At 60.4% G+C, this 56,262-nt stretch carries 56 protein-coding genes and 1 tRNA gene (2 of these 57 running past the window's edge); 25 read left to right on the top strand and 32 right to left on the bottom strand.

Translation table 11 applies throughout. The annotated features are described in order from the left end of the window. The 7 genes from RS75_RS18965 to RS75_RS18995 all read left to right on the top strand — a co-directional run. Positions 1 to 768 carry the end of an ABC transporter substrate-binding protein gene (locus tag RS75_RS18965; protein WP_045023352.1) on the top strand. It extends 828 nt beyond the left edge of the window, so 768 of the gene's 1,596 nt are visible here — the last part of the coding sequence; its start codon lies beyond the left edge, outside the window; it ends in the stop codon at positions 766 to 768. 2 nt (positions 769 to 770) lie between these two features. Then, a complete protein-coding gene (locus tag RS75_RS18970) occupies positions 771 to 1,784 on the top strand; it encodes an ABC transporter permease (protein ID WP_045023354.1) in 1,014 nt (337 codons plus the stop codon). Next, a complete protein-coding gene (nikC, locus tag RS75_RS18975; protein ID WP_045023356.1) occupies positions 1,781 to 2,683 on the top strand; it encodes a nickel transporter permease in 903 nt (300 codons plus the stop codon). The genes RS75_RS18970 and nikC overlap by 4 nt, the downstream gene beginning before the upstream one ends. A gap of 3 nt (positions 2,684 to 2,686) precedes the next feature. Next, positions 2,687 to 3,517: an ABC transporter ATP-binding protein gene (locus RS75_RS18980; protein WP_045023358.1), complete on the top strand. Its 831-nt coding sequence runs from the start codon at positions 2,687 to 2,689 to the stop codon at positions 3,515 to 3,517. Beyond that, the gene (locus RS75_RS18985; protein WP_045023360.1) at positions 3,514 to 4,254 is read left to right on the top strand and encodes an ABC transporter ATP-binding protein; all 741 of its coding nucleotides are present in this window, start codon (positions 3,514 to 3,516) and stop codon (positions 4,252 to 4,254) included. The genes RS75_RS18980 and RS75_RS18985 overlap by 4 nt, the downstream gene beginning before the upstream one ends. A 229-nt stretch (positions 4,255 to 4,483) precedes the next feature. After that, positions 4,484 to 5,995: a serine hydrolase domain-containing protein gene (locus RS75_RS18990; protein ID WP_045023362.1), complete on the top strand. Its 1,512-nt coding sequence runs from the start codon at positions 4,484 to 4,486 to the stop codon at positions 5,993 to 5,995. Between the two features lie 89 nt (positions 5,996 to 6,084). Beyond that, complete coding sequence (locus tag RS75_RS18995; protein ID WP_045023365.1) at positions 6,085 to 6,981, top strand: LysR substrate-binding domain-containing protein; 897 nt, start codon at positions 6,085 to 6,087, stop codon at positions 6,979 to 6,981. Positions 6,982 to 6,988: 7 nt separating this feature from the next. Here RS75_RS18995 and RS75_RS19000 read toward each other — a convergent pair whose 3' ends face one another. From RS75_RS19000 to RS75_RS19040, 9 genes are all read right to left on the bottom strand, one after another. Beyond that, entirely contained in the window at positions 6,989 to 7,855 is an 867-nt protein-coding gene (locus RS75_RS19000) for a D-amino-acid transaminase (RefSeq protein ID WP_045023367.1), read from the bottom strand. 19 nt (positions 7,856 to 7,874) lie between these two features. Further along, positions 7,875 to 8,933, bottom strand: coding sequence for a P1 family peptidase (locus RS75_RS19005; RefSeq protein WP_045023369.1), 1,059 nt, complete (start codon positions 8,931 to 8,933; stop codon positions 7,875 to 7,877). Between the two features lie 144 nt (positions 8,934 to 9,077). After that, a complete protein-coding gene (locus tag RS75_RS19010; RefSeq protein ID WP_045023372.1) occupies positions 9,078 to 10,040 on the bottom strand; it encodes a sugar kinase in 963 nt (320 codons plus the stop codon). Positions 10,041 to 10,079: 39 nt separating this feature from the next. Next, the gene (locus RS75_RS19015) at positions 10,080 to 11,138 is read right to left on the bottom strand and encodes an ABC transporter ATP-binding protein (protein ID WP_045023374.1); all 1,059 of its coding nucleotides are present in this window, start codon (positions 11,136 to 11,138) and stop codon (positions 10,080 to 10,082) included. Positions 11,139 to 11,167: 29 nt separating this feature from the next. Then, the gene (locus RS75_RS19020; protein WP_003504003.1) at positions 11,168 to 12,004 is read right to left on the bottom strand and encodes a carbohydrate ABC transporter permease; all 837 of its coding nucleotides are present in this window, start codon (positions 12,002 to 12,004) and stop codon (positions 11,168 to 11,170) included. Further along, positions 12,004 to 12,942, bottom strand: a complete 939-nt coding sequence (locus RS75_RS19025) for a carbohydrate ABC transporter permease (RefSeq protein WP_045023386.1) — start codon at positions 12,940 to 12,942, stop codon at positions 12,004 to 12,006. The genes RS75_RS19020 and RS75_RS19025 overlap by 1 nt, the downstream gene beginning before the upstream one ends. Further along, on the bottom strand, positions 12,942 to 14,273 hold the full coding sequence (locus tag RS75_RS19030) for an ABC transporter substrate-binding protein (RefSeq protein ID WP_045023387.1): 1,332 nt from the start codon (positions 14,271 to 14,273) through the stop codon (positions 12,942 to 12,944). Before RS75_RS19030 ends, RS75_RS19025 begins: the two co-directional genes overlap by 1 nt. Positions 14,274 to 14,374: 101 nt before the next feature. Then, entirely contained in the window at positions 14,375 to 15,031 is a 657-nt protein-coding gene (locus RS75_RS19035; protein ID WP_045023389.1) for a GntR family transcriptional regulator, read from the bottom strand. 21 nt (positions 15,032 to 15,052) lie between these two features. After that, positions 15,053 to 15,937 carry a dihydrodipicolinate synthase family protein gene (locus RS75_RS19040; RefSeq protein WP_045023391.1) on the bottom strand — a complete coding sequence of 295 codons (885 nt, stop codon included), beginning with the start codon at positions 15,935 to 15,937 and terminating at the stop codon, positions 15,053 to 15,055. Positions 15,938 to 16,219: 282 nt separating this feature from the next. Between RS75_RS19040 and RS75_RS19045 the strand changes: the two genes are divergently transcribed. The 7 genes from RS75_RS19045 (at position 16,220) to rutF (ending at position 21,521) form a co-directional block, all read left to right on the top strand. Further along, positions 16,220 to 16,831 carry a biliverdin-producing heme oxygenase gene (locus RS75_RS19045; RefSeq protein WP_045023393.1) on the top strand — a complete coding sequence of 204 codons (612 nt, stop codon included), beginning with the start codon at positions 16,220 to 16,222 and terminating at the stop codon, positions 16,829 to 16,831. A gap of 464 nt (positions 16,832 to 17,295) precedes the next feature. Continuing rightward, complete coding sequence (gene rutA, locus RS75_RS19050) at positions 17,296 to 18,387, top strand: pyrimidine utilization protein A (RefSeq protein ID WP_045023395.1); 1,092 nt, start codon at positions 17,296 to 17,298, stop codon at positions 18,385 to 18,387. Beyond that, the gene (gene rutB, locus RS75_RS19055; RefSeq protein WP_045023398.1) at positions 18,384 to 19,124 is read left to right on the top strand and encodes a pyrimidine utilization protein B; all 741 of its coding nucleotides are present in this window, start codon (positions 18,384 to 18,386) and stop codon (positions 19,122 to 19,124) included. The genes rutA and rutB overlap by 4 nt, the downstream gene beginning before the upstream one ends. Before the next feature lie 26 nt (positions 19,125 to 19,150). Next, positions 19,151 to 19,537 carry a pyrimidine utilization protein C gene (gene rutC, locus RS75_RS19060; RefSeq protein ID WP_045023399.1) on the top strand — a complete coding sequence of 129 codons (387 nt, stop codon included), beginning with the start codon at positions 19,151 to 19,153 and terminating at the stop codon, positions 19,535 to 19,537. A gap of 15 nt (positions 19,538 to 19,552) precedes the next feature. Next, on the top strand, positions 19,553 to 20,344 hold the full coding sequence (rutD, locus tag RS75_RS19065; protein ID WP_045023401.1) for a pyrimidine utilization protein D: 792 nt from the start codon (positions 19,553 to 19,555) through the stop codon (positions 20,342 to 20,344). A gap of 17 nt (positions 20,345 to 20,361) precedes the next feature. Then, positions 20,362 to 20,970 carry a malonic semialdehyde reductase gene (locus RS75_RS19070; RefSeq protein WP_045023402.1) on the top strand — a complete coding sequence of 203 codons (609 nt, stop codon included), beginning with the start codon at positions 20,362 to 20,364 and terminating at the stop codon, positions 20,968 to 20,970. A 26-nt stretch (positions 20,971 to 20,996) separates the two neighbouring features. Continuing rightward, the gene (gene rutF / locus RS75_RS19075; protein WP_045023404.1) at positions 20,997 to 21,521 is read left to right on the top strand and encodes an NADH-dependent FMN reductase RutF; all 525 of its coding nucleotides are present in this window, start codon (positions 20,997 to 20,999) and stop codon (positions 21,519 to 21,521) included. A gap of 133 nt (positions 21,522 to 21,654) precedes the next feature. Here the strand turns inward: rutF and RS75_RS19080 are convergent, their stop codons facing one another. The 3 genes from RS75_RS19080 to RS75_RS19090 all read right to left on the bottom strand — a co-directional run bounded on the left by RS75_RS19080 (position 21,655) and on the right by RS75_RS19090 (position 26,765). After that, positions 21,655 to 23,100: an NAD(P)(+) transhydrogenase (Re/Si-specific) subunit beta gene (locus tag RS75_RS19080; protein ID WP_045023406.1), complete on the bottom strand. Its 1,446-nt coding sequence runs from the start codon at positions 23,098 to 23,100 to the stop codon at positions 21,655 to 21,657. A gap of 19 nt (positions 23,101 to 23,119) precedes the next feature. Continuing rightward, positions 23,120 to 24,694: a Re/Si-specific NAD(P)(+) transhydrogenase subunit alpha gene (locus tag RS75_RS19085; protein WP_045023408.1), complete on the bottom strand. Its 1,575-nt coding sequence runs from the start codon at positions 24,692 to 24,694 to the stop codon at positions 23,120 to 23,122. 187 nt (positions 24,695 to 24,881) lie between these two features. Next, positions 24,882 to 26,765, bottom strand: coding sequence for an MFS transporter (locus tag RS75_RS19090; RefSeq protein WP_045023410.1), 1,884 nt, complete (start codon positions 26,763 to 26,765; stop codon positions 24,882 to 24,884). Between the two features lie 508 nt (positions 26,766 to 27,273). On the opposite strand from RS75_RS19090, the gene RS75_RS19100 reads away from it, so the two are divergent. After that, entirely contained in the window at positions 27,274 to 28,308 is a 1,035-nt protein-coding gene (locus tag RS75_RS19100) for an aspartate-semialdehyde dehydrogenase (protein ID WP_045023414.1), read from the top strand. 216 nt (positions 28,309 to 28,524) lie between these two features. Next, a complete protein-coding gene (locus RS75_RS19105; protein ID WP_045023416.1) occupies positions 28,525 to 29,340 on the top strand; it encodes a lytic murein transglycosylase in 816 nt (271 codons plus the stop codon). Between the two features lie 163 nt (positions 29,341 to 29,503). On the opposite strand, the gene RS75_RS19110 is transcribed toward RS75_RS19105, so the two are convergent. Together RS75_RS19110 and pdxY are read right to left on the bottom strand one after the other, a co-directional pair. Then, positions 29,504 to 30,145: a carbonic anhydrase gene (locus RS75_RS19110; protein ID WP_045023418.1), complete on the bottom strand. Its 642-nt coding sequence runs from the start codon at positions 30,143 to 30,145 to the stop codon at positions 29,504 to 29,506. A gap of 76 nt (positions 30,146 to 30,221) precedes the next feature. Then, positions 30,222 to 31,097: a pyridoxal kinase PdxY gene (gene pdxY / locus RS75_RS19115; protein ID WP_045023419.1), complete on the bottom strand. Its 876-nt coding sequence runs from the start codon at positions 31,095 to 31,097 to the stop codon at positions 30,222 to 30,224. Positions 31,098 to 31,365: 268 nt separating this feature from the next. Between pdxY and RS75_RS19120 the strand changes: the two genes are divergently transcribed. Both RS75_RS19120 and RS75_RS19125 read left to right on the top strand, forming a co-directional pair. Further along, a complete protein-coding gene (locus RS75_RS19120) occupies positions 31,366 to 32,826 on the top strand; it encodes a phospholipase D-like domain-containing protein (RefSeq protein ID WP_045023622.1) in 1,461 nt (486 codons plus the stop codon). A 70-nt stretch (positions 32,827 to 32,896) separates the two neighbouring features. Then, positions 32,897 to 33,742: an endonuclease/exonuclease/phosphatase family protein gene (locus tag RS75_RS19125; RefSeq protein ID WP_045023421.1), complete on the top strand. Its 846-nt coding sequence runs from the start codon at positions 32,897 to 32,899 to the stop codon at positions 33,740 to 33,742. A 42-nt stretch (positions 33,743 to 33,784) separates the two neighbouring features. On the opposite strand, the gene RS75_RS19130 is transcribed toward RS75_RS19125, so the two are convergent. The 4 genes from RS75_RS19130 to RS75_RS19145 all read right to left on the bottom strand — a co-directional run bounded on the left by RS75_RS19130 (position 33,785) and on the right by RS75_RS19145 (position 39,623). Further along, the gene (locus RS75_RS19130; RefSeq protein ID WP_045023423.1) at positions 33,785 to 33,976 is read right to left on the bottom strand and encodes a hypothetical protein; all 192 of its coding nucleotides are present in this window, start codon (positions 33,974 to 33,976) and stop codon (positions 33,785 to 33,787) included. A gap of 292 nt (positions 33,977 to 34,268) precedes the next feature. Continuing rightward, on the bottom strand, positions 34,269 to 37,463 hold the full coding sequence (locus RS75_RS19135) for an efflux RND transporter permease subunit (RefSeq protein ID WP_045023425.1): 3,195 nt from the start codon (positions 37,461 to 37,463) through the stop codon (positions 34,269 to 34,271). Between the two features lie 114 nt (positions 37,464 to 37,577). Beyond that, complete coding sequence (locus RS75_RS19140; protein WP_045023427.1) at positions 37,578 to 38,768, bottom strand: efflux RND transporter periplasmic adaptor subunit; 1,191 nt, start codon at positions 38,766 to 38,768, stop codon at positions 37,578 to 37,580. 57 nt (positions 38,769 to 38,825) lie between these two features. Beyond that, positions 38,826 to 39,623, bottom strand: coding sequence for an alpha/beta hydrolase fold domain-containing protein (locus RS75_RS19145; RefSeq protein ID WP_045023429.1), 798 nt, complete (start codon positions 39,621 to 39,623; stop codon positions 38,826 to 38,828). Positions 39,624 to 39,758: 135 nt separating this feature from the next. Between RS75_RS19145 and RS75_RS19150 the strand changes: the two genes are divergently transcribed. Then, on the top strand, positions 39,759 to 40,658 hold the full coding sequence (locus RS75_RS19150; protein WP_045023431.1) for a LysR family transcriptional regulator: 900 nt from the start codon (positions 39,759 to 39,761) through the stop codon (positions 40,656 to 40,658). Between the two features lie 22 nt (positions 40,659 to 40,680). Here the strand turns inward: RS75_RS19150 and RS75_RS19155 are convergent, their stop codons facing one another. Continuing rightward, entirely contained in the window at positions 40,681 to 41,580 is a 900-nt protein-coding gene (locus tag RS75_RS19155; RefSeq protein WP_045023623.1) for a LysR family transcriptional regulator, read from the bottom strand. A 163-nt stretch (positions 41,581 to 41,743) separates the two neighbouring features. On the opposite strand from RS75_RS19155, the gene RS75_RS19160 reads away from it, so the two are divergent. Together RS75_RS19160 and RS75_RS19165 are read left to right on the top strand one after the other, a co-directional pair. After that, the gene (locus RS75_RS19160) at positions 41,744 to 42,925 is read left to right on the top strand and encodes an MFS transporter (RefSeq protein WP_045023432.1); all 1,182 of its coding nucleotides are present in this window, start codon (positions 41,744 to 41,746) and stop codon (positions 42,923 to 42,925) included. Positions 42,926 to 42,992: 67 nt separating this feature from the next. Beyond that, entirely contained in the window at positions 42,993 to 43,826 is an 834-nt protein-coding gene (locus RS75_RS19165) for an aldo/keto reductase (RefSeq protein ID WP_045023433.1), read from the top strand. A gap of 156 nt (positions 43,827 to 43,982) precedes the next feature. Here RS75_RS19165 and RS75_RS19170 read toward each other — a convergent pair. Continuing rightward, positions 43,983 to 44,057 (bottom strand) — tRNA-Gly (locus tag RS75_RS19170). Positions 44,058 to 44,434: 377 nt separating this feature from the next. Here RS75_RS19170 and RS75_RS19175 point away from each other — a divergent pair. Further along, positions 44,435 to 44,656, top strand: coding sequence for a hypothetical protein (locus tag RS75_RS19175; RefSeq protein WP_045023434.1), 222 nt, complete (start codon positions 44,435 to 44,437; stop codon positions 44,654 to 44,656). A gap of 74 nt (positions 44,657 to 44,730) precedes the next feature. Here the strand turns inward: RS75_RS19175 and dps are convergent, their stop codons facing one another. The 6 genes from dps to RS75_RS19205 all read right to left on the bottom strand — a co-directional run bounded on the left by dps (position 44,731) and on the right by RS75_RS19205 (position 50,229). Next, positions 44,731 to 45,219, bottom strand: coding sequence for a DNA starvation/stationary phase protection protein Dps (gene dps / locus RS75_RS19180; RefSeq protein ID WP_045023435.1), 489 nt, complete (start codon positions 45,217 to 45,219; stop codon positions 44,731 to 44,733). Between the two features lie 235 nt (positions 45,220 to 45,454). Further along, positions 45,455 to 45,715 carry a hypothetical protein gene (locus RS75_RS19185; RefSeq protein ID WP_045023437.1) on the bottom strand — a complete coding sequence of 87 codons (261 nt, stop codon included), beginning with the start codon at positions 45,713 to 45,715 and terminating at the stop codon, positions 45,455 to 45,457. 130 nt (positions 45,716 to 45,845) lie between these two features. Then, positions 45,846 to 47,363, bottom strand: coding sequence for a tripartite tricarboxylate transporter permease (locus tag RS75_RS19190; protein WP_045023438.1), 1,518 nt, complete (start codon positions 47,361 to 47,363; stop codon positions 45,846 to 45,848). 92 nt (positions 47,364 to 47,455) lie between these two features. Then, a complete protein-coding gene (locus RS75_RS19195; RefSeq protein WP_045023440.1) occupies positions 47,456 to 47,950 on the bottom strand; it encodes a tripartite tricarboxylate transporter TctB family protein in 495 nt (164 codons plus the stop codon). Beyond that, positions 47,947 to 48,891: a Bug family tripartite tricarboxylate transporter substrate binding protein gene (locus RS75_RS19200; protein ID WP_045023441.1), complete on the bottom strand. Its 945-nt coding sequence runs from the start codon at positions 48,889 to 48,891 to the stop codon at positions 47,947 to 47,949. Before RS75_RS19200 ends, RS75_RS19195 begins: the two co-directional genes overlap by 4 nt. Positions 48,892 to 49,149: 258 nt before the next feature. Then, positions 49,150 to 50,229, bottom strand: a complete 1,080-nt coding sequence (locus RS75_RS19205) for an ABC transporter substrate-binding protein (protein ID WP_084687090.1) — start codon at positions 50,227 to 50,229, stop codon at positions 49,150 to 49,152. A gap of 69 nt (positions 50,230 to 50,298) precedes the next feature. Between RS75_RS19205 and RS75_RS19210 the strand changes: the two genes are divergently transcribed. Next, on the top strand, positions 50,299 to 50,979 hold the full coding sequence (locus tag RS75_RS19210; protein ID WP_045023627.1) for a response regulator: 681 nt from the start codon (positions 50,299 to 50,301) through the stop codon (positions 50,977 to 50,979). Further along, positions 50,976 to 52,373, top strand: a complete 1,398-nt coding sequence (locus tag RS75_RS19215) for a sensor histidine kinase (RefSeq protein WP_045023442.1) — start codon at positions 50,976 to 50,978, stop codon at positions 52,371 to 52,373. The genes RS75_RS19210 and RS75_RS19215 overlap by 4 nt, the downstream gene beginning before the upstream one ends. A 12-nt stretch (positions 52,374 to 52,385) precedes the next feature. Here the strand turns inward: RS75_RS19215 and RS75_RS19220 are convergent, their stop codons facing one another. The 6 genes from RS75_RS19220 to RS75_RS19245 all read right to left on the bottom strand — a co-directional run bounded on the left by RS75_RS19220 (position 52,386) and on the right by RS75_RS19245 (position 55,958). After that, the gene (locus RS75_RS19220; protein ID WP_045023443.1) at positions 52,386 to 52,691 is read right to left on the bottom strand and encodes an addiction module antidote protein; all 306 of its coding nucleotides are present in this window, start codon (positions 52,689 to 52,691) and stop codon (positions 52,386 to 52,388) included. Further along, complete coding sequence (locus tag RS75_RS25800) at positions 52,645 to 52,992, bottom strand: type II toxin-antitoxin system RelE/ParE family toxin (RefSeq protein WP_084687091.1); 348 nt, start codon at positions 52,990 to 52,992, stop codon at positions 52,645 to 52,647. Before RS75_RS25800 ends, RS75_RS19220 begins: the two co-directional genes overlap by 47 nt. Positions 52,993 to 53,037: 45 nt before the next feature. Beyond that, positions 53,038 to 53,922 (bottom strand): formyltetrahydrofolate deformylase, encoded by an 885-nt coding sequence (purU, locus tag RS75_RS19230; protein ID WP_045023447.1) that lies wholly within the window; start codon positions 53,920 to 53,922, stop codon positions 53,038 to 53,040. A gap of 205 nt (positions 53,923 to 54,127) precedes the next feature. Beyond that, a complete protein-coding gene (locus tag RS75_RS19235; RefSeq protein ID WP_045023629.1) occupies positions 54,128 to 54,904 on the bottom strand; it encodes a YbaY family lipoprotein in 777 nt (258 codons plus the stop codon). A 174-nt stretch (positions 54,905 to 55,078) separates the two neighbouring features. Beyond that, entirely contained in the window at positions 55,079 to 55,600 is a 522-nt protein-coding gene (hutX, locus tag RS75_RS19240; protein WP_045023449.1) for a heme utilization cystosolic carrier protein HutX, read from the bottom strand. Between the two features lie 10 nt (positions 55,601 to 55,610). Beyond that, entirely contained in the window at positions 55,611 to 55,958 is a 348-nt protein-coding gene (locus RS75_RS19245) for an antibiotic biosynthesis monooxygenase family protein (protein ID WP_045017746.1), read from the bottom strand. Positions 55,959 to 56,143: 185 nt separating this feature from the next. Here RS75_RS19245 and RS75_RS19250 point away from each other — a divergent pair, with 185 nt between their 5' ends. Further along, positions 56,144 to 56,262 carry the beginning of a heme/hemin ABC transporter substrate-binding protein gene (locus tag RS75_RS19250; RefSeq protein WP_045023630.1) on the top strand. Its footprint extends 775 nt past the window's final position, so only the first 119 of its 894 coding nucleotides appear in the window; its start codon is at positions 56,144 to 56,146; its stop codon lies off the right edge, out of view.

The raw sequence follows: 56,262 nt of genomic DNA on the forward strand, positions 1-56,262 counted from the left end.
ATCGAGCTGGAGCGCAAGAGCATCGCCTCGCTGGTGCTGATCTCGCTCAATCAGGGCAATGAGAACCTTGCCAAGCCGCAGGTCTGGCAGGCCATCAAATGGGCGCTGGACTATAAGGGCATGCAGGAAAACATCGTGCCGCTGACCCACAAGATCCACCAGAGCTTCGAGCCTGAGGGTTTCCCCGGCGCCGTCAACGACACGCCGTACCAGCGCGATGTCGCAAAGGCCAAGGCCCTGATGGCGGAAGCCGGTCTTGCCGACGGTTTCGAAATCACCATGGACCACTATTCCGCCCAGCCTTACCCTGACCTGGCGCAGGCAATCCAGGCCAACCTTGCCGATATCGGCATCAAGGTGCGTCTGCAATCGGCCGAGAACCGTCAGGTTCTGACCAAGATGCGCGGCCGCGAACACCAGATGGCGCTTTCCGCCTGGGGTACGGATTATTTCGATCCGCATTCCAATGCCGATGTCTTCAACATCAACAAGGACAATGGCGACGATGTGAAGTCCAAGCCGTTCCTGTGGCGTTCGCGTTTCAAGAACGACGATTTCGCCGCCAAGGCGGAAGCGGCCCGCGACGAGCAGGATCCGGCAAAGCGTATCGAGCTTTATGAAGCCCTGCAGCGCGAGCATATGGAAAACAGCCCGTTCGTCTTCATGTTCCAGACGACCAAGACGGCCGCCTTCCGCAAGGGCGTCTCCGGTTTCGAACTCGGCGTTCTCTCCGAGGGCAATTCCTACCACGATGCGAAGAAAGCGTGACATTGAACAAGCGCGTTAAAAGCATATCGTCGACACTGAGCAGCGTCATTCTGACGCTGTTCGGGTTGATGGTCGTCACCTTCCTGATCGGGCGTGTCATGCCCGTCGATCCCGTCATCGCGGCGGTCGGCGATAATGCGCCCGAAGACGTCATCGTGCGGGTGCGGGCCGAAATGGGTCTCGATCAGCCGCTGGTCGTACAGTTCTTCCATTATGTCTCGCAGGTGCTGCACGGTGATTTCGGCAACTCCATCCTGACCCGCAATCCGGTCTGGATCGATATCAAGCGCGTTTTCCCTGCCACCTTCGAGCTTGCCACGGCCGCGCTCATTCTCGCCGCCCTCATCGGCATTCCGCTCGGCGTCTGGGCCGCCGTGAAGCAGGGCAAGGTGACCGATCAGGTCATCCGCGTCGTCTGCCTTGCCGGCCATTCCGTGCCGGTCTTCATGTTGGCGCTGATTTCGCTGCTGGTGTTTTACGCCACGCTCGGCGTCGCACCCGGACCGGGCCGGCAGGACATCATCTATGACGGCATGATCACGCAGGTTACCGGCCTGATGACTGTCGACACGTTGCTCGCCGGTGACTGGGGCGCCTTTTACGATGCGCTTGCCCATATGGTGCAGCCCGTCTGCATCCTTGCCTATTTCAGCATGGCCTATGTCACCCGCATGACGCGCGCCTTCATGATCGATGCGCTGAAGGGCGAATATGTCATTACCGCCCGCGCCAAGGGGCTTTCGGCGATGACCGTCATCTGGGGGCATGCCTTCCCGACGGTCGCCGTGCAGCTCGTCACGGTTATCGCGCTCACCTATGCCGGCCTTCTCGAAGGTGCGGTGGTGACGGAAACCGTCTTCAGCTGGCCGGGCCTTGGCCAATATCTCACCGTCTCGCTCATGAACGCGGACATGAACCCCGTCGTCGGAGCAACCCTGTTGATCGGCCTGATCTATGTCGGCCTCAACCTGCTCGCAGACGTACTTTACCGAGTAATGGATCCCCGCGTTCGATGATGTTAGCTAATTTCAGAAACTGGGCTCTGGATGAGACGCCGCATTCCCGCAGCCAGGCTGCCTGGGGAAACCGGTACCGCATCTGGCTGAACCTCAAGTCCAATCCGCTGGCGGTGGTCGGTCTCACGATCATCATCGTCTTCATCGCGCTGTCGCTGCTGGCGCCGTTCATCGCGCCTTACGATCCCGCCGCGCAGAACCTCGGCAACCGCCTTGCCTTTCCGAGTGCCGAGCACTGGTTCGGCACGGATGAGCTGGGCCGCGACATTCTTTCGCGCATCCTTTACGGCGGCCGCGTCACGCTCGGCATGGTCATCGCCGTTGTTGTTCTGGTCGCACCGATCGGTCTCGCCATCGGCTGCATCGCCGGATATTTCGGCGGTATCGTCGATACCATCCTGATGCGGGTGACGGACGTATTTTTGGCGTTTCCGCGTCTCATTCTGGCGCTGGCCTTCGTCGCGGCGCTGAAGCCGGGCGTCGAAAGTGCCATTCTCGCCATCGCGCTCACCGCATGGCCGCCCTATGCGCGGCTTGCTCGTGCCGAAACCATGACGGTTCGCGGCAGCGATTTCGTCGCTGCCTATCGGCTGACGGGGGCCTCCGCCTGGCGGATCATCGCCCGCCACATCGCGCCGCTTTGCGTGCCGAGCCTTATCGTGCGCATCACGCTCGACATGAGCTCGATCATCATCACGGCAGCCAGCCTCGGCTTCCTCGGCATGGGCGCGCAGCCGCCGTCGCCGGAATGGGGCGCGATGATTGCTACCGCCAAGCGCTTCATCTTCGAACAATGGTGGGTCGCCACCATTCCGGGCATCGCCATCTTCCTCGTTTCGCTCGCCTTCAACTTCCTTGGCGATGGTCTGCGCGACGTGCTCGACCCGAAGGGACATTGAGCCATGCTGGTCGAAATCGAAAATCTGAAGATCGCATTTCAAACCCGTACCAGCCGTTTCGAGGCGGTGCGCGGTGTTTCCATGAAGCTCGGAACCGAAAAGCTCGGCATCGTCGGTGAATCCGGTTCCGGCAAGAGTCTCACGGCCCGCGCGCTGATGAAGCTTCTGCCCTCCAATGCCGATATCAGGGCCGACAAGCTCTCCTTCGACGGTATCGACGTGCTTTCCGCCAGCGAAAAGCAGATGCGCCAGATCCGCGGCAAGCGGGCGGGTTTCATCCTTCAGGACCCGAAATATTCGCTGAACCCGGTCAAGACCATGGGCGCGCAGATTGCGGAAGCCTGGCGCGCCCATAAGGGCGGCGGCAAGCGCGCAGCCATGGAGGCAGCGATTGCGCTGCTCGATCAGGTGAAAATCCGCAATCCGCGCCAGGTCGCTTCGTCCTACGCGCATGAGGTTTCCGGCGGCATGGGCCAGCGCGTGATGATCGCCATGATGCTGGCGCCCGATCCCGAGCTGTTGATCGCTGACGAGCCGACCAGCGCTCTCGACGCCACGGTGCAGGCGGAAATCCTGCGGCTGATCGAGGAGCTGGTGTCGGAACGCGGCATGGGTCTCATCCTCATCAGCCACGATCTGCCGCTCGTCTCGCATTTTTGCGACCGCGTCGCGGTGATGTATTCCGGCCGGGTGATGGAGGAGCTGAAGGCTTCCGAACTCCTGAAAGCCCAGCATCCTTACACGCAGGGTCTCCTGAACTGCATTCCGTCGCTGACGCATCCGCGCGAGCGTCTTCCCGTCCTCAACCGTGATGCAGCGTGGTCCAGCCAATGATCGACGTCGAAAACCTCCGTATCAAGTTCGGCGACCGTGAAGTGGTGAAGGGTGTGTCCTTTTCGGTGGAAAAGGGCGGCAGCTTTGGCATCGTCGGCGAAAGCGGCTCGGGCAAGTCCACCATTCTGCGCGCCATGGCCGGTCTCAACGAAAGCTGGGAAGGCCGCATCGCCTTTGCCGGCAAGGACGCACCGCTGAAGCGCACGCCTGACTTCTTCCGGCAGGTGCAGATGGTGTTTCAGGACCCTTACGGCTCGCTGCACCCGCGCCAGACCATAGACCGCATTCTCAGCGAATTGCCGCTGGTTCACGGCATGGACAATATCGAAAAACGCATCCAGCAGGCTCTGTCGGATGTGGCCCTGCCGCAGGCGGTGCGCTTCCGCTACCCGCACCAGCTCTCCGGCGGCCAGCGCCAGCGCGTGGCGATTGCGCGTGCGTTGATTGCCGATCCGCAGGTTCTTCTGCTCGATGAACCGACCTCGGCGCTCGATGTTTCGGTGCAGGCGGAAATCCTGAACCTGTTGCAGGATCTGCGTGCTGCCCGCAATCTCACCTATATTCTCGTCAGCCACAATCTGGCGGTCATCGCGCATCTGTGCCCACAGGTGGGCGTGATGCTGAACGGCGACATGGTGGAGCAGCTGAGCGCGGGCGATCTGCGCGAGGGCCGCATCAAACATCCGCATACGGAAGAGTTGCGCAGCCTGAGCATCAAGCTGGAAGAGCCAGCCTGAGTGCTGGCCGCGTAGCCTACGTTGCGCATAGATCGAGCGGGTGTGCTCGCTTCTTCTCCCCGCCGGGGAGAAGGTCGCGGCAGCGGGATGAGGGGGCAAGCTCTCAGTTTACCCTCTGACCTCGCCCCCTCATCCGACCCTTCGGGCCACCTTCTCCCCGGCGGGGAGAAGAAACGAGCCGCGATGCCGAGGCTTCCTGCAAAGACCCACAAAAATACGAGACCGAACAATGTCACAGCAATTCGACTGGAACGCCGCTTCAACGCTCGCCCAAAGCTTCGTCTCGCAATGGGCGGGCAATGAGCCGGGCGGGGCGGTTATCGGTTTCGATCTCAGCGGCATCCGGTTTGCCCATGCGGGCGGCGTTGAAAGTCTTTCGACCTTTGCGCCGTTTACGCCGAAAAGCGTGGTGCGTTATGCCTCCGTCACCAAACATGCCTTTTGCGCCATGGTGCTTGCCCATTCCGATCTGATCGGGCTTGACGATCCGCTTGGCAAGCATTTGGCCGAGCTGCAATCGCCCCTGCGCGACGTCACGGTCGGGCAGGCGTTGGATATGAGCGGCGGCCTTCCGGACACCCGCGAATGCCTCTCCTTACTTGGCCTTTCCGTTTACACCGAAACGAAGGTCGGTCCGCTTCTCGACTATCTGTCGCGGCTGACCCGGCTGAACTTTCCGGCGGGCAGCGAGGTTTCCTATTCGAATACCGGCTATCGTCTGGTGGAGGCGGCGCTGGAGCGCCACGGCTTCCGTTTCGACGATTTCGTGCAGGGGAAAATTGCCGGTCCGTTCGGCGTTTTCCTGAAGGCGCCGGATGTCTGGAACGATCCGGTCGATGGATTGGTGCCCGGCTACTGGAAGGCGGAAAGCAACTGGCAGCTTTCGGCGGCGGGCCTCCATATTTCCGCTTCGGGCAGTCTTGCCGGCAGTGCCGAAGCGCTTACCCGCTGGTTGCAGGGCCTGATGCGTGGGGAAGGCAACTTCGCGGGCGTTCTGGGCGGAATTTCCGCCGAGCGCACCCTGGCGGATGGCCGGATGAGCGAATATGGCCTTGGCCTGCGCTGGTCGCACCTTGGCGACAGGCGTTTCGTCGGCCACGGCGGCTCACATCCGGGATACAAGACGTACTTCCTGCTCGATCCCGAAAACGGCACGGGTTTCGTCGTGGTGTCGAACCGCGAGGATACCAACGGCTTCAAGATCGCGCTGGAAAGCATGGCCGCCCTGACCCGTCTGCCTTTGCCCAAACCCGCCGCCAGCCTGCCGGAAGGTCTCTATGTCACCGAAAGCGGACCGTGGTGGCTGGAGATCAAGGGCAGCACATCCACCTTCATCGATGGCGACGACACGCTTTATGAAGATGCCGACGGCTGGGTGTCATCACGCTCCGCGTCTTCGCCAATGCGTCTCAGGCTCGAAGGCGATGCGATTGTCGGCGAGGCAGGCCACGCCGCCCGCCGGTTCCTGCCGGTTGGGGAGCATGTCGTGCCGGACCAGCTTTCCGGGTCGTGGCGCTCGGATGAGGGGGCGGAATTTACGATTTCCGGTTCGTCGCTGACGATGGGCATCGGCCCCACGCGCCGCTCCATGCCGCTGACGGCGCTTGGCAATGGCCGTTTCCTGTTCACGCTCTCGGATGGGCCGTGGACAAAACGCATCTGCCTCAATCAATTGAGCGACAGCCGGATAGAGCTTGTGGCGAGCCGGGCGCGGATGATCGAATATTCCAGAAGCCGTTAAGAGGGTTTCAATCAGCTCCTATTGCTCCTAATAAAGGCCCATGTTCCAGCTGAAGGCCGGTTCAATATCTTTGTGGGGAGAGCAGGCCCTTGGAAGTCAAATGGCTCGAGGATTTTCTGGCGCTGGCCGGAACGCTCAATTTCTCGAAGGCGGCGGAAGAGCGGCACGTCACGCAATCCGCCTTCAGCCGAAGGATCAAGCAGCTGGAGGCCTGGGTGGGCGCCACGCTGGTTGACCGCGCTTCCTATCCTTCCCGGCTGACTGAGGCGGGCGTCAAGTTCGTTCCGGTGGCGCAGGAAACGCTGAAACAGCTTTACCATGCCCGGCGCACATTGTTGCAGGAAGACGGCGCGGATGCGAAAACGGTGCGGTTGACTGCGTTGCACACGCTGTCCTTCACCTTCTTTCCGGACTGGCTGAAACGGGTAAACGAGACGGCGGGGCCGCTGTTTTCCGTGTTGCGGCCCGATTCCGGCAGCATGGAGGAAAACCTCAATTCGCTGGTGGACGGGCAGAGCGATTTCCTTCTGACCTATGCCCACCCCGAAGTGCCGATGCTGCTCGATGCGCAGACTTTCGAGTTCCGCGTGCTCGGCGCGGAAAACATCATCCCCGTCTCGGCACCCGCTGAGAATGGCGCACCTTTGCACAGCCTGACGGAAAACGCGAAAAAGCCCTTCGCCTGTCTGGATTACGAAAAATCCTCGTTCTTCGGGCCGTTGCTGCGCGATCTCCTGAGCGCGCGCCTGCCGAAATTCGAGCGGGTGCATGAAGGCAGCATGTCGGTGGGGCTGAAAGCCATGGCAATGGCGGGCTGGGGTGTCGCCTGGGTGCCGGAAAGCCTGATGCGGCACGAGCTGGATAGCGGCGCTTTGGTGCGCGCCGCCGATCACAGTTTCGATATTGCCGTCGATATCCGGCTTTATCGTTCGAAGGAGAACCGCCGTCCCGTTGTCGAGCGCATATGGGCGGTTCTCGAAGATTGAAGCAGGCTTAGATCGCCGTGCGGTGGGCGTTTTCGAGATAAAGCGCACGCAGGCGGCTTACCATCGGGCCGGGCTTGCCATTGCCCACCGGCTTGCCGTCGATCTTCGTGACGGAAACCACGAAGTTGGAGGCGCTGGTCAGGCAGGCCTCATCGGCATTCAGCGCCTCTTCCAGCGTGAAAGGCCGTTCTTCCAGCGTGAAACCGGCTTCCTTGGCCAGTTGCAGGGCGGCGAGGCGGGTGCAACCGGGCAGGGTCTTGTTGCTGTTGCCGCGGGTGATGATCTTCCTGTCGCCGGTGATGATATAGGCGGTGGAGGACGCGCCTTCGGTGACGAAACCATCCTCGATCATCCACGCCTCGTCGCAGCCTTCGGCCTTGGCGATGCGTTTTGCCATCACTTGTGGCAGGAGACAGACGGTCTTGATGTCGCGGCGCGCCCAACGCTGGTCGGGAACGGATTTCACGGCCACGCCAACCTCCTCGACAGGGGTGCCGATCAGCTTCTTGGCCTGGGTGAACATCACCAGCGTCGGCTTCAAATCGGCGGAGAACAGGAAGTTGCGGTCTTCCGCGCCACGCGTCAGCTGCAGGTAGATCATGCCTTCGACGAGGTTGTTGTCAGCGATCAGGCGGCGTTCGGCCTCGACGATTTCCTTCGTCGTGACCGGCAGCGGCACGTCGATTTCGCGGGCGCTGCGTTCCAGCCGCGCCATGTGCAGGTCGCTGTCGATCAGCTTGCCTTCCAGAACGGAGGTGACTTCATAAATGCCGTCGCCGAACAGGAAGCCGCGGTCGAAGATGGAAAGGCGGGCTTCCGCCTCGGGCAGGAATTCGCCGTTGAGATAAACGATGCGACCGGGTTGGCTAGTCATGAAAACTCCGTCTGGAAAGTCAGGCTGAAAGAAGGGTTTTAATTGTGTCGATGGAAATGGCCTCGATCATGGAGACCTTGGCGGCTGTGGCATTGAAGCCGGTTGTCGTCGTTGCCGCGCAGAGCGAATTGAGGATCGCCTCTTCGGTCGCCTCTATCGCGGCCTCGAACAGCGGCGAAATCGCATCGTTGGAGAGGTCGGGAAAATCGGTCACGGCCTTGCGGCGCGTGGGTGTTTTGCGAAGCCGTTCATTGGTCGAAAATGCCAACGCATAATCGCCGGAACCATTGCTGAGTGCCGCACCGGTGCGTGAGAGGCCACCGAAGCTTCTGGCCGCCAGACGTTTCAGATTGCGCGACGACAGCGGCGCGTCGGTCGCGAGGATGATGACGATCGAGCCGTCCTTATCCTTGTGCTCCGGGTTTACATAAGGCTTGCCGCAGACGAGGAGGTGGCCGCCGTAATTGGACTGCACCAGAACGCCAAGCGTATAGGTTTCTCCGGCAATTGGGACGACGCGCGATGCGGTTCCGATGCCGCCCTTCATGCCGAAGGCCACGGTGCCGGTTCCGGCACCAACGCCACCCTCGGCCACCGGGCCTGTGGTTGCGTTTTTCAGCGCGGCGGAGATTTCATCGACAGTGGGGCGCCCGGCGCGGATATCATTGAGGCGGGAATCGTTGGTTTCTCCGACGACCGCGTTGATGGAGGTGACTTTTTCATTGCCCGACTGCGACAGCGTATGGCGGTTGATCGCCTCGATTGCCCTGCCGGTCGCGAGCGTATTGGTGAGGATAACAGGTGTTTCGAGTTCGCCCAGTTCTTCGATCTGGGTTGAGCCGGCAAATTTACCGAAGCCGTTATAAACCGCAAACCCCGCAGGCACCTTGTCCTGAAAGATATTGCCGCCATGCGGGAGGATCGCCGTCGCGCCGGTGCGGATCGTATCGCCTTCAATCACCGTGAAGTGGCCGACGCGCACGCCTTCGACATCGGTAATGGCGTTGAGCGGGCCGGTCTCGAAATGGCCGGGGGGCAAGCCGATATCGCGCAGTCGCGGGCGGGTTGTCTCATGCATCGGGTCGGTCACTTTTGCGGAATTCGGGCTGATATCAGGGGCGAGCGCGGCTTGCGAAAAGCTTTGCCTATCCGAACGTTAGCCTAGTTCGCCGCGAAACGGCATCGCAAAAATGGAATAGTTTTATGCGGACAATGTATGTGCTCAGGAGGCGCGAAGCGCCGGTCTGTCCCGGTCTTCCAGCCATTGCCGCATGGCCTCTTCGGCCTCGCTTCTCAAAGGCGCGCCGATGCGGCCGCCGAAGACGGTGCATTTGAGTGCAGCAGCAACCGAGGAGAGCCGGATGGCCGCGCGACTTTCCATGCCTTCGGCGATCGCAAGCGCGAAGGTGCCGTGGAAGATATCGCCCGCCGCCAGCGTATCCACCGCCTCGACCTGCATTGTTTCCTGAAAATGGACAGTCGGGTCGCCCGCCTCCGTCCAGTAGCAACCCGCCGGTCCGGCGGTGACGGCGATGAAGGTCTGCGGATAGCGGGCATGCAGCACCGGCAGCATGTCCTTTACCGTCTCAAGTCCCGTTAGCCGGGCGGCGGCCGGTTCGGAAAAGACGATGTGAGTTGCGGCGGGCGCGAGCTTTTCAAGGGTTTCGACGGGCGCAACGTCTCCATCGAGAATAGCTGGTTTGCCAAGTGAGCGAGCCACATCAAGAACATCGAGCGCCAGTTCCGGCCAGCGCACATCCACCAGAACGACGTCGAAAGGGGCAAGGTCGGCTGGCGTGCAGGAGCGCTTCTTCTCATGCAGCCTGTGATCATAGAAAGGTATGATCAGCCGTTCGCCGCGATCATCGATAATGATCGTGGACAGTGCGGAGCGCGCGCCGGGGGCTACCATCATGCCGGCAACGTCGATGCCGCTTTCGGCGAGATCGCGCAGGATACGGGTGCCGGTCTCGTCGTCGCCCACCGCACCCCAAAGGCTGGCGCGGCCACCCATGCGATGCACCGCATAGGCTGCGCTGGACGCCATGCCTTCGGCGATCTGCAACATCTCGTAAGGCAGGACCTTGCCTTCGCCCTTTGGCATTTCATGCACACGAAACAGGGTGTCGAGCACAGCCGCGCCCACGCACAGCACGTGCTTGCGGCTCTCGCATTCGCTATCCATGTCCGTCACCCTTCTTCATGCTCTTACTGGAAATGCATCTCAGATACGCTTGCCGCTTTCCTTGTCGAAGAGGTGCACCATTTCCGGGGCGATGGCGATATGGATCGTATCGCCGAACCGGACATCCAGTCGCTCGCGAAACAGGCAGGCGATCTCGTCGCCCTTGCAGTTCAGCTTGGCGTAGATTTCCGAGCCGGTTCCTTCGACCAGTTCGACCCGGCCTTCGATACCACCGCTTGCCGCGCGGATATGTTCCGGGCGTACGCCGTAAACGAGGTCACGGCCGCCCAGTGCGGAAAGATCGGTATTGGCGGGCAGGGGAAGGCTGAGGCCCTTCACGGTGCGGAACACGCCTTCTTCGACGCGTCCGCGAATGAAGTTCATGGCGGGCGAACCAATGAAACCGGCGACGAAGAGGTTGGCGGGGCGGTCGTAAAGTTCGAGCGGCGCGCCGATCTGCTCGATCACGCCGTCATGCAGCACCACGATCTTGTCGGCCATGGTCATGGCTTCCACCTGGTCGTGAGTGACGTAGATGGTGGTGGTGCCGATGCGCTGATGCATGGCCTTGATCTCGCCGCGCATCTGCACACGCAGCTTGGCGTCGAGATTGGAAAGGGGCTCATCGAACAGGAAGACCTGCGGATCGCGCACCAGTGCGCGGCCCATGGCGACACGCTGGCGCTGACCGCCGGAAAGCTGGCGCGGATAACGGTCGAGCAGCTTGTCGAGACCCAGAATGGCGGCGGCCTTGTCGACCTTGGCCTTGGTTTCGTCCGCGCTCACCTTCTTCAGCTTCAGCGCGAAGCCCATATTGTCCTTCACCGTCATGTGCGGATAAAGGGCGTAGTTCTGGAAGACCATGGCGATATCGCGGTCGCGGGCGGGCAGGTTGCTGACCTCGCGTGCGCCGATGTGGATTTCGCCGTCGCTGACTTCCTCAAGCCCCGCAATCATGCGCAGCAGGGTGGATTTGCCGCAGCCGGACGGGCCGACCAGCACGACGAACTCGCCATCCTTGATATCGATATCGATGCCGTGGATGATGTTGACTGCGCCGAAGCGCTTCTGGACGTTTAGAATATTGACCGGTGCCATGTTTTTGGTTCCCGTTATAATTTGAGAGATCAGCCGCCCTTGACGGCGCCAGCGGTCAGGCCCGCCACGATCTGTTTCTGTGCGAACATGGTGAGCAGCAGCACCGGCAGCGTCACGATCAGCGCGGCTGCGGCAAGCGGTCCCCAGCTGACCTGTTCGAAGGAGAGCATGTTGTAGACCGCAACCGGCAGGGTGCGCGTTTCACGGCTGGCCAGCACGATGCCGAACACGAAGTTGTTCCACGAGAAGATCACCGCCAGAATGAAGGAGACGACGATGCCGGGCTTGGCAATCGGCAGCGCCACCAGCCGGAACACCTGCCAGGAGGATGCGCCATCGATGCTTGCTGCCTCTTCCAGCTCCTTCGGCGTGGTCTCGAAATAACCAATCATGATCCAGACCACGATCGGAACCGTCACCACCAGATGGATGATGATCTGCGGCCAGAGCGTGCCGAGCAGGTTCAGCCATTGGAACAGCAGGAACAGCGGGATGAGGAAGGAGAGGCCGGGTGTCATGCGGGCGATCATGATGACGACTGCCGACTTTTCCGCCTTCAGCCGGGCGATGCCGTAACCGGCGGGCACGCCGATCACCAGCGCCAGAATGGTGGCCGCGCCGGTGACGAGCACCGAATTCCAGAAATAGAGGAAGAAATTGTTTTCCTCGAACACCTTCACATAATTCGACCAGGCGAAACGTTCGGGGATGAGGATCGGCGGATAGGCGCCGTTGTCGATTTCGTATTTCAGCGACAGCGAAATCATCCAGATGAAGAACAGGATAACAGGCGAAATCATCACCAGAGCCACGAAGAACAGGCCGATGCGGTCGAGGTTTTTACGTTTGAGCAATTGGCGAGCCATCAGCGATCCTCCATCTCGTTCCACTGCGCGCGCTGGCGCACCATCAAAAGCACAAAGGACAGCGCCACGATGATGATGAAGAAGACGACGGCCATGGCTGAGCCGTAACCGATGTCGTAATAGGAAAACGCCGTATTGTAGAGGTAGATGTTGATCGTTTCCGAGGCCGTGCCGGGTCCGCCTTGAGTCATCGCATAGATGATGTCGAAGCTTTTGACGGCATCGATGGAGCGGATGATGACGGCGATCATCAGGAACGGCGCGATCATCGGCATGGTGAGGTAACGAAACTTCTGCCAGGCGTTGGCGCCGTCGATTTCGGCGCTCTCATAAGGTTCGCGGGGTACTGCGGCGAGACCGCCGAGCACGATCAGCATGACGAGCGGCGTCCATTGCCAGGTCTCCACCAGCACCAGCGAGGGAATGACGGTGGACTGGTTGTAGATCCATTCCAGCGGGCCGATGCCGATCAAGGACAGGAGATAGTTCAGGACGCCGAGCTGCGGATGGAACATCATGGTCCAGACGAGGGCGATGGCGACCGGGGTCGCCATCATCGGCATCACGAAGACGCCGCGCAAAAAGCCACGCAGCGGAAACTGCGCATCGAAAACCAGCGCCGCCAATGTTCCGAGGAACAGCGGGGCGACGACCGACAGCACGGTATAGATCAGCGTGTGCCAGAGCGACTCCCAGAACCTCATGTCGCTTGCGAGCCTTATATAGTTATCGAAACCGATAAAGCTCTGCTCCTGTCCGAGCGTCCAGCGATGCACGCTCATCCACAGGGTGAATACCCATGGAAAAACGATAACCGCCGAAATGACGACAAGTGCCGGGATGACGAAGGGCCAGTAGTTGGGAGCAAGCCTTGCCGGCCTGCTCCCTTCTCTACGACTGACGCCTGTTTTGGTGTTTTCGATGCTCACGGAGGCCATTATCCCTCGCTACGCGCCAGAACGGGTGCGAACTGTTCCGTCGCCTTTTTAAGTTCCGCCGCCGGGTCCGCCCCGCCGATCATGTTGGTGAGGCCGACGCCGTAGATGTCGCGGAATTCCGTGACCGGGATGATGACGGGGAGGGCAAGCTGCGAGACCTTGCCCGAACCGACAACAGCATCCAGCCATGCGGCCGGCATCTTCACGCCTTCACGCACCTTCTGGTCTTCGAGGATGGACTGGCGGAACGGAACGCCTGCACCCGCCTGCAAGAGGCGCGCGCCCATGTCGTGCGAGATCGCCCATTGGCAGAAGAGGTAGGCTGCTTCCTTCTTGCTGCTGGCTTCGACGACGCCAAGACCATCGCCGAAGGTGCCTGCGGCCTGTGCTGCCGGACCCTTTGGCATGACGCCGTAACCGACCTTGCCGACCACGCGGGATTTTTCCGGGTTCTCGATCGGCGGAGCGAAACCGACGCCATCGAACCACATGCCGATCTTGCCCTGCAGGAAGGCAGACTGTGCTTCCGCCCAGTTGAAGCCGGAGACGCCGGGAGGCGCGGCTTTGGTCATCAGGCGCTGATAGAGTTTCGCGGCCTCGACCGCTTCCTTGGACTCGCTGTCGATCTTTCCGTCCGGGCCGATCGGCTTTGCGCCGTAACCCAGCATCAGCGATGTCCAGACCGGAGTATTGGCGTTTTTCAGGCCGCGTGCGACGAAACCGTAGGTGTTGGTGGAGGGGTCGGTGATCTTCTCCGCCGCCGTCGCCAGTTCCTCGAAGGTCTCAGGGTATTTCAGGCCTTTCGCCTCGAAGAGTTCCTTGTTCCAGTAGACGATCCAGTAATCCACCGAGAAGGGCAGCGAGCGCAGCACGCCGTCGCTATCCTTGGCAAACAGCATGCCGGCCTCGGCAAAGTCCTTCTCGATGAGGGACGGATCGGTCAGCGACGGATCCTTCAGGAAGCCGCTGATATCGGCCAGCCACTTGCCCTTTTCGAACTGGCGTTTCTGAACATGGTAGCTCAGATGCACCACATCGAAGCTCGGCTTGCCGGAGGACAGCTCGATCACCACCTTCTGGCGCTGCTGCTGCTCAGGCGTTGCTTCGGCATTGACCTTGATGCCGGTCAGTTCTTCGAATTCGCTGAGATATTTGATCAGCGTTTCGCTGCGCGGGCTTTTGACCAGATTGACTTCAAGCGTGGTGCCGGCGTGTTTCTTCCAGTTCACCGCCGCCGCTGCCGGGCGAATGCCGAGCGCCGCGCTGCCACCGATCGCTGCCGTGCCTGCCAGAAAGGCGCGACGTGTGGGGTTGAGCAATGAATGCTTCATGTCAGTTCTCCTCCAGTTAGCCGGAAATCTCCTCACCCCGGCTTGTTGCTTATTTTCACGCAATTCCGACGCAGGACCCTCTGCGTCCTGCCGGAATTGCCCTATACCGCCAGCGCCCTGTCCCTCGCGTTGCGGATGTGAGCGGTCAGCCGCTCCACGGCGTCTTCGACGGATCGCCTCTCGATGGCTTCGAGAATGGCGAGATGTTCCTTCATCACCGATTTGACGTGACCGGCGATGCGAAAGCGCTCCTGATTGATGAGGCGCATCTTGATGGAATTGACCCTGTAGGCGTTCGAGATGATCGAATTGCCGAGACTATCGATGAAGGCGTCGTGCATGCCCCAGTCCACCTGCTGTGCGTGCTGGTCCAGTTCCGGCGATTCACCGCCGTTTTCAGCCGCTTCGGCAATATCGCGGTGCTGCTTCAACAGCCTGGCGATGGTCTCGTCCGAGGCTGAACGGGTAAAGAGCGCCACGGCCTCCTTTTCGAGAAAGATACGGAACTGGAACGCCTCGCGGATGAGGTTGATGTCGATATGGGCGACCTGCAATCCCCGCTGCGGCACGGTCTTGATAAGACCTTCCGCCTCCAGCCTCGGAATTGCCTCCCGGATCGCGCCCAGCGGCAGACCCGTCAATTCCACGAGGCGGCGTTGCGAGATGAATTGCCCCGGGCGAACGTCGCGCGAGAGAAGGTGGTGCGTAAAGCTTTCATACGCCCGTTCCCGCAATGTCTGTTCGCCGGTATCGTCCATGCTCAACCTTTCAAGGTCTGTTCAGGCGGCCTGTTTACGAAACAGCGCGTCGAATGCGCCTTCGATCCGCCGCCGGTCTTCGGCTGAAATGGCGACGAGCGGCGCGCGCACGTCGGACCAGATATTTTCCCCTGTCGTGTGTGATACCAGCACCTTAACGGCGGGCGTAACCGGAAATTTCAGAAGTTCCACAACAAGATCGACGATGCGGCTGTCGTCCTTGCCGTCAACGGCCATGGCGCGGACTTCCTGCGTCAGGAAATTGGCCACGCCGGAGATGGCGCCCTGGCCGCCGAGGCGAACGCCCTTGGCCAGATCGCGCTCATCGCCGATCAGGATGACGAGATCACCGTGTTCTTTCAGCAGGCGCTCGGTATGGCCCCAATTGCCGGAGGAGTCCTTCACTCCGGTGACGATGCCCGGAAACGCTTGTCTCAGCCGTCCCACCAGCTCGACCGACAGCGTCACCATGGTCACGGAAGGGATGTTGTAGACGAGGACGTCACGCGCGCCCTTGCCGATCTTTTCGAAAACGGCCGAGAACCAGGCAAACAGGCCGTCGTCGCTGACATTCTTGAAATAGGAGGGCGGGGCGAGCAGAATATTGCGGGCGCCTGCGCTCAACGCCTCAGCCGATTGGTCGGCCGCGTCCTCGATGGAATCCACGAGAACGCCGGTGACCAGACGGGATGGCTCAATGCCTGCCTCGATGAAGCGGGAGAGAATGACCTGCCGTTCGCGGCTGCCGACGGAGCATCCTTCGCCGGTGGTGCCGAAGAGTGTCACGCTGTCGCAGCCATTTTTAAGGCAACGGCGGGCATGTGCGATCATGGCATCGATATCGACGGTTCCGTCAGTTTTGAAAGGGGTCGTCAGGGCTGCCGAAAGGCCGAATTTCTGGGTCAATTAAGATGCTCCTCCAAGGTGACTGCAGATTGATAGCGCGCTGACATGTTAGTTGTAAAGAGGTAATTGCAAGATGATTGTGCAGGAGGTGGGAATGGGGGAGAATTGGTTCCGGAGGCCGCTTGAGGAGCTGCGTTGGGTCGGGTGGAGCATTGAGTGTTTGCGGCGGTTTACATGGATGCCATTTTTCCTTGGCGTACCGGAAAAATCCGAAAATAAAATTTGACTATTTTAGTAAAGATTTTTATCAGGCAATCTGATTGTGGGATAAAGGGAAGTGTCATGACCGTTGTGGAGCCGTCAGCGCCTGTGGAAGAGATCGAGCAGAGCCGAGTGAAGCGCCTGAGGGCTGCGACGCGCGGCGCGCATGGCGATCTCGATACTTTCATCATGGCCGCCAAGCCGTTCGAGAGCCGGGAGAACTTCGGCAAGTTCGTGGAAACGCAATATCTTTTCCATCGCGACCTCGATGTCTTCTTCTCCAATGCAACGCTCGATAGCTTGCTGCCCGATCTCAAGGGTCGTCGGCGTCTCTCCATGATCGAGCAGGACCTTGCCGATCTCGGTCACGCTATTCCCGAAGCGGAAGCACCGCGCTTTACCAGTGAAACGCCGTTCGATCTGCCTGAGGCCATGGGCTGGCTCTACGTGGTTGAAGGCTCCAACCTCGGTGCTGCCTTCCTTCTGAAAGATGCGGCCAAACTTGGCCTGACAGAAGAATTCGGTGCGCGCCATCTGGCCGGCGCTCCGGAAGGGCGTGGTCTGCACTGGCGCACCTTCACGGCCGCACTCGATGAAATCGCGCTCACGGTCGAAGAGGAAGAACGGGTTGTCGCCGGCGCTGAGGCTGCCTTCCGGGCCGTGCATGCTTACGCGCAGCAACGCCTCGTCTGAGGTTTTGGCATAGCTTTGCGATGGTTTCCTCATAACGCAGAAATGCCTCGTTGCGCGTGCGTGTTTGACTGAGTCGTAGCATCCTCACGCCGTCACCCCGGACCCGATCCGGGGTCTAGTGCGATCAAGTCCTTGATCGCGTGAGACTCTATTCACGGCGCAGACGCGCCGTGGCTGGATGCCGGATCTAGTCCGGCATGACGGAGGAGAGGTTTTCGGATGTCGTGCGACGCTCTACAGCCGTTGTGAGAGCCGCTCATTTGCCGCACGTTGCGTTCAATATTTGCCGAATAAACAGGCATATATTTTTACCAAATGATAAAATTTTTATCTTTTGGTAAAAAGAAATCCTGGCTCCAAAAAATTATCCATTTGATAAAATTATTTTTTTTCGTCTGGCACGGAACCTGCTACTCTTTCTTCAAATCAGGAAAACGCCTGATGCCAAAAAAGGGAACAGCAAGATGGAAGTTGGTGTTTTTATACCGATCGGGAACAATGGCTGGCTCATTTCCGAGAATGCGCCGCAATACAAGCCAAGCTTCGACCTGAACAAGGAAATCACGCTGAAGGCGGAGAAATACGGTTTCGACTTCGCGCTGTCGATGATCAAGCTGCGCGGCTTCGGCGGCAAGACCGAGTTCTGGGATTATAATCTGGAATCCTTCACACTGATGGCGGGCCTTGCGGCCGTCACCTCCAAGATCAAGCTGTTCGGCACCGCCGCCACGCTGGTCATGCCGCCGGCCATCGTTGCGCGCATGGCGACGACGATCGATTCCATTTCCGGCGGACGTTTCGGCATCAACCTGATTACCGGCTGGCAGCGTCCCGAATATAGCCAGATGGGGCTTTGGCCGGGCGACGATTATTTCGGTGATCGCTACGAATATCTCGGCGAATATACCTCCGTTCTGAAAGAGCTGCTGACGGAAGGGCAGTCGGACTTCAAGGGCAAGTTCTTCCAGATGGATGATTGCCGCATGAAGCCGGTGCCGCAGGGTGACGTGAAGCTCATCTGCGCCGGTTCCTCCAATTCCGGCATGGCGTTTTCGGCCAAGTTCGCCGATTACAGCTTCTGCTTCGGCGTCGGCGTCAACACGCCCAAGGCCTTCGCGCCCACCAATGAGCGGCTTCTGGCGGCGACGGAAAAGTCCGGCCGCGAGGTTAAATCCGTGGTGCTGACCATGATCCTTGCGGAAGAAAAATCCGAGGATGCCTGGGCGAAGTGGGAGCATTACAAGGCGGGCGCGGATGAGGAGGCGATCAAGTGGCTCGGCCTGCAGAGTTCTGTCGACACCAAATCCGGCTCCGACACCAATGTCCGGCACATGTCCAACCCTGTCTCGGCGGTCAACATCAACATGGGAACGCTGATCGGCTCCTATGAGGAGGTGGCGGCGATGCTGGATGAAATGAGCGAAGTGCCGGGAACGGGCGGCGTGATGCTGACCTTCGACGATTTCCTCGAAGGCGTCGAAAAATTCGGCAAATATGTGCAGCCGCTGATGAAGAGCCGCCAGCATGTTCTGGCCGAGCTGGAGGCAGCGGAATGAGTGAAGCCGTCGTGGCGGGATATAAGGGGCCGGAAAGCCGTTCGGAAAGCGTGACGCTTCCCGCAAGGCCGGAGCCGATTACCCTCAAGCCCAGCGAGACCGCCGTTGTCGTGGTCGATATGCAGAACGCCTATTCGACCGAGGGCGGATATGTCGATCTTGCCGGGTTCGATATTTCCGGGGCCAAGGGCACTATCGCCAATATCAAGAAGACGCTGGATGCGGCGCGGGCGGCAGGTGTTCAGGTCATCTATTTCCAGAATGGCTGGGACAAGGACTATGTCGAGGCGGGCGGGCCGGGTTCGCCCAACTGGCACAAGTCCAACGCGCTGAAGACAATGCGCAAAAGGCCGGAGCTACAGGGTCAGCTGCTGGCCAAGGGCACCTGGGACTATGCCATCGTCGACGAGTTGCAGCCGCAGCCCGGCGATATTCTGGTGCCGAAGACGCGTTACAGCGGTTTCTTCAACACCAATATGGACAGCGTCCTGCGCGCCCGTGGCATCCGCAATCTGGTGTTCGTCGGCATCGCCACCAATGTCTGTGTGGAAAGCTCGCTGCGCGATGCCTTCCATCTCGAATATTTCGGGGTGATGCTGGAGGATGCCACGCATCATCTGGGTCCAGACTTTATTCAGCAGGCGACGGTCTACAATGTCGAGAAATTTTTCGGCTGGGTTGCCACCGTCAATGATTTCTGCGGTGTGATTTCGCAGGCCGCACCCGTTGCCGATTGATTGAGAACCACAAAGAGGAGAACGAAATGCCGAAAAAGATCATCGTGCCCGCTGGTACCAGCAAGCCCATCGCTCCCTTTTCGCCGGGAACCCTTGCCGATGGCGTGGTTTATGTTTCCGGCACGCTGCCCTTCGACAAGGACAATAATGTCGTGCATGTGGGCGATGCCAGCGCCCAGACCCGCCATGTTCTGGAAACCATCAAGTCTGTCATCGAAACTGCCGGTGGCACGATGGAGGATGTGACGATGAACCACATCTTCATCACCGACTGGGCGAATTATCAGGCGGTCAATACGGTCTATGCGGAGTATTTCCCCGGTGACAAGCCGGCGCGTTATTGCATCCAGTGCGGCCTCGTAAAGCCTGATGCACTGGTGGAAATCGCCACCGTCGCCCATATCGGCAAATAGGGGCGAAACGGCAAGATGATGCATTTCGAGGTTCATGGCCGGGCAGATCCCGAGGCGCCCACCATCCTGCTCTCATCGGGACTGGGCGGATCGGGTGCCTATTGGACGCCGCAGATCGCGGCTCTCTCCGATCATTTCCGGATCGTCACCTACGACCATCGCGGAACCGGCCGGACGGGCGGCGAGGTGCCGGCGGATGGCGGCATATCGGCCATGGCGGACGATGTTCTGGAGATCGTCTCGGCGCTGAACCTCGAAAAGTTCCACTTCATGGGCCATGCGCTCGGCGGTCTGATCGGTCTCGATATCGCGCTTCGCCAGCCCGGCGTCATCGACAGGCTGGTTCTTATCAACGCCTGGAGCAAGGCCGATCCGCATTCCGGGCGCTGCTTTGACGTGCGGATCGAGCTTCTGGAGAAATCCGGTGTTGAGGCTTTCGTGAAAGCCCAGCCGCTGTTTCTTTATCCGGCGGCATGGATGTCGGAAAATCAGGACCGCCTGGCGCACGATGATGCGCACGGTGTCGCGCATTTTCAGGGCAAGACGAACGTGCTTCGGCGCATCGCAGCACTCCGGGCCTTCGATGTCGATAGTCGTCTGGGCGAGATCGACAATCCGGTGCTGGTGGTGGCAACCAAGGACGATCTTCTGGTGCCCTATACCCGGTCGCAGCGTCTTGCGGAGGGTTTGCCGCAAAGCGAGCTTTGCCTTGTCGATTTCGGTGCGCATGCGGTCAATATCACCGAGACTGACCTTTTCAACGCGCGGCTTTTGCAGTTTCTGCTACCGGCAACACAAACATTCTGACGGGATTTGAGAGTAAGATGACGAGAGCACTGGACGACGCTGCCCCCCTGGACACTAAGGCACTGGCAACGCTTTTCACCGAGGCCCGCACCCATAATGGCTGGACGGACAAGCCGGTCGGCGACGAGACGCTGACAGCGCTTTACGACCTGACGAAGATGGGGCCGACCTCGGCCAATTGCTCGCCGGCGCGTTTCGTGTTCGTGCGCAGCCCGGAAGCCAAGGAAAAATTGAGGCCAGCGCTTTCTTCCGGCAATCTCGAAAAGACCATGGCGGCACCCGTCACTGTCATCGCCGCCATCGACAGCGAATTTTATGAAAAGCTGCCGGCCCTGTTTCCCCATGCGGATGCGCGTTCGTGGTTCACGTCCAGCCCCGCCGTGGCCGAGGAAACGGCCTTCCGCAATGCCACCTTGCAGGCGGGTTATCTGATCCTTGCGGCCCGTGCGCTTGGGCTGGATACCGGGGCCATGTCCGGTTTCGACAAGGGCAAGGTGGATGCGGCGTTTTTTGCGGGTACGACGTGGAAATCCAACTTCCTGATCAATCTCGGTTACGGCGATCCGTCGAAGCTTTTCGGCCGCCTGCCGCGCCTCACATTCGAAGACGCCTGTGTTCTGGCTTGAGGGCCTGTTAAGGAAGGATGGTTTAGATGCAGATGATGTCTCTAAAAAAGGAAGCGGAAATGGAGACGAAGACTGCTGAGCAGCGCAGCCTCGACTATAGAAACGCCATGGCGCGGCTGGGTGCTGCGGTCAACATCGTCACCACGGACGGTGTGGCCGGCAGGGCGGGGTTTGCAGCGACGGCGGTTTGCAGCGTTTCCGATAATCCGCCCACCTTGCTCGTCTGCCTCAATCGCAATTCTTCCGCCTACAAGGTGGTGAAGGAAAACGGTGTCATCTGCGTCAACACGCTTGCGTCGAAACATGAGGTGCTGAGCACCCTGTTCGGCGGCAAAACACCGGCGGAGGAACGTTTCGCTGCCGGCAGCTGGGACGTGCTTCAAACCGGCGCTCCGGTTCTGGAAGACGCGCTGGTCTCCTTCGACTGCCGCATCCGCGAGGCGCATAATGGCGGCACACACGATATTCTGATCTGCGATGTCGTCGACATGCGGATCAACGAGGGCGAAGAAGCGCTGATGTATTTCAACCGGCGCTACCGGGTGCTTTGATCGCGCTGGACTCCTCTCACGACGCAGACGCGCCGTGGCTGGATGCCGGATCTAGTCCGGTATGGCGGAAGAGAAATTGGTGTATTTCGTCAGCAAAGAAGGGCGTTTCCGGTTTCCGGAAACGCCCTTTTTGTTACTTGATGAACGGCAGAAGCTCGTTGATCGACTTCTTGGCGTCACCATAGAACATGCGGGTATTGTCCTTGTAGAACAGCGGGTTTTCGATGCCGGAATAGCCGGTTCCCTGACCGCGCTTGGAGACGATGACCAGCTTTGATTTCCACACTTCCAGAACCGGCATGCCGGCGATGGGCGAGTTCGGATCGTCCTGGGCCGCCGGGTTGACGATGTCGTTGGAGCCGATGACGATGACGACGTCGGTGCTCGGAAAATCGTCGTTGATCTCGTCCATTTCCAGCACGATGTCGTAAGGCACCTTGGCCTCGGCGAGCAACACGTTCATGTGGCCGGGAAGGCGGCCGGCCACCGGATGGATGGCGAAACGCACGGTCTTGCCGTCGGCGCGCAGCTTGCGGGTCAGTTCGGACACCGCACTTTGAGCCTGCGCCACCGCCATGCCGTAACCGGGCACGATGACGATGCTGTCGGCGTCGTTCAGTGCGGCTGCGACACCTTCGGCATCGATCGCCACCTGCTCGCCCTCGATTTCCATCGCTGGACCCGTCGTGCCGCCGAAGCCGCCGAGGATGACGGAGACGAAGGAGCGGTTCATCGCCTTGCACATGATGTAGGACAGGATCGCACCCGAGGAGCCGACCAAAGCGCCGGTGACGATCAGCAGATCGTTGCCGAGCGTGAAGCCGATTGCCGCTGCCGCCCAGCCCGAATAGCTGTTCAGCATCGAGACGACGACGGGCATGTCGGCGCCGCCGATGCCCATGATCAGGTGATAGCCGATGAAGAAGGCGGCAAGCGTCATCAGCACCAGCGTCCATGCGCCGGCACCGTTGCAATACATGATGAGCAGGACGAGCGACAGGATCGCGGCGCTGGCGTTGAGCACATGTCCGCCCGGCAGCTTCTTCGCCTTGCCGTCCACCTTGCCGGCGAGCTTGCCGAAGGCGACGACGGAACCGGTGAAGGTGACCGCGCCGATGAAGACGCCGAGGAAGACCTCGACCTTCATGATCGCCAGTTCCACCGGCGTCTTGTGGGCGAGAATGGCGGAAAAGCCTGTTAGCAGCGAACGCGCCGTCTCATCGAGCGAGGCGACATGCGCTTCCTCGATATGGGCGTTGAAGCCGATGAAGACGGCGGCAAGACCAACGAAGGAGTGAAGTGCGGCAACCAGCTGCGGCATCTCGGTCATCTGCACGCGGCTTGCGACGAAGTAGCCGAGAACGGCGCCACCCGCCAGCATCAGAAGCACGACGAGCCACTGCCCGACGCCCTTGCTGATCTCAGGGCCGAAAACGGTGGCGACAACGGCCAGGCCCATGCCTGTTATGCCGTACCAGACGGCGCGTTTGGCGCTTTCCTGCCCGGAAAGGCCGCCGAGGGAAAGGATGAAGAGAACGGCTGCGGCAACATAGGCCGCGGAAACGATACCAATGGTCATTGAGTGTCCCCTACACGGCTCAGGATTTCTGGAACATGGCGAGCATGCGCCGTGTCACGAGGAAACCGCCGACGATATTGATGGTCGCGATAAGGACGGAAAGCGAGGCGAGGATCACTACCAGCCAGTTGCCGGACCCGATCTGCAAAAGCGCGCCGATGATGACGATGCCGGAAATGGCATTCGTCACCGCCATCAGCGGCGTGTGCAGCGAGTGGCTGACGTTCCAGATGACCTGGAAACCGATGAAGCAGGCCAGCACGAACACGATGAAGTGGCTCATGAAGCTAGCCGGCGCATAAAGGCCGACGAGAAGCAGGACCGCAGTGCCGATGGCGAGCAGGCCGACCTGGTTTTTCGTCTGCGCCTTGAACTCGGCCCGCTCCTTGGCGTGCTTTTCCTCGGGCGTAAGCTCTTTTACTTTTTCCTTGGGCTTCTGCGCGGCGATTGCCTTGATTTTCGGGGGCGGCGGCGGGAAAGTGATCTCGCCCTGATAGGTGACGGTCGCGCCGCGGATGACGTCGTCTTCCATGTTGTGAACCGGCTTGCCGTCCTTGGCTGGCGTCAGGTCGGTCATCATGTGACGGATGTTGGTGGAATAGAGCGTCGAGGCCTGCGTCGCCATGCGGCTCGGGAAATCCGTATAGCCGATGACGATGACGCCATTGTCGGAAACGACACGGCTGTCGGGAACCGTCAGGTCGCAATTGCCGCCGCGCTCGGCCGCGAGGTCGATGATGACCGAACCCGGCTTCATTGCCGCCACCATGTCGGCGAGCCACAATTTCGGCGCGTCGCGGCCGGGAATGAGCGCCGTGGTGATGACGATATCGATCTGTGGTGCCAGCTCGCGGAATTTCTCGAGCTGCTTTTCGCGGAATTCCGGCGAGGAGGGGGCTGCATAACCGCCGGTCGCTGCGCCGTCCTGGCTCTGGTCGGCGAAATCGAGATAGACGAATTCAGCGCCCATGGATTCGATCTGTTCGGCCACTTCCGGGCGAACGTCGAAGGCATAGGTGATTGCGCCGAGCGAGGTGGCCGTGCCGATGGCGGCAAGACCGGCAACACCGGCACCAATGATCAAAACCTTGGCTGGCGGCACCTTGCCGGCGGCGGTTACCTGACCGGTGAAGAAGCGGCCGAAATTATTGCCCGCCTCGATGACGGCGCGATAACCGGCGATGTTGGCCATGGAGGACAGCGCATCCATCTTCTGGGCGCGGGAAATGCGCGGCACCATGTCCATGGCGATGACATTTGCGCCCTTTTCCTTCGCCTGCTCCAGAAGGTCCTTGTTCTGGGCGGGATAGAAGAACGAGATCAGCGTCTTGTCCGAAGACAGGCGATCAATCTCCGACGTTTCCGGCGGACGAACCTTGGCGATGATGTCGGCGTCGGCGTAAAGCGCATCGGCGCTATCGACGATCGTTACGCCCGCTGCGCGATAGGCGTCGTCGGAAAATCCCGCCGCCTTGCCAGCACCTGTCTCGAGGATGCAATCATATCCGAGTTTCTGCAGGCCTTGCGCGCTGTCGGGCGTCATGCCGACGCGCGCCTCGCCATCATAAAGTTCCTTGGGCGTCCCGATTCTCAAAATGCCTCTCCCTTTTTCCGCACGATAGGCCTCATAGCCTATTTCGGACGTTTTTGTCCTGTTTTTGATGCTTTCTACCTGCGGCGGAATGACCGGCGCGAAAAGGTCAGTTGAGGCACTGGCGGTACGGCGGCAATAAAAAACCCGGCGCGTTGGCGCCGGGCTCCATTTTTGAAAGCTGGGTCGATCATTCCATGGTGTGGATGTCGCGATCCTTGGTTTCCGGCAGGAACAGCAGGCCGATGACCAGCGTGATGCCTGCGAAAACGATCGGATACCAGAGGCCGTAGTAGATATCGCCCTTCGCCGCGCTCATCGCAAAAGCGGTGGCAGGCAGAAGGCCGCCGAACCAGCCGTTGCCGATATGGTAGGGCAGCGACATGCCGGAGTAGCGGATGCGGGTCGGGAACAGTTCGACCAGCAGGGCGGCGATCGGGCCGTAGACCATCGTCACATAGATCACGAGGACGGTCAGGACCGCGATGATGGCAATCCAGTTCACGGCGGCCGGATCGGCGACCATGGTGAAGGCGCCGCCACCGGCAATGCTGTAGACGGCCATTTCCGCGGCTCCTGCGGTCTCGGCCGGCGTCAGCAGCTTGTCCGCCACCAGCTTGTCGGTCGCCACCATCTTCTTGTCGGTGGCGCGAACGGCTTCCGCATTGAGGTTGAGTTCCGGGTTGGCGGCAATGAAGGCGTCCAGCTTGGCGTCCGGCACCTGTGCTGCGCCGCGCGCCAGCGGGTAACCGCCGTCGTGCAGCGCGATGTTGATCTGCTTCTGGAAGGCCCTGTCCTTCGCCGACGCATCCGCACCGGCTGCGATGGCGTCGTAGCTGGCAATGGTGGCGTCGCCGATCTTGACGCTCGCCGGTTCGCCGGCCGTTCCCGCAACGACGTCATAGGGGACGGAGTTGCGCGTCAGGAACGAGGTGGCGATATCGCAGGACGTGGTGAATTTCGCTGTGCCTGTCGGGTTGAACTGGAATTTGCAGTCGCCCGGAGCGGCGGTCACGGTGGCGCGAACGGTGGATTGCGCCTGCGCGAGTGCCGGGTTGCCCGCCCATGTGAGCGCCTTGAACAGCGGGAAGTAGGTCAGCATCGCCAGAACGAGACCGGCCATGATGATCGGCTTGCGGCCGATCTTGTCGGAAAGCCAGCCGAAGAACACGAAGAAGCCCGTGCCGAGGATGAGGGCCACCGCGACCATGATGTTGGCCGACTGGCCGTCCACCTTCAGAATGCTTTGCAGGAAGAACAGCGCATAGAACTGGCCCGTATACCAGACGACGGCCTGACCGATAACGGCTCCGACGAGGGCAAGCAGGGCGATCTTAGCGTTTTTCCACTGGCCGAAAGCTTCGCTGAGCGGGGCTTTCGACGTCTTGCCCTCTTCCTTCATCTTCTTGAAGGCAGGGGATTCGTTCATTTTCAGACGAATCCAGACCGATACGCCGAGCAGCAGAACCGATACGAGGAAGGGAATGCGCCAGCCCCAGGCGGCGAATGCTTCCTTGCCGAGCGCGAACTGCACGCCGAGAATGACCACCAGCGACAGGAACAGGCCGAGCGTCGCCGTCGTCTGGATCCACGAGGTGTAATAGCCTCTGCGGCCGTTGGGCGCGTGTTCGGCCACATAGGTCGCAGCGCCGCCATATTCACCGCCAAGCGCCAGACCCTGCAGCATGCGCAGGATAACCAGGATGACGGGGGCCGCGATGCCGATCTGGGATGCGCCGGGCAGGACGCCGACGAGGAAGGTCGAAATACCCATGATGATAATGGTGATCAGGAAGGTGTATTTACGGCCGACGATGTCGCCCAGACGGCCGAATACCAGAGCGCCGAAGGGGCGCACGAGGAAGCCCGCGGCAAATGCCAGAAGCGCGAAGATGTTGCGTGTCGTTTCGGGATATTGGCTGAAGAAGTTCGCGCCGATATAGATCGCGAGCGAGCCGTACAGATAAAAATCGTACCATTCGAAGACTGTTCCGAGAGAAGAGGCGAAAATCACCTTCTTCTCTTCACCCGTCATGGGACGGGCGGCGCCGCTTACGGCTGCTACGTTTGCCATTGTCTGTCCTCCACAGATGTCAAATGAACGCACTGCAGAGCCCTGTCTCTCCTCCGGACTCCCCCATGGGGGTGCAATGCGCATGGTGTCAGAGTGACAGAAAATTAACCCCAATAAGAGCGATGCTTTCGGATTATGACTTTAGTCTAATGTATAACGTGCAAAAATGTCGCGAGGCGGCGTTTGCCGGCATGCGCGCGGTGGGTCCTATCCCGCCTTTTTCCTTGACAGGAACACCAAACCTTCTAATAGCTTCTCGCGAAGAAGGAGCATCACCTTGCGCAGGCATGTTGCAGACATGATTGTCATGGAAGGACCGGCACAATCCGCCGGCGATGATCCGCGCCTTTCTTATTCCATCCGAATTACGGCCAAAACGACGATTAAAACCGTCTGACGTCTCTGGCCACCGCTCTCTCCCCGGTTTGGCTGGGGATCGAGGAAGCCGCAATGCGATGCGGGTTCCCCACCTCACCCAAAAGAGGAGAGACAGAAAGAGAGCTTGATCATGGGTTTCAAAGTTGCAATTGCAGGCGCTACCGGCAACGTCGGTCGCGAAATGCTCAATATTCTGGCCGAACGCGGTTTCCCCGCAGATGAAGTCGTGCCGCTTGCTTCCTCCCGCTCGCAGGGTACGGAAGTCTCCTACGGCGACCGCACGCTGAAGGTTGCCAACCTCGAAAATTACGATTTTTCCGACACGGATATTTGCCTGATGTCGGCCGGCGGCGAGGTTTCCAAGAAGTGGTCGCCGAAGATCGGCCAGCAGGGCTGCGTCGTCATCGACAACTCCTCCGCCTGGCGTTACGATCAGGACGTTCCGCTGATCGTTCCGGAAGTCAATGCCGATGCGATCGTGGGCTTTACCCGCAGGAACATCATCGCCAACCCGAATTGCTCCACGGCCCAGCTCGTCGTCGCGCTGAAGCCGCTGCATGATTTCGCCAAGATCAAGCGTATCGTCGTCTCCACCTACCAGTCGGTTTCCGGCGCCGGTAAGGAAGGCATGGACGAACTGTTCCAGCAGACCCGCGCCGTCTTCGTGGCCGATCCTGTCGAAACGAAGAAGTTCACCAAGCGCATCGCCTTCAACGTCATCCCGCATATCGATGTCTTCATGGAAGACGGATATACGAAGGAAGAGTGGAAGGTTCTGGCCGAAACCAAGAAGATGCTCGATCCGAAGATCAAGGTAACCTGCACGGCCGTGCGCGTTCCTGTTTTCATCGGCCATTCGGAATCGGTCAATATCGAGTTCGAAAACGAGATCACCGCCGATCAGGCGCGTGACATCCTGCGCGAAGCGCCGGGTTGCCTCGTCATCGACAAGCGCGAGGATGGCGGTTACATCACCCCGGTTGAATCCGCCGGTGAAGATGCGACCTATATTTCGCGTATCCGCGAGGATGCGACCGTCGAAAACGGCCTTAACATCTGGATCGTTTCGGACAATCTGCGCAAGGGTGCCGCCCTCAATGCCATCCAGATCGCCGAACTTCTGGTCAACCGTGGTCTTATCAAGCCCCGCAAGGCGGCTGCCTGATACGATTTTTTAAGGTTCGTTAAGTATAACCCGTCTGTTCTGTGTGGGGCAGGCGGGTTTCCTGATTGGCGACGATCACGGCCAGTTTATTTGCAGGCCTTGCTGCCGAAAGGCAGTTTGGGCCGTCAAAGAGGCAGTTTGGCACCTGAATTCATACAGCGGTGACGTTTTTGTTCTCGGGATGAATTCCCCAAAGGATATCGAAGGCAGATTTTGATGCGGGCAATGAAGACAATCCTGGCTGGTGTGGCCATGGTCTCGGTTTTGGTAGCGACGCCGGTTATGGCTGCGCAATGCGGCAACACTTCGGCAGGGTTCGAGGCCTGGGTCGGAGCGTTCAAGCAGGAAGCGGCAGGCCGCGGCGTCAGCGCCTCGGTGCTCGATCGCGCTTTTTCGGGTGTTTCCTACAACCGGGCCACCATCAGCGCCGATCGCGGCCAGCACAGCTTCAAGCTGTCCTTTGAACAGTTCATGCAGAAGCGTGGCGGCCAGACGATCATCTCGCGCGGCAAGACCATGAAGAAGAACAACGCCTCTCTCTTCGCCTCGATCGAAAAGGCCTATGGTGTGCCGGCCGGCCCGCTTCTGGCCATCTGGGGCATGGAGACCGGCTTTGGCGGCTTCATGGGCAACCAGCACACGCTTTCTGCCGTGGCGACGCTCTCCTTCGACTGCCGCCGTTCGGATTACTTCACGGAGCAGCTTTATGCGGCCCTGAAGCTCGTCGGCAGCGGTTCGCTGAATGTCAACGCCAAGGGCGCCGCCCATGGCGAAATCGGCCAGACGCAGTTCCTGCCTTTGAACGTCGTGCGCTACGGCGTGGATTTCGACCGTGACGGCAGGATCGACCTTGTCGGCTCGCGCGCCGATGCGCTGGCCTCCACGGCCAATTTCCTCGTCGGCCATGGCTGGCAGCGCGGTGCGGGTTATCAGCAGGGGCAGGCAAACTACGCGGCCATCCAGGGCTGGAACGCCGCAAGCGTCTATCAGCAGGCCATCGCCTTCATCGGCAAGGCGATCGACGGCCAATAGGGTCTTGGGTCTGAGTGGGTTTGACAGGCCCACCACGCACGCTACGTCATCCTCGGGCCTGTCCCGAGGATCTACAACATATTGATTTTGTTGACGTGCTTAGATCCTTGGGACAAGCCCAAGGATGACGGGGAGACGCTCTAGCGACAATCTCCTGCTTCAATCACAGATCAGGGCGGCGAAAGTCGCCCGTTTTGCTGTCCATCACCCACAATTCGCCGGTCGAGATATCGAACCAGGCGCCATGCAGCTTTACCTTGCCGGCGACTTCCTGCGCCTTGACGAAGGGGAAGGCGCGCAGGTTGGCGATGGAGTTGCGGATGGAAACACGTTCCAGCGCCGTCTGGCGCTCGGAGGCGGTCATGATATCGTTGCTCTGAATCTGCTCGGCCGCCGACTTGACCATGTTCATCCATTTGCCGATGAAATCTCCCGGCGACAGGGGTTCAAGGTTCGGGTCGAGCGCTGCCTGAATGCCGCCGCAGCGGCCGTGGCCCATGACCACGATGTCCTTCACCTTCAGAACCTGCACGGCATATTCGATGGCGGCCGAGGTGGCATGGTACTGACCATCCGGCTCGTAGGGCGGCACCATGTTGGCGACGTTTCGCATGACGAAAAGTTCTCCCGGCCCGCAGTCGAAAATCGTTTCCGGCGCCGAACGGGAGTCGCAACAGGCAATGAACAGGGTTTGCGGTTTCTGTCCTGTATCGGCCAGAACACGGTATCTTTCGCGTTCGTCGACATAGCGACCGCTCATGAAGTTCTTGTAGCCGTTCAAAAGGGTTTCTGGAAAATCTTTCATGATATCGCAGTACCGTCATGCTTGGACCAAGATCAGGAAGCGAACCTGGTGCGTTGAAGACCATTCCTTAAAGGCGCTATTTGCGCTTGCTGCGTGAAGGATGCAAGAGATGACGCATCTGCACCATGGCCATAGGTGTGGAGAGACTTGAAGCGTCGGTCTCCAGCGTCAATTCGTTCTTGCCGCGTTTTTTGGTTCGCGCCAGAATTTCGAACACGCTGGCGGTGGCCAGTTGCAGCGCCTTTTCGTCGTCCAGGCCTTCCAGCAGCCGGGCGAGGAACAGTGCCGCCATCAGGTCGCCGAGACCGTTCGGCGCGTCGTCTATGGCGCGGTGTTCCGCAAGCAGCGCGTGCCGGCCGCTCAGATAAAGATTGCCGGTGCCGCCCGCCATCATCGGCACGGCTGATGTGACCAGCATTTTTGAGGGGCCGAGGGAGAGCGCGGCGTCCATGATGGCGTTGTTGGTCTCAAGTTCCGCGCCGCTCATCCATGCCAGTTCGTAACGGTTCGGCGTCGCGACCGAGGCGAGCGGAATGAGTTCGTCGCGGATGGCTTCGGCGGTTTCGACCGGAATGTAAAGCCCGCCCATGTCGCCCATGACAGGATCGCAGGCGTAAACGAGCGCCGGGTTTTTCTCCCTGAGATTGCGGATCAGCCTTGCGACAGAACGGACCTGTGCGGCGCTTCCGAAATAACCGGTCAGAACGGCTTTGACCTCACCGATCCACTTCGCGTTTTCAAGGTCGGTCATGGCCTTGTCGAAGTCGTCGTCCTGAAAGCGCATCCGCGTGGATGGGCCATGGCCGGGGTGCCAGGGCAAAACGATGGTGGGCACCGCCCATACCGGATAACCGAGGGTCTCCAGCGCGAAGACTGCGGCCCTGTTGCCGACCGATCCACGCATGACGTGGCTGGAAATGACGATGACGGCGCCCTGTGTATTTTCCTGCATCACGGCCTTCTTGCTTTCAAACGCCGCAGAAGCCGCAAGTGCCCCTGCCTAAAGATCAAGATGCGCTCTCATGACATATCGCACCGTCACTTTCCACCGTTAATCCCGCAAGGGACTATCCCGCAAAAGGATGGGCGGCGCGCAGGCCGTTCTTCCCGGTGGCGGGCCATCATTACGGGATCGGCGGACTGCTCCATCATTTTGTTTACGCATCGGGTTTTCCGAAAACCGCGTTACACTTTTCGGCTCGATGCCCTATAGTTGCACCATGCTCGATCTCGTCATTGCCTATTGGCCCCATATCCTTGCCGTTCTTTCCATTTTGATGGGAACCGTGGCGGCCGTGCATGCCACGATGACGAAGGAGGAGGTTCGCTCCGCACTTGGCTGGGTGGGCGTCATCGTTCTTTCGCCCATCGTCGGCGCGGTCATCTATGCCATTGCCGGCATCAACCGCATTCGCCGGTCCAACATCACGCAGCAGCGCTCCTTCATGCAGGATGAAATCATGGATCGCGTGGCGCGTCTGGATGCGAGCGGCGAGGTGATCGCCGAGCGGTTCGGACGGCGTTTCGAGGCGATGAAGACGCTGGGCGACCGGGTGACGCGCCATGCGCTGACAACAGGAAACGGCATCGAGCCGCTTGTCACCGGCGACGTGGCCTATGCCGCCATGCTGGAGGCGATCGGGGAGGCGAAGCGGTCGATCATCCTCGAAACATATATTTTCGACAATGACAGGATCGGCGCCCGCTTCGTTAAGGCACTCGAAAGCGCGAAATTCCGGGGTGTGGAGGTGCGGGTGCTGGTGGATGCGGTGGGCGCGCGTTACTCCGTGCCGAGCATCCTGCCGACGCTCAGGGAAAAGGGCATCATTGCAGATGTCTTCAACGGCAATGTCATCATGGGGCTGCGGCTGCCCTATGCGAATTTGCGCACTCACCGCAAGATCCTGGTGGTGGACGGGCGCATCGCCTTTAGCGGCGGCATGAATATCCGTGAGGGTTTCTGCCTGGAATTCGACGCGGAAAAACAGTCGCACGACACCCATTTCAAGATCACCGGACCGGTGGTGTCGGATTTTTTCTCCATAGCGGCGGAGGACTGGCGTTTCACGACCGGGGAGCTTCTGGATACGCCGGTTTGGGATATCGCCATTCCCGATGGCGTGCCGGGCTCGCAGATCGTCGCGCGCGTTTCATCCTCGGGGCCGGACAGGAGCATCGAGACCAGTCACAAGATGCTGATGGGTGCGTTTTCCATCGCCCGTTCCTCCATTCTCATCATGTCGCCCTATTTTCTCCCTGATCGAGAGCTTATTTCGGCACTCATTACAGCAGCGAGGCGGGGGGTCGTGGTGGATATCATCGTGCCGCAAAGCAACAATCTTGTGCTTGTGGACAGGGCGATGACGGCGCAATTCGACCAGATGCTGAAGAACTACTGCCGCATCTGGCGGGCGACGGGGGCTTTCAACCATTCCAAGCTTCTGGTGATCGACGGGTGCTGGAGCTATATCGGCTCTTCCAATCTCGATCCGCGTTCGCTGCGGCTGAACTTCGAGATCGACCTTGAAGTTATGGATCATGAATTCGCCGCGACGATCGGGGACCGCATCCGGGATGCGCGTGCAACCGCCTTGCCCGTCCGGCTCAGCGAACTGAATGCGCGGCCATTCGTTGTCCGTTTCGTGGAGCGTGTCCTGTGGCTTGCTTCGCCCTATCTTTAGAGCGCCGTGCCTCCGAAAGGGCACATGAAGGACGCTCTGACAGTTTTAATCTGAGCGGAGACATTGCAGCGTGAAGAAAAACGGTTTGCTGGACAGCGAAAAAACGGCCCTGGCGAAGAACAGCAGTCTGCCCGCCTTCGTCATGCAGTCGCTGCGCGACCGTCGTCAACGGCAGAGTGCGGGGCCGGCGACGAGAGATCATTCCTTTCCCGTTATCGCTTCCTATAATGTGCATAAATGCGTGGGCCGCGACCGCAAGTTCGATCCGGATCGCACCAGCCGCGTCATTCAGGAAATCGGGGCGGATATCATCGCGTTGCAGGAGGCGGACAGCCGTTTCGGCGAGCGCACGGGCCTGCTCGATCTGACCCGGCTGGAGCGGGAAAGCGGGCTCATTCCCGTGCCGGTGCAGGCGGGCGTGAAGGCGCATGGATGGCACGGCAATGTCGTGCTGTTTAGGGAAGGCGCGGTGCGCGACGTCCATACGCTGAAATTGCCGGGGCTGGAGCCGCGCGGCGCGCTCGTCGTGGAACTGGATCTGAAAAGCGGCGGCACGCTGCGCATCATCGCCGCGCATTTCGGTCTTTTGAGACATTCCCGTGCCCAGCAGGCAAAGGCGCTTATCGGCCTCCTGGAAGCGCGCAACGAATGCGCGACCATCCTTATGGGGGACCTCAACGAATGGCGTCTCGGCAACGGCTCGTCGCTCAATACACTGAGGGACGCTTTCGGCGTCCTGCCGCCCGCAGTGCCGAGTTTTCCATCCAACCTGCCGGTGCTGGCGCTGGACAGGATTATCGCCAACCGTGAGGGATTGATCGAACAGGTGGAAGCGCATGACAGCGCGCTGGCGCGTATCGCCTCGGACCACCTGCCGCTGAAAGCCGCAATCCGGACCGACCTGCTTCCGGCCTGATCCTCCGGCAGCATCGGACACGGCAGACAGAGTTCATGGCCGCTACGCCGCCGCCAGATGGCTGCGCGAACGGGCCTCCAGCAACGACGTGCGAATGGCTTCCATCAGCCGCTCACGGTTGTTTCTGGTCTTGCCCCTGTCCAGATTTTGCGCGGCAAGCGCCAGATCCAGACCTTCATGCATCACTATCGAATAGGCAACGGTTGTTGCCCAGTTTTCGTATTCCTGCTCCATCTGCCACCCCTGAACTAAATCATTTAGTCCGAATCACCTTGTGATTGAAGCTATCACAAAACATAAAGCATAAAATAGCATTGTTTCTTTGTGTTTCTATTAGTCTATGCAGATATAGTTCATATCAGATGCATTTATTGCGACGAAGCATCTGTGTTGTTGGCGATTAAGTCATTGAAACGGATTCTATTTCAGGCGATGCACATCGATGGTTTTCCCAACAAAAACGCCGCGCATCGGGTGATGCGCGGCGGGCTTGCGTCGAAGGTTGCGGTGGATGGGAGTAGTGGTTTCAGCCGGCCTTTTCGAGCTTGTAGTCCGAATTGGCCGGTTCTTCCTGCTTGTGCTGGATGAGGGGACGGTTGCCGGCCAGCTTGCGCAACAGCACGTAGAACACCGGTGTCATGAAGATGCCGAAGAACGTCACCCCGATCATGCCGGAGAATACTGCGACACCCATGGCCGCGCGCATTTCCGCACCCGCGCCAGTGGAGACGACCAGCGGCACCACGCCCATGATGAAGGCGAGGGAGGTCATCAGGATCGGGCGAAGGCGAAGGCGGCTTGCCTCGACTGCCGCCTGAAGCGGCGTTCGTCCCTCGAATTCCAGCTCTCGGGCGAATTCCACGATCAGGATCGCGTTCTTCGCCGAGAGGCCGACAAGGACGACAAGGCCGATCTGCGTAAAGATGTTGTTGTCCCCTCCTGTCAGCCATACGCCTGTCAGGGCCGCCAATACACCAAGTGGCACGATCAGAATGATGGCGATCGGCAATGTGAGGCTTTCATATTGTGCAGCCAGTACGAGATAGACCAGCAGCAACGCCAGCGGGAAGACCACGAGGCTGGAATTGCCGGCGAGGATCTGCTGGTAGGTCAGGTCCGTCCACTCGTAATCGATCCCGGCGGGCAGGTTCTCGGCAAGGATTTTCTCGATAGCTGCCTGCGCCTGTCCGGAGGAGTAACCCGGTGCCGGTCCGCCGTTGATATCTGCTGCAAGGAAGCCGTTATAACGGTTGGTGCGCTCCGGTCCCGTCGTCGCATCCACCTTCAGCAGCGTGGAAAGCGGGATCATCTGACCGGTGGACGAACGTACCTTCAGGCGGCCGATATCTTCCGCATGGGCGCGGAATTGCGCGTCTGCCTGTACACGCACGCTGTATGTCCGCCCGAAGGCGTTGAAGTCGTTGACATAAAGCGAGCCGAGATAAATCTGCAACGTCTGGAAGACGTCGCTGACCGAAACGCCCAGCTGCTCGGCCTTGGCGCGATCGACATCGGCGAAGAGCTGCGGCACGTTGATCTGGAAGCTGGAGAAAATGCCCGCCAGCTCCGGCGTCTGATATGCCTTGGCGATGACCGCCTTGGCCGCTTCGTCAAGGGCTTGGTAGCCGTAACCGGCGCGGTCCTCGATTTGCAGCTTGAAGCCGCCCGTCTGGCCGAGACCGTTGACCGGCGGCGGCGGGAACATGGCGATGAAGGCATCCTGAATGCCGGCAAACTTCTGGTTCAGCTGCATGGCGATGGCGCCGCCTGATAGTTCCGGCGTCTTGCGGTTTTCGAAGTCGTCGAGAACCGCAAAGACGATGCCGGAATTGGAGCCGATGGTGAAGCCGTTGATCGACAGGCCGGGGAAGGCGATGGCGTGGCTGACACCCGGCTGGTCCATGGCGATCTTGCTCATCCGCTTGATGACGCTTTCCGTGCGGTCAAGCGTTGCGCCGTCCGGAAGCTGGGCGAAGCCGATCAGATACTGCTTGTCCTGCGCCGGCACAAACCCGCTAGGGACCATGCTGAACATGCTGTAGGTGGCCGCGACCAGCGCCATATAGACCATCATCACCAGGCTCTTGCGCGTCACCAGCCCGCCCACGGTTTTGCCGTAGCCGTTGGAAGCGGCACCGAAGGCGCGGTTGAAGCCGCGGAAGAACCAGCCGAAAATCCGGTCCATGAAACGGGTCAGCCAGTCTTTCGGCGCGCCGTGTTCCTTCAGCAGCAGGGCTGCAAGGGCTGGCGAAAGCGTCAGCGAATTGATCGCCGAAATGACGGTGGAGATGGCGATGGTCAGCGCGAACTGCCGGTAGAACTGGCCGGAAAGGCCGGAGATAAAGGCAAGCGGCACGAAGACGGCGACCAGAACCAGTGCGATTGCGATGATCGGCCCGGACACCTCGCGCATGGCCTTATAGGTGGCGTCACGCGGCGATAGCCCGCTTTCGATATTTCGCTCGACGTTTTCCACCACCACGATGGCGTCGTCCACCACGATGCCGATGGCCAGCACGAGGCCGAACAGGGTCAACGCGTTGATGGAAAAGCCGAAGGCATACATGACGGCGAAGGTGCCGATGATCGAGACCGGGACGGCAATCAGCGGGATGATCGAGGCGCGCCATGTCTGGAGGAAGATGATGACCACCAGCACCACGAGGCCAACGGCCTCGAGGAGCGTATCAACGACCTTTTCGATGGAGGAGCGAACGAACTTCGTCGTGTCGTAGACGATTTCGTATTTCACGCCATCAGGCATCGCCAGCTGTAGGTTGTCCATGGTGGCACGGACATTGTCGGCGATTTCGATGGCGTTCGAGCCGGGGGCCTGCAATACGGCGACCGCCACTGCGGGTTCGCCGTCGAGCAGCGAGCGCAGCGTGTAATCGGCCGCACCGAGTTCGATGCGGGCGACATCGCGAAGACGGGTGATCTGGCCGTTCGCACCGCTCTTGACGATGATGTTGCCGAATTCCTCCGGCGTCGTCAGACGGCCCTGGGCATTGACGTTGAGCTGAAGATCGACGCCGTTCGGGCTTGGGGAGGCACCGATAACGCCGGCTGCTGCCTGAACGTTCTGCTGGCGGATGGCATCCGATACGTCGCTGGCGGCGAGATCGTGCTCGGCAACCTTCTGCGGATCGAGCCAGACGCGCATGGAATAGTCACCGGCGCCGAAGACCTGCACCTGGCCCACACCTTCGATGCGGGCAAGCCTGTCCTTGACGTTCAGCGTTGCATAGTTGCGCAGATAGGTGATGTCATAGGCATCGGTTTTCGACACCAGATTGACGACCATGATGAAGTCGGGCGAGCTTTTGACGGTGGTGATGCCGAGGGCGCGAACTTCCGCCGGCAGGCGCGGTTCGGCCTGCGAAACGCGGTTCTGCACCAGCTGCTGCGCCTTGTCGGGGTCGGTGCCAAGCTTGAAGGTGACCGTCAGCGTCAGCACGCCGTCCGATGTCGCCTGGCTGCCCATGTAGAGCATGTCCTCGACGCCGTTGATCTGTTCTTCAAGCGGCGTTGCGACGGTTTCGGCGATAACGGCCGGGTTCGCGCCGGGATAGGTGGCGCGGACGACGACGGATGGCGGAACGACTTCCGGATATTCGGAAATCGGCAGGGCGCGCATGCCAAGAAGGCCTGCCACCACGATCAGGATCGAAAGAACACCGGCGAATACCGGCCTATCGACAAAAAATCTGGAAATATTCATATCCAGTCCCCTCTCCGGGTAGATTTGGAAATGCAAGGACCGTTCCGGCGGCATCATGGCCGCCGGTCAGGGCCGGTTCTGTGTGAAATGCGTCTCGCCGGAGGCGGGACGGAATTATTGCGAGGCGGCGACCTTGTCTTCCGCCTGCGGCGCGATGGTTGCACCGGGACGAATGCGCTGCAGACCGTTGACGACGATCGTATCGCCGGCGGCAAGGCCGCTATCGATGATACGCTGGCCGTCGGCCGGTGCGCCGGGCTTGATCTGGCGGTAGCTCACCTTGTTTTCGGCATCGACAACGAAGACGAACCGCTTGTCCTGATCCGTGCCGATGGCGCGGTCGCTGATGACGATGCGGTTTTCAGGCTTCGGCTCACCCATGCGCACCCGCACGAACTGGCCGGGAATGAGCCTGCCATCCGGGTTTTCGAAGACTGCGCGCACACCAATGGTGCCGCTGGCGGAATCGACCTGGTTGTCGATCAGGTGCAGGGTGCCCTTGATCGGCGTGCCTTCATCCGAAAGCGTGCCGATTTCCACCGGGATCTGTTCGAGTGCGGGCAGCGCGTCGGTGGTCTTCGGCAGTTCGGAAAGCGCCTTAGCTACCGTTCCTTCGCTGGCGTTGAAGCTGGCATAGATCGGGTTGACCGAAACCAGCGTCGTCAGGGCAGGCGATGTCGAGCCGGCGGCGACGAGGTTGCCGGCGGTGATTTCGATGCGGCCGACCCTGCCGGAAACCGGTGCGATGATTTCGGTGTAGCCGAGATCGAGCTGGGCCGTTGTCAGCGCGGCGCGGGCGGCGCGAAGCTGGGCTTCGGCATCCGCAAACGAGCTTTGACGCTGGTCGAGATCGCTCTGGGAGATCGTACGGTTGTCGGAAAGCCTGCGGCCACGGTCGAGTTCCGTTTTGGCAAGGCTGACCTTGGCTTCGGCGGATGCGACCTGGGCTTCAGCGCCCAAAACCGCAGCCTGATAGGGTGCGGGGTCGATGGTGAAGAGGGCGTCGCCTTCCTTCACCAGCGCGCCTTCGCGGAAATGCACGGCCTTGATCTGGCCGGCGACGCGGGAGCGGATCTGCACCCGGTCTACGGCTTCGAGGCGGCCGGAAAACTCTTCCCAGCGCATCACGTCGCGGCTTTCCACCTTGGCGACGGTGACGGGGATCGCAGGCGTTTCGGCAGGCGTGGAAGCGGCCGTCGCATCGCGGCTGGTGGGCAGGTCGAAAATCAGCGCGGCAGCTGCAACGGACAAGGCAAGTCCGATACCGGCACCCGTCAGGGCCCGGCGCTTGTTGTTCGGCGTCATGGGTTTCTCCTTGGCTCGGATCAGGAGCCGGTCAGTTTCTCAATAATAATGCGGTTTTCAGTGTTTCAACTGGTCAACGAAGGTCTTGAACTCCGAGCAGACGGATGAGACCCATCCGCCGCCCTTTCCTTGATAAAGCCCCGTCCAGCCGACGCTGGCGGGGAAAACATGCTGCCGGACGCTGACACCGGAGGCGATGAGCCGCCCGGCATAATTGACCGTCTCGTCACGCAGAGGGTCGTCCTCGGCGGTAAAGATCAGCGCCGGCGCCACCCGGTTGAGCCGCGTGCACTGACACGGCGCGGCATAGGGGTGGAAAAACCCGCAGGCCGTAGCTAGATAATGGCTCCAGCCATCCGCCCAGCGCTGACGCATGCCGATCCTGTCCGCGTCGCGGAAGGACTCCGTCGTCATCATCGGGTCGATCATGGGCGACAGAAGTATTTGTCCGGCAAGCTTGCCCGGCATGCGGTCACGGGCCTTCAGCGCAAGTCCCGCCGCCACATTGCCGCCAGCCTCTTCGCCGGCCACGAACAGCAGCGATTTCGCGCCGCCATAATGCTTTCGATCCCTGCTCAGATGATCGAGCGCTTCGAAGGCGCAATCGATCACCATCGGGAATTCGTTGCCGGACGACTTGCTATAGTCGGCTTCGACGACGATTGCGCCGCTTTCCGCGAGCGCGCGGGCCACTGGAAGCTCCGGGCAATTGCCGCCCTCTTCCAGAAACGAGCCGCCGCGCAAATAAAGCACCACGGGAGGGTGGCTGCACAGGCCGGAGCTTTCATATCGACGCACCGAGAGCTGGGATGCGGAGCCCCCACAGCTTTCGATATTTTCCCAGTGCGTTTTCATCTGATCCGGTCCCGTGCGCCACCATCAGGCGGCTCACCATATTTGCAAAATCTGAAATTCATATTATTGTTCGGGAGAAAACGATCAAGTACGTCAAAATGAAAACACTATTCCAAAAATACGGATAATAGATAGATGGATCAGCTTTCTGCCATGCGAGTGTTCACGCGTGTCGTCGAAACCGGCAATTTCAGCCGAGCGGCGAATACGTTGAACATGCCAAAGACCACAGTCACCAATATGGTGCAGGCGCTGGAGGCGCATCTGCAGACTACTCTTCTCAACCGAACGACGCGCCGGGTGATGCTGACAACGGATGGCGCTCTCTATTATGAGCGGGCCTCACAGATTTTGTCGGAAATCGAAGAGCTGGACGGCAGTATGTCCAGCGCGCAGGTGCAGCCGTCCGGCCGGTTGCGTGTGGAAATGGCCGGGGTCTTCGCAGACCTTGTGGTTATTCCACATCTTTGCGAATTTTACCAGCGCTATCCGCAAATCCGTCTCGATCTCGGGGTTGGCGACCGTCTGGTCGATTATATCGCGGAGAACGTCGACTGCGCGCTCCGGGTCGGCGTGTTGCGCGATCAGTCGCTGATCGCTCGTAAAGTCGGCGAGTTTCAGTTCGAAACATTCGCCGCGCCTCTCTATATTGAAAACTTCGGCATGCCCGAAAAACCGGAGGATCTGGAGAACGGCCATTATTCCGTGGGCTATCTCAATGCAACCTCAGGCCAGATCATGCCGATCTCCTTCGATAACGGGATTCGCAGCGTCGAGCTTACCCCGAACTATGTCGTGTCCGTCAATGACAGCCGCACCTATCTCAACGCGGCGCTTGCGGGCATGGGCATCGTGCAGTTGCCGATTTTCATGGTGAAGGATGCCTTGGCGCGGGGCGAGCTGGTGCCGGTTCTGCCCGAATGGCGGCGCGAAGCCATGCCGATCTATGTGGTCTATCCGCAGACACGGCACGTCACCAACAAGGTCCGGGTTTTTGTCGACTGGCTGGCGAAGCTGGTGCACAGCACGGTCTGATGCGGTCCGGCCCCGGGCCGGGCTATCGCCCAACCCTTGCGGCGACAAAATCGATGAAAGCGCGCACGCGGGCGGCCAGATGCTCGTGGCCGGCATAAACGGCATGGATCACCTCCATGTCCTCGGGATTGTAGTCTTCCAGCACCCGAACGAGCAAACCGGCCTTGATATCCTGCTCGATATGAAACTCGCCGACCCTGCCCAGTCCAAAACCGGTCAGGCAGAGCCTGCGCATCGCCATGCCGCTATTGACCGAGACGTTGCCGGTAACGGGAAGGCGGTAGATTTCCGTCGAGCCGGGATCGCGGAAGGGCCATTCGTTGAGGCTGCGGCTGAAATTGAAATTGAAGCAATTGTGGTGCGCCAGATCCTGCGGCGTTTCCGGCATGCCGTGTTTTTCGATATAGGCGGGGGAGGCGACGATGACCCGGCGGACCTCTTTCAGCTTTCTCGCCTTCAGGGATGAATCGCCCATCGCGCCGGAGCGGATCGCGATATCGGTGCGTTCCTCGATCAGGCTGATGACGCCGTCGGTCAGGGAAATATCCAGCTCGATTTCCGGATAAAGCGTTAAAAATTCCGGCGCGAGCGGCAGGAGATAACATTCGCCGAAGCCCAGCGTGGCGTTGACGCGCAACAGGCCGCGCGGCACCACCTTGCCGCCGCTCGCCACGATCTGCTCCGTCTCGGCTATGTCGGCCAGAATGCGTCTTGCCCGCGAAAGATAGATTTCTCCCTCCGGCGTCAGCCTCACGAGGCGGGTGGAGCGGGCAAGAAGGCGGGTGCCGAGCCGGTCTTCGATGCGGGTGACGAGTTTGCTCACCGCCGAGGGTGAAAGTTTCAGCCTGCGTCCGGCAGCGGAAAAACTGCCGAGTTCCGCCGCCGCCACGAAGACTTCCATTTCGCCGGCTCGATTGTCCATCGCCGCATCCACCTGTGAAATTAATTCAAAGGCCTTTATCCAATCTTGCCGATTATCATGCAAGTCCCCTTCGCCCATATTGCGTTCATACATTTGATCCAACCGGGCAGCGCCTGCTGCCCAGAACGCCCGCGATCCCGCTCCGGGCGAAGAGGTATTCATCATGCCATTGGCCATATTTGCCTTGACGATCGCGGCTTACGCGATCGGGACCACGGAGTTCGTCATCGTTGGCCTTCTGCCGACGGTCGCCAACGATCTCCATATCACCCTGCCGCTTGCCGGCCTCATCGTCAGCGTCTATGCGTTGGGTGTCACTTTCGGCGCGCCGATCCTGACCGCGCTGACCGGCAAGATCGAGAGAAAGCCGCTGCTGCTCGGTCTGATGGCGCTGTTCACCGTCGGCAATGCCGTCGCTGCCGTGTCGCCGAGCTATGAGGCGCTTCTGGTGGCGCGGGTGCTTACCGCCTTCGCCCATGGCGTCTTCTTCTCCGTTGGCTCCACCATCGCCGCCGATCTCGTGCCGGAAAATCGCCGTGGCTCGGCCATCGCCATGATGTTCATGGGCCTGACCGTCGCCATCGTCACCGGCGTGCCGATCGGCACCTATATCGGGCAGATCTTCGGCTGGCGCGCCACCTTCTGGGCGGTTGCGGCTCTCGGCGTCGTTGCCTTTGCCGGCATTGCGGCCCTGTTGCCGGGAACGCTGAAGAAAGCACCGCCCGCAAGCCTTCTCGATCAGCTCCGCGTGCTGGGTTCCGGCCGGCTGCTCCTCGTCTTCGCCATGACCGCGCTCGGCTACGGCGGCACCTTCGTCGCCTTTACCTTTCTGGCGCCGATCCTTCAGGACGTCACCGGCTTCTCTGAATCCAGCGTCGGCCTGATCCTTGTGCTCTACGGCATCGCCATCGCCGCCGGTAATATCGGTGGCGGCAAGATCGCCAACCATAACCCGGTCAAGGCGTTGGTCGGCCTTTTTCTGGCGCAGGCCATCGTGCTCTTGGTCTTTTCCTTCACCGCCGTTTCGCCGGTTCTGACGCTGATCACGCTGGTGGCGCTCGGTTTCCTCTCCTTCGCCAATGTTCCCGGTCTGCAGCTTTACGTCGTGCAACTGGCCAAGGAACACCGCCCCGGCGCTGTCGATGTCGCCTCGGCGCTCAATATCGCCGCCTTCAATCTCGGCATCGCCATCGGCGCGTGGCTCGGCGGTGTGGTGGTGGAATCGCCCATGGGCCTTGCCGCAACCCCTTGGGTCGGCGCGATCCTCGTCACTATTGCCCTTATGCTCACCCTCTGGAGCAGCGCGCTCGACCGCCGCGCCGCGCTCACGCTGAAAACCGCCTGAGCTTTCCATATAAAATCCCGGCCAATGCCAGCAAGGCTGGCCGGGCAACCCACGAAGGATAAAATATATGTTTGATGTAACCGCGAACGGTGCTTCGATCCCGGCGCTCGGCTTCGGCACATTCCGTATTCCCGGTCTCGATGTTCTGCGGATCGTTCCGCATGCGCTGAAAGCCGGTTTTCGCCATATCGATACCGCGCAGATTTACGGCAACGAGGCCGAAGTGGGCGAGGCCATCGCCAGTTCCGACGTGGCGCGTGGCGATATCTTCCTGACCACCAAGGTCTGGGTGGAGAACTACAGGCACGATGCGTTTCTTGCGTCCGTCGATGACAGTCTCGCGAAGCTGAAGACCGATTATGTCGATCTCCTGCTTTTGCACTGGCCGAATGAGGCCGTGACGCTTGCCGAGCAGATCGGTGCGCTGAACGAGGTCCAACAGGCCGGCAAGGTTCGCCATATCGGCGTTTCCAACTTCAACACGGCGCTGATGGCCGAGGCGGTCAGTCTGTCACACGCGCCGATCGTCACCAACCAGATCGAATATCATCCCTATATCGACCAAGACCCGGTCGTTGCGGCGGCGAAGGCTGCCGGCATGTCGGTCACGGGTTATTACGGCATGGCTGACGGCAAGGTCTTTGCCGATCCTGTCCTGAAGGATATCGCCGCAAGCTGCGGCAAGTCGGTGGCGCAGGTGGTGTTGCGCTGGCTGGTGCAGCAGCAGGGCGTGGTGGCGCTTTCGAAAACAGTCAGCGAAGCCCGCATCGATGAGAATATCGCGATCTTCGATTTCACCCTGTCGGCCGATGAAATGGCGGCAATCCGTGGTCTTGCCAGGCCGGATGGCCGCATCGTCTCGCCGGATGGGCTCGCACCCGTGTGGGACGAGGCCGCCTGATAATAAAGATAGCCGGGAGGGGTAAATCTCTCCCGGTTTTGTGTTTTTGCGGGAGCGCCACAGCGCATTCCGAGATGGGAGAGCGCGTCAAATTTTGCGAAGGTAATCTTTTGTGAAAAGCCGCGGCCACAAATTTATCTGTCTGATCCGGGAAACTGGAGCGGGCGAAGGGATTTGAACCCTCGACCCCAACCTTGGCAAGGTTGTGCTCTACCCCTGAGCTACACCCGCTCAAAAACCGCTGGTCCGGGGTAGTTCGCTGGACCGCGGGTCACCTGAAGTGCGGCGACGGGTGCTATATCGCTCAATCGATTTTGGAATGCAACAGTTTCTTTTGCGGTTTCGGTGGAAATCGGTTTGGCCCCGTGGCTTTATGCGAAGCGGCCGGGGCGATGTGGCCCAAGGCAGAGGCATGCCGAACGAAGGCATTGTTTCGGCTGACCTTTATTTCCATCCCAAAGGGATCACAGCCGGCCGGGAGACCAGAAAATTACCTGTTTACATTTGGTTAAAATCTGATTCGACAAGTGATTCGTTCGGGTGTACAAATTTAATGCCCACGAAAAAAAGAAACGATACTTGGCATGTCATCATCGGGAGGATGAGCCTTGTCGTATGCAGCTTTTGAAAGAGTCGGCGCGCAATTGTCGCCCCAGCAGATCGCCGATCTGCAGAATATTTTCGACGGCGTATGTTTCGAGTGCCTTCAAGATCGCAGCAGCCATGTCGCCAATGAGTGCGCCGCGGTTCTCATCCGCAGCGCCCAGCGCGGCATTCTCGATCACGAGATGCTGCGGGACATCGGGCTTGCCGTTCTACGGCGGCATTGATGGCTGAATAAAATAAAAGCGCCCGGTTCGTCCGGGCGCTTTGTCGTTTGGCGGTGAGTTGAGCCCGTTCCGGCTCAGCTCTTTTCCTGAACATGTGCTTCGAGGAACCACAGCGCCTTGTCGAGATCGCGTGAGGCGGCGGTGAAGATATCCGCCGTCGTCGGGTCGCCGGCCTCGTCGGAATCGTCGATCGCCTTGCGTATCATGTTCGCCACGTCGCCATAACGTTCGATCAACGCGTCGAGATGATCGTGGATTTTGTAGATATCGGTCGGATAGGCCTTGAGCTTCGTCGTCGAGGAGACGGATTGCAGGCTGCCGAGCGCCGTGCCGCCAAGCTGCACGACACGTTCGGCAATGGTATCGCCGTGATCATCGAGCTGGGTGCGGAAGCCGTCGAGAAGTTCGTGGACAGCGATGAATTGCGGGCCCTTCAGGTTCCAGTGCGCCTGCTTGGTTGCCAGCGCAAGATCGATCACCGAAGCCAGCGTCTCGTTCAGAATGCCGATCACCGTCGACTTGGCGTTGGAAGGCAGGTCGTTCTTCGTCTTGTGCGTCTTCATCGATGTCTCCTGAAGTTGCGGACGGAATGCCGCTTGGGAAAAAGTCCGTCGTTTAACGCCCGGGCCTCGCGCCCTGTTCCACGCTAGGGACAGTGGTGATGAAAATTCTGCGCAATCATCATGTCATTCGTAAAACAGGCAGATGTGCCGGCTGGTGAGATAATGGGCGGCCTAAGGCCGGTATGACGGAAAGGGCAGTCAGTTGCAGCTGTTTGCATCAACGTCCTTCTTTGCCTCAATCTGGCGGCCAGTCGCCTACGATTTGGCGTCTTTCCAGTTTCAGCGACCGATCCGGCTGCACACGGTAGGTTTCAATCGCAAGCCGGCCGTCGCCCATGACGAATTCGTTGCTGAGCGTGCTGCCGATGGGGGACTTGGTCAATTTGGTGCGGGGCTGTCCGCCGTAGGTGATGCTGCCGGGAATGGGCTCCACATCCGGTGCGGCGGTGGTGCAGCCGGCGAGGGCCATAACCATCATGATCGCGATCTTGCGCATGTCTTTCTCCTGCGTTTGAACCGGAATTATATCATGGCAGCGCCTGCGCCATAACGCCACTTTGCGGTTGAATAAAAAAAGCCCCGCATCCGAGGATACGGGGCCAGTCGCCTTTGGAGGCTGTGGTGTGTCAGTCCTCGTTGGCGGCCAACTGCGACAGCACTTCGCCACGGCCGCGGATACGCATGATGAGGGGTACGATGAAGGCGGCCGCTGCGACGAGAAACAGGCCGACGGCGATGGGGGAGGTGAGCAGCACCGTCGGGTCGCCCTGGCCGATGGCGAGTGCGCGGCGAAGCTGCTGTTCCGCAAGCGGGCCGAGGATGAGGCCGACCACGGCAGGCGCGATCGGATAACCGAAGATGCGCATGATATAGCCGAGGATGCCGAAGGCGAGCAGCATGCCGAGTTCGAACACGGACGGGTTGGCGCCGATGGTGCCGAGCGTCGCGAACAGCAGGATACCCGCATAGAGCCAGGGTTTCGGAATGGTCAGCAGCTTTACCCAAAGGCCGACGAGCGGCAGGTTGAGCACCAGCAGCATCAGATTGGCGATGAACAGGCTGGCGATCAGGCCCCAGACGAGCTGCGGATTGGTGGCGAACAGCAGCGGGCCGGGCTGAAGGCCGAACTGCTGGAAGCCTGCGAGCATGATGGCAGCGGTCGCCGTCGTCGGCAGGCCGAGCGTCAAGAGCGGCACGAGCGTACCGGCAGCGGATGCGTTATTGGCGGCTTCCGGACCGGCTACGCCTTCGATTGCGCCGTGGCCGAATTCTTCCGGGTGCTTGCTGAGCCGCTTTTCGGTGGCATAGGAAAGGAAGGTGCCGATTTCAGCACCGCCGGCAGGCATGGCGCCGATGGGGAAGCCGATCAATGTGCCGCGCAGCCACGGTTTCCAGGAGCGCGCCCAGTCCTGCGCACTCATCCAGACCGACCCCTTGACGGCTTCGACCTTCTCGTCGCCGCTCTGGCCTTGCGCGACAATGAACAGGGTTTCGCCGATAGCGAACATGGCGACGGCAAGCGTGGTCACTTCCACGCCATCGAGCAGGTCGGGAACACCGAAGCTCATGCGGGTCTGGCCGGTCAGCTGGTCGATGCCGACGATGGCAAGGGCAAAGCCGATGAACAGCGAGGTGAGGCCGCGCAGCGCCGAATCCCCGAAAGCGGAGGACACGGTGACGAAGGCGAGCACCATCAGCGCGAAATATTCGCGCGGGCCGAAAACCAGCGCCAGCTTGACGATAAAGGGTGCAACAAAGGCAAGTGCGATGGTGGCGATGAGACCGGCGACGAAGGAACCGATGGCGGCGGTGGCCAATGCCGGGCCGCCGCGGCCCGCACGGGCCATCTTGTTGCCCTCGAGCGCGGTGACGATAGAGGCGCTTTCGCCCGGCGTATTGAGCAGGATCGAGGTGGTCGATCCGCCATACATGCCGCCATAATAGATGCCGGCGAACATGATGAGCGAGCCGGCGGGATCGAGCCTGTAGGTGACGGGCAGAAGCAGCGCCACGGTGAGCGCCGGCCCGATGCCGGGCAGAACGCCGACGGCCGTGCCGAGTGTGACGCCGATCAGCGCATAGAGCAGGTTCATGGGTTGGGCGGCAACCTCAAGACCGTGCAGCAGGAATTCAAAGGTACTCATGGACAGATTTCCCCCTGTCGGGCGGAACGGCTGGCGTGGGCGTCATCGCGTGCCGGCGGTTCTGTGATCTCGAATTTTGGTCGGAATGGCTGTTAGAAAAACAGCCGTTCCAGAGGCCCGGCGGGCAGCGAAAGCTGCAGCAGCCGCGCGAAGATGATCCAGATGGCGAAGCTCAGAACGATGCCGATGGGGATCGAATACCAGAGCTTGCGTTTGCCGAAGGCGCGCGCCGTAAAGGCAAAAAGCAGGCCGGTGGCAATGGAAAAACCGGCTGTCTTGAGCAGCAGCATCTGCGCGGCAAGGCCGGCTACGACCCAAATGACCGGGGCGATTTCCTGCCTGTCGCGTTCGGGAAAATCGCCGCGCCACGCTTCGACAGCGGTCCAGAGCGCCAGGCCGACAAGACAGAAGCCGATGGCATAAGGCACCGTCGCCGGACCGACCGGCGAATAACCGGTGACGCTGGCCAGACGGGCGCTGTCCCAGAAGATCACGCAGGCAATGAGGACGAGGAAGACGGCAATCGCCAGCGCCGCCCAGTCAGGGCGGCGCTTTTGATGTTGTGAAGGGTTGGAACCCTGGCTCATTTTACCAGCCCGATGTCTTTGAGGATCGTTTCGGTAGCGGCGGTGTCCTTGGCAAGTTGCGCCTTGAACTCGTCACCGGAAAGATAGGTGTCCATCCAGCTCTTGGTCTTCAGGGTTTCCTGCCACTTGGCGGATTTCGCCAGCTTCTCGATGTCGGCGCTGACGGCCTTTTCCTGTTCCGGCGTCAGGCCGGGAGGAGCGGCGACCATGCGCCAGTTCTGGACGACGACATCAAGGCCGCTTTCCTTCAGCGTCGGCGCGTCGATGCCTTCCAGCTTTTCTTCGCTGGAAACGGCCAGCAGGCGTAGCGTGCCCGCCTTGACCTGGCTTTCGAATTCGCCGTAGCTCGAAATGCCGGCCGTGACCTGCGAGCCGAGGATCGAGGCAAGCGCTTCGCCGCCGCCGGAATAGGCGATGTAGTTGATCTTGGTCGGATCGACGCCGGCCGCCTTGGCGATCAGGCCAACAGCGATATGGTCGGTGCCGCCGGCCGAGCCGCCGCCCCAGGAAACGCTGCCCGGGTCCTTCTTGAGCTGGTCAACGAGGTCGCCGATGGTTTTCAGCGGCGAGGATGCCGGAACGACGATCGCCTCATATTCGCCGGTCAGGCGGGCAATCGGCGTTACTTCGTTGAGGGTAACGGGCGCCTTGTTGGTGAGGATCGCGCCGACCATCACGTAACCGCCGACGATGAGGGCGTTCGGGTTGCCCTTCTGCTGGCTGGCGAACTGCGCAAGGCCGATGGTGCCGCCGGCGCCCGGTACGTTCTGCACCTGAACGCTCTTGGAAATGCCTTCTTCCTGCAGCACGGTCTGCAACGAACGCGCGGTCTGGTCCCAGCCGCCGCCGGGATTGGCCGGCGCGATGATGGTGTAATCCGCTGCAACCGCCGGAAGAGCGATCACGCCCGCCAGAAATGTGCCGATAAGAAAATGTTTCACTTAGAAAACCCTCCTCAGGATGCCCTTCTGGGCGTCGTTTTTCGTTTATGCGGGGGGCTTGCAGGACGCATCTTTTCCGGCGCTGAAGACAGCGCGTGGCCTTGGTGATCGTCCTGGATTTCCTCCCGCATCTTCTTCCGCCTCCACGGAATGAAGAAGGATTGCAGAGCATCATAAAAAGCTGTCATCTAACTGACGCTGCGCAAGTCCTTGCGCATTTACTCTCTATTAATTTGTGTCGGGCGTCCAGTATTGGCGTTATTGCGAGCGCAACGCCTCGTTCCAGCGTTCGATCAGGCGGCTGCGCTTGACCTGATCCAGATAGACCATCAGGCCGGGGCTGACGGGAACGGGGCGCAACTGTGCGCCGTGGATGGCCTGCATGGTGTTGGCGGTGTTTTCGCCCGCCACTTCCGGGCTGACGGCCGGGATCTGCAATTGCCGGGCCATGATCGTCTGGCCCTCCTTGGACATGAAGAATTCGAGGTAACGGCGGCCAAGCGCCGGGTTGGCGGCGGCTTCCGGCACCAGTCCGATGCGCGACATGACCACGGTATAGTCCTTGGGCAGAACGATGCCGACATCCGGGTGGCGCGAGGCCCAGTCGGCGGCATAGGAGCCGAGAATATTGTAGCCCAGCACGAAGCGTCCGTCGGAGACGCGCTCCAGAATGGCCGAGGAGGTGGAATAGACCTTCACGCCCGCCGCACCCATGGCCTTGATGACGCTCCATATATCGCCGAACTGCTCCTGATCCCGCGACATGAACAGGAAGCCGACGCCGGAACGCTCGATATCATAGGTGGCGATGCGGCCGTGTACCTCTTTCGCATGGCGTTCGAGGTAGTCGACGAATTCGGCGCGGGTGGCGGGCGGTGTTTCGGTGGTGAAGCTTGGCTTGTGATAGACGAAAACCGCAGGCTCGAAGGTTAGCGCATAGGCGGTGTTGCGCCAGTTCGCCCAGGCCGGCCAGCGGGCGCTCATGGCAAGGTCGGAGCGCTGGGCGTAACCGTCATTGCTCAGTTTCACCTGCAAATCCATGGCGGAGGAAAAGGCGAAATCGGCGGTCTTTTTGCCGGCGTCGGTTTCCTTGACGATGCGGTCGTAGATTTCGCCGGTCAGCATATCCTCGTAGTGAACGGTGATATCGGGATTGGCCTTCTGGAAACCCTCGATCATCGGCGTCGCTAGCGGTTCGTCCAGCGAGGAATAGACCACCAGTGTTTCCGCATCCGCCTTGCCTGATGGGGCCGGAAAAACGGCGACTTGTGCAAGCGCCGGTGAGGCCATGCAAAGACAGAGACAGAGAAAAACGGCGATACGCATGGAAAAGATCATGCCGCACGCGCTTGCCATTCACAAGCGCCAAGGGCTTGGATAAGCTCGGCAATGTTGCGGGAGGAAGAATTGCGGATTTTGCTGGTCGAGGACAATCAGGTGCTGTCGGAAGGGCTGTGCGCACTTCTGCGCGGCAGCGGTTACGCGGTGGACGTGGTTTCCGACGGCGCTTCCGCCGATGCGGCGATTGCGGCGGAAAATTTCGATCTCGTGATACTCGATCTCAACCTGCCGGAAATGGATGGCATCGAGGTGCTGCGCTCCATGCGTTCGCGGCAGGACAAGGCGGCGGTGCTGATCCTGACGGCGCGCGGCACGCCGGAGGAAAAGGTCAAGGGACTGGATCTCGGCGCCGACGACTACATGATCAAGCCTTTCGACATCACCGAATTCGAGGCGCGGGTGCGGGTGCTGCTGCGCCGCAATGCCGGCCTGCGCTCGTCTGCGCTCAGTTTCGGCAAGGTCCTGTTCGATCTGACATCGCGCACCTTTTCGGCAGATGGCCGCCCGCTCGATATTCCGGCCCGTGAGGTGGCGCTGCTTGAGGTGCTGTTCATGCGGGCGGGCAAGGTCGTCGCCAAGGAGGCGATCGTGCAATCGCTGACCGGTTTCGACGACGAGATTTCGGGCAACGCCATCGAGCAATATGTCAGCCGGTTGCGCAAGCGGCTCGGCCCCCACGGGCTGACGGTGAAGACGGCGCGCGGCATCGGTTATTATCTGGAAAAGCTGCCGGAGATGGCTGAATGAGACAGGCCGCCTATTCGCTGCGGCGACGGCTGCTCGGCTGGCTTCTCATCTCCACCGCCATCATCGGCTGCGTTGCGCTGACCGATACCTGGCGCGAGGCGGTCAATACCGCCAATGTCGTCTCCGACCGGGTGCTGTCCGGTTCGGCGCTTGCCATCGCCGAGCGGGTGGTGGTGGCGGAAGACGGCTCGCTGGAGGTCGACATTCCCTATGTCGCGCTGGAAATGCTGACGTCGGCCGCGCAGGACCGGGTGTTTTACCGCGTCGACGGGCCGAATGGGCAATTCCTCACCGGCTACCAGAACCTGCCGACGGTGGAGAACCCGGCCGGTGATACGCCTGCCTATCGCGATGCGGTGTTTCGCGACGAGCCGATCCGCATCGCCGCCATCCGGCGTTTTGCCTCGACCGGCATCAATTCCGTTCCCTTTTCCGTCACGGTGGCTGAAACGACGATAGCGCGCAGCCAGCTGGCGCAGGCCATCATCCTGCGCTCGGCGCTGCGGCTGCTGCTGATGATCTTGGGCGCGGCGATCATCGTCTGGATCGCGGTGACGATTTCGCTGCGGCCGCTTTACCGGCTCAGCGAAGCCATTGCCGAGCGTAGCCCCAACGACCTGCATCCGATCCGGCAATCCGTGCCGGTTGAGGTGGAAAACCTGGTGGAAACGGTCAATTCCTTCATGGTGCGGCTGCAATCGGCGCTTGATGCGCTCCGGCATTTCACCGGCAATGCCAGCCATCAATTGCGCACGCCGCTTGCCATCATCAGCACCCAGCTTGCGCTTTCCGCCCGCGCCGCAAGTCTTGAGGAGGCGCAGGCGGCGGCGCTGAAGGGCGGCACCTCGGTGGCGCACGCCGAACATATTCTCGCCCAGCTGCTGCGCATGGCCAATATCGATGCGGCCGGTTCAAGCGAAAAACACGATTTTTCCGCAATCGATCTTGTGGCGGTGGCGCAGAACGTGACCGCCGACTTCGTGCCGCGTGCGGCAGACGCCGGCATCGACCTCGGTTTCGAAGGCGAAGGTGAGGCCACCATTCTCGCTGAACCGCTTCTGATCGGCGAGCTGATCGGCAACCTCGTCGGCAATGCCGTCAACTATGCCGGGCGCGGGGCGGAAGTCACCGTGCGCGTCGGCGCGGAAGCGGGCACCGCCTGGCTCGAAGTGGAGGATAACGGCCCCGGCATCCCCACCGACAAACGCGCGATGGTGCGCCAGCGCTTCGCGCGCGGCGAAACCAACGCCGCCCCCGGTGCAGGCCTCGGCCTTGCCATCGTCGAGGAGATAGCGGGCCTGTTCGGCGGACGGCTCACGCTGGAAGACGGCGCGGGCGGACGCGGGCTGAGGGCGCGGGTGGTGTTTGCCATCGCGGAAAAGGCGGCGGGGTAGCTTGCCGTCGAATCAGGCGGCCGTCTCGGCCTGCGATTTTGCAACAAGAGCAAGCCTGTAGCCAAGTGCATCGGCCACCTTGGCAATTGTCGCCAGTTCCGGATTTCCTTCGCCGCTCAGTGCCTTGTATAAAGTCTGGCGCGGAAGGCCGGTTTGTCTTGAAAGGTCGGTCATGCCCTTGGCGCGTGCCACGACGCCCAGGGCATGCGCAAGTTCCTGTGCGTCGCCGCTCTCGGTGGCGTCCGCGATGTAAGCCGCAAGCGCTTCGTTACTATCGAGGTAGCGGGCCGCATCGTAATCGCGTGTCACAAGTGGCATGATATGACTCCTTGAGCGCCCTGGCCAGTTTCTTGGCTTTGGCGATATCGCGTGCCTGAGACGCCTTGTCGCCACCACAAAGCAATATGATGACGACACCGCCGTGCCGGACGAAATAGACCCGATATCCGGGTCCAAGATCGATCTTGAGCTCGCTGACGCCTTCGCCGACCGGCTTCACATCACCGGGATTTCCATCCGCGAGCCGGTAAATACGTCGTGCGATGCGGGCACGCGTCTGCACATCGCGCAGACCCGCCAGCCAATCGGCAAACTCGATTGTTTCCCGGATCGTGAACATGGCAGAATGTAAACTATGGTTGTCGTTTCGTCAATGACGGACCCGTCACCCCATCCGCTCGGAGGCATAGCTGCCCGGGCTTGGCGGGAAGACCACGGTGCGGTTGCCGTTGATGAAGGTGCGGTGGTGGATATGGGCATGGATGGCACGGGCCAGCACCTGGCTTTCCACGTCGCGGCCGAGAGAGACGTAGTCCTCGGCCGATTGCGCGTGGGTGACGCGCACGGTGTCCTGCTCGATGATCGGGCCTTCATCGAGATCGCCGGTGACGTAATGCGCGGTTGCGCCGATCAGCTTCACGCCGCGATCATAGGCCTGCTTGTAGGGGTTGGCGCCCTTGAAGGACGGCAGGAAGGAATGATGGATATTGATGATCTTTCCCGACATCTTGCGGCACATGTCGTCGGACAGCACCTGCATGTAACGCGCCAGCACCACCAGTTCCGTGCCACTCGTCTCGATGAGATCCATCAGCTGCCCTTCGGCCTTCGGCTTGTTCTCCTTTGTCACCTTGATGTGGTGGAAGGGGATGTCGTGGTTGACCACCACTTTCTGATATTCGAAGTGGTTGGAGACGACGCCGACGATATCGATAGGCAGCGCTCCGATCTTCCAGCGGTAGAGCAGGTCGTTGAGGCAATGGCCGAAGCGCGACACCATCAGAAGCGTCTTCATGCGCTGGCCGTCGCTATAGATGCTTGTTTCCATGCCGAATTTTTCTGCCACCGGCTGGAAGCCCTCGGTGATGGCCTGCATCGTCGCGCCCTCTTCGGAGATGAAGGAGACGCGCATGAAGAACTTGCCGGTCTCGAGGTCGTCGAACTGGGAACTGTCGACGATGTTGCAGCCTTTTTCCGCCAGATAACCGGAAATCGCGGCGACGATGCCGCGGGTCGATTTGCAGGCTACTGTCAGAACATAGGATGTCATCGTTTTCCCTCAAAGACTTCGCAGCCGGATGAACCGGCGCAGTTGGCGCGTTCCATAGCGCAGCTCCGTGGCGGAGCAAAGCGCCAAGACGAACGCAGCCAAAGTCTTAAGGTGGGAAAAGGCCCCGCGCCGTGCCGGAAGCGACATGGAATGTTCCACGGCCAGCACGGCGGCGGCAGGTGTCACAGTGGGGTCGTTACCGGCCTCAGGCGCGGCGCAGGCGCATGGCCGGGCGGCCACGGCCGTCGATCAGTTCCAGCGTGCCGCGGCGCGGCTCCAGCCGGAAGGAACGGGCGCCTTCCAGCGCTTCGATGAACTGCCGTTCCCGGCGCATGATATCGGGCGCACAGGCCATCTGGGTGGAAATCATCCGGCCGAAATCGACGCGGTTACGGCTGATCTTCACCTCGCCGCCGATGCCGTTGCAGCCGGCATTGCCGGAAACGCGGCCCTCGCGGGAAATTTCCAGCGTGGCTTCACGGCGGCCGCGAACCCGTTCGCCGCGAATTTCCTGCACTAGCCAGCGGCCGTCGAGACCGGCTTCCGGTTCCGGCCTGCCCGGACCCGCCGCCACGCGCTCCAGCACGAGGTCGGTATCGTCACGTCCGCCAGCCAAAACGGAATAACGGCGAGTGGTGGTGAAGAGCAGCCGGTCGCCGTCGCGGATTTCCGCGCTCAGCGCATAGGAGCGGCGGGCGCGGATATCGCGGTCGTCATAACGCAGAACGAAGGGCACAGGCACCTGCCCACGCGGGCGGATGGTGGTTTCGGCAATCGTCTGCGACGGCGCATCCGCCAGCGAAACATCGATCAGGCGCACCGTCACGGTCGCGCCCGGCGGCATGGCGATGCGCTCGCGATAGGAGACGCTGCCGCGCAGGCTTGCCGGTGCGGCCGCAGCGCCACCCGCCACAAAAAGCGGCGCAAGCGCGACAAGCCCGGCGAAATTCCGGCGCGAAAGAAGAGGCTGGCGGTCGTTCATGGTGCTTGCTCCGTGCTGATCCCGATCGAATTTCGGCGGATGATAGAAACCGGCACTGAACGGGCGATGAACCGGATTTTTGGCGGCTGGTGCAGGCGGAGGCATCCGGGGGTAGGTAAGAGAGGGAAACCGCCGCCGGAAGCAATCTCCCGGCAGCGGCGGTCTCCCATTCACTCAGCCGCGGAAACTGTCCCGCAGCGCTTCGAACTTCGCCAGCTGATCGCCACGCAGTTCCTTGTTTTCGTCGCGGCGGACGAAAATCTTGAACATGGCGCTGCCGGCTGCATTCATGAACCAGACGGAACAGGAGCGGCGACCGTGGAAGCCGCGATCGACAAAGGTGATTGCGGTGCAATTGTCCTTCTTGATGTGACCGCCGATGGGGCTGTCGCCGTGAACGTTGAACCAGCCGTGGCTTTCGCTGCCTTCCGACAGGTCGCCCGGTACTTCCAGCACGATGTCCTGCGTTTGCACGATCATGAGGATTTCACCCCAGCCGCGGATCTCGTTCCAGATATCGCCGAACCGGTCGGCGGAAGCAGAGATTGCGGCGCCTTCGGGCAGGATCGCCAGGATTTCGGCAGGCGTCACCTCGGCCTTGGCGGCAATGGCTTCGACGATACCGTCAGGCTTTTCGGCAAGGGCGGCCACGGCGCGGGCCTGCCGGTCATCGGTTTTTTGGGCTGCAATGCTCATGGGGCAGACCTCAGGCGGCAATCGAGCGGCGTTCGCCGTTCTTGTCTTCGTGGATGATGACGTCGAAACCTTCGAAATGCGGGCCGGAGAGATATTCCACCTTGCCGCGGTTATCACCGGCTCTGGCATGGGCGGCGCGGAACTGTTCGGACTTCGTCCAGCTCAGGAAATCTTCCTTGGTGGCCCAGACGGTGTGCGAGGCGTAAAGCGTGTGGTCATCCGCCTTCGGGCCTTTCAGCATGTGGAATTCGATATAGCCCGGCAATTCGCTCAAGTGCGATTTGCGCTCGCGCCAGATGGATTCGAAGGTTTCTTCATAACCCGGAACGACGCGAAAACGGTTCATTGCGATAAACATGGAAGTCTCCCTTTAAGTTTACAGTTGCAGTCAGGATATCCAGCCGAAGCATGGTTGGAAAGAGGCAGGCGATAAAGCGAACAATTTTACTCCACTTATCGATTGCGCCTTTTATAAACATGTGCAAATAACTCAAGTTATTCGGCGTGGCAAACCCGCGCCAGCTTGTGTTTCAGGATAGCGCCATGTTGAATTTTCGCCTTCGCCCGTTCGTTTTCGCCGCCCTCGTGCCTGTCGCGATCGTCCTTGCCGCGCCCGGTGCGCGAGCCTCGGACATGGGCAATCCGGAAGCGAAACGCATCGT

The sequence above is a fragment of the Rhizobium nepotum 39/7 genome (assembly GCF_000949865.1).
GTDB lineage: Bacteria > Pseudomonadota > Alphaproteobacteria > Rhizobiales > Rhizobiaceae > Agrobacterium > Agrobacterium nepotum.

Bases quoted from the DNA above. Each gene is read 5' to 3' on its own strand.
- nikC (WP_045023356.1), top strand. From the start codon at position 1,781: ATGATGTTAGCTAATTTCAGAAACTGGGCTCTGGATGAGACGCCGCAT.
- RS75_RS18980 (WP_045023358.1), top strand. From the start codon at position 2,687: ATGCTGGTCGAAATCGAAAATCTGAAGATCGCATTTCAAACCCGTACC.
- RS75_RS18985 (WP_045023360.1), top strand. From the start codon at position 3,514: ATGATCGACGTCGAAAACCTCCGTATCAAGTTCGGCGACCGTGAAGTG.
- RS75_RS18990 (WP_045023362.1), top strand. From the start codon at position 4,484: ATGTCACAGCAATTCGACTGGAACGCCGCTTCAACGCTCGCCCAAAGC.
- RS75_RS19000 (WP_045023367.1), bottom strand. From the start codon at position 7,855: ATGACTAGCCAACCCGGTCGCATCGTTTATCTCAACGGCGAATTCCTG.
- RS75_RS19005 (WP_045023369.1), bottom strand. From the start codon at position 8,933: ATGCATGAGACAACCCGCCCGCGACTGCGCGATATCGGCTTGCCCCCC.
- RS75_RS19010 (WP_045023372.1), bottom strand. From the start codon at position 10,040: ATGGATAGCGAATGCGAGAGCCGCAAGCACGTGCTGTGCGTGGGCGCG.
- RS75_RS19015 (WP_045023374.1), bottom strand. From the start codon at position 11,138: ATGGCACCGGTCAATATTCTAAACGTCCAGAAGCGCTTCGGCGCAGTC.
- RS75_RS19020 (WP_003504003.1), bottom strand. From the start codon at position 12,004: ATGGCTCGCCAATTGCTCAAACGTAAAAACCTCGACCGCATCGGCCTG.
- RS75_RS19025 (WP_045023386.1), bottom strand. From the start codon at position 12,942: ATGGCCTCCGTGAGCATCGAAAACACCAAAACAGGCGTCAGTCGTAGA.
- RS75_RS19030 (WP_045023387.1), bottom strand. From the start codon at position 14,273: ATGAAGCATTCATTGCTCAACCCCACACGTCGCGCCTTTCTGGCAGGC.
- RS75_RS19035 (WP_045023389.1), bottom strand. From the start codon at position 15,031: ATGGACGATACCGGCGAACAGACATTGCGGGAACGGGCGTATGAAAGC.
- RS75_RS19045 (WP_045023393.1), top strand. From the start codon at position 16,220: ATGACCGTTGTGGAGCCGTCAGCGCCTGTGGAAGAGATCGAGCAGAGC.
- rutA (WP_045023395.1), top strand. From the start codon at position 17,296: ATGGAAGTTGGTGTTTTTATACCGATCGGGAACAATGGCTGGCTCATT.
- rutB (WP_045023398.1), top strand. From the start codon at position 18,384: ATGAGTGAAGCCGTCGTGGCGGGATATAAGGGGCCGGAAAGCCGTTCG.
- rutC (WP_045023399.1), top strand. From the start codon at position 19,151: ATGCCGAAAAAGATCATCGTGCCCGCTGGTACCAGCAAGCCCATCGCT.
- rutD (WP_045023401.1), top strand. From the start codon at position 19,553: ATGATGCATTTCGAGGTTCATGGCCGGGCAGATCCCGAGGCGCCCACC.
- RS75_RS19070 (WP_045023402.1), top strand. From the start codon at position 20,362: ATGACGAGAGCACTGGACGACGCTGCCCCCCTGGACACTAAGGCACTG.
- rutF (WP_045023404.1), top strand. From the start codon at position 20,997: ATGCAGATGATGTCTCTAAAAAAGGAAGCGGAAATGGAGACGAAGACT.
- RS75_RS19080 (WP_045023406.1), bottom strand. From the start codon at position 23,100: ATGACCATTGGTATCGTTTCCGCGGCCTATGTTGCCGCAGCCGTTCTC.
- RS75_RS19090 (WP_045023410.1), bottom strand. From the start codon at position 26,765: ATGGCAAACGTAGCAGCCGTAAGCGGCGCCGCCCGTCCCATGACGGGT.
- RS75_RS19100 (WP_045023414.1), top strand. From the start codon at position 27,274: ATGGGTTTCAAAGTTGCAATTGCAGGCGCTACCGGCAACGTCGGTCGC.
- RS75_RS19105 (WP_045023416.1), top strand. From the start codon at position 28,525: ATGCGGGCAATGAAGACAATCCTGGCTGGTGTGGCCATGGTCTCGGTT.
- RS75_RS19110 (WP_045023418.1), bottom strand. From the start codon at position 30,145: ATGAAAGATTTTCCAGAAACCCTTTTGAACGGCTACAAGAACTTCATG.
- pdxY (WP_045023419.1), bottom strand. From the start codon at position 31,097: ATGCAGGAAAATACACAGGGCGCCGTCATCGTCATTTCCAGCCACGTC.
- RS75_RS19120 (WP_045023622.1), top strand. From the start codon at position 31,366: ATGCTCGATCTCGTCATTGCCTATTGGCCCCATATCCTTGCCGTTCTT.
- RS75_RS19130 (WP_045023423.1), bottom strand. From the start codon at position 33,976: ATGGAGCAGGAATACGAAAACTGGGCAACAACCGTTGCCTATTCGATA.
- RS75_RS19135 (WP_045023425.1), bottom strand. From the start codon at position 37,463: ATGAATATTTCCAGATTTTTTGTCGATAGGCCGGTATTCGCCGGTGTT.
- RS75_RS19140 (WP_045023427.1), bottom strand. From the start codon at position 38,768: ATGACGCCGAACAACAAGCGCCGGGCCCTGACGGGTGCCGGTATCGGA.
- RS75_RS19145 (WP_045023429.1), bottom strand. From the start codon at position 39,623: ATGAAAACGCACTGGGAAAATATCGAAAGCTGTGGGGGCTCCGCATCC.
- RS75_RS19150 (WP_045023431.1), top strand. From the start codon at position 39,759: ATGGATCAGCTTTCTGCCATGCGAGTGTTCACGCGTGTCGTCGAAACC.
- RS75_RS19155 (WP_045023623.1), bottom strand. From the start codon at position 41,580: ATGGACAATCGAGCCGGCGAAATGGAAGTCTTCGTGGCGGCGGCGGAA.
- RS75_RS19160 (WP_045023432.1), top strand. From the start codon at position 41,744: ATGCCATTGGCCATATTTGCCTTGACGATCGCGGCTTACGCGATCGGG.
- RS75_RS19165 (WP_045023433.1), top strand. From the start codon at position 42,993: ATGTTTGATGTAACCGCGAACGGTGCTTCGATCCCGGCGCTCGGCTTC.
- dps (WP_045023435.1), bottom strand. From the start codon at position 45,219: ATGAAGACGCACAAGACGAAGAACGACCTGCCTTCCAACGCCAAGTCG.
- RS75_RS19185 (WP_045023437.1), bottom strand. From the start codon at position 45,715: ATGCGCAAGATCGCGATCATGATGGTTATGGCCCTCGCCGGCTGCACC.
- RS75_RS19190 (WP_045023438.1), bottom strand. From the start codon at position 47,363: ATGAGTACCTTTGAATTCCTGCTGCACGGTCTTGAGGTTGCCGCCCAA.
- RS75_RS19195 (WP_045023440.1), bottom strand. From the start codon at position 47,950: ATGAGCCAGGGTTCCAACCCTTCACAACATCAAAAGCGCCGCCCTGAC.
- RS75_RS19205 (WP_084687090.1), bottom strand. From the start codon at position 50,229: ATGATCTTTTCCATGCGTATCGCCGTTTTTCTCTGTCTCTGTCTTTGC.
- RS75_RS19215 (WP_045023442.1), top strand. From the start codon at position 50,976: ATGAGACAGGCCGCCTATTCGCTGCGGCGACGGCTGCTCGGCTGGCTT.
- RS75_RS19220 (WP_045023443.1), bottom strand. From the start codon at position 52,691: ATGCCACTTGTGACACGCGATTACGATGCGGCCCGCTACCTCGATAGT.
- RS75_RS25800 (WP_084687091.1), bottom strand. From the start codon at position 52,992: ATGTTCACGATCCGGGAAACAATCGAGTTTGCCGATTGGCTGGCGGGT.
- purU (WP_045023447.1), bottom strand. From the start codon at position 53,922: ATGACATCCTATGTTCTGACAGTAGCCTGCAAATCGACCCGCGGCATC.
- RS75_RS19235 (WP_045023629.1), bottom strand. From the start codon at position 54,904: ATGAACGACCGCCAGCCTCTTCTTTCGCGCCGGAATTTCGCCGGGCTT.
- hutX (WP_045023449.1), bottom strand. From the start codon at position 55,600: ATGAGCATTGCAGCCCAAAAAACCGATGACCGGCAGGCCCGCGCCGTG.
- RS75_RS19245 (WP_045017746.1), bottom strand. From the start codon at position 55,958: ATGTTTATCGCAATGAACCGTTTTCGCGTCGTTCCGGGTTATGAAGAA.